The 56,132-nt window shown below is 73.7% G+C and carries 51 protein-coding genes, 2 tRNA genes and 2 pseudogenes (1 of these 55 running past the window's edge); 31 read left to right on the plus strand and 24 right to left on the minus strand.

What is annotated here, in order from left to right; all coding sequences use genetic code 11:
• Positions 1-249: 249 nt before the first annotated feature.
• The 10 genes and pseudogenes from AB0399_RS06740 (at position 250) to AB0399_RS06785 (ending at position 11,955) form a co-directional block, all read left to right on the plus strand.
• Positions 250-1,368, plus strand: coding sequence for a TIGR03364 family FAD-dependent oxidoreductase (locus tag AB0399_RS06740; RefSeq protein WP_366410477.1), 1,119 nt, complete (start codon positions 250-252; stop codon positions 1,366-1,368).
• Entirely contained in the window at positions 1,365-2,084 is a 720-nt protein-coding gene (locus AB0399_RS06745; RefSeq protein ID WP_366410478.1) for a phosphonatase-like hydrolase, read from the plus strand. The genes AB0399_RS06740 and AB0399_RS06745 overlap by 4 nt, the downstream gene beginning before the upstream one ends.
• Before the next feature lie 109 nt (positions 2,085-2,193).
• Positions 2,194-3,258 (plus strand): annotated as a pseudogene (locus tag AB0399_RS06750) (ABC transporter ATP-binding protein); the annotation flags it as partial.
• Between the two features lie 205 nt (positions 3,259-3,463).
• A complete protein-coding gene (locus AB0399_RS06755; protein WP_366410479.1) occupies positions 3,464-4,378 on the plus strand; it encodes a 2-aminoethylphosphonate ABC transporter permease subunit in 915 nt (304 codons plus the stop codon).
• Entirely contained in the window at positions 4,365-5,162 is a 798-nt protein-coding gene (locus tag AB0399_RS06760) for an ABC transporter permease subunit (protein ID WP_328464481.1), read from the plus strand. The genes AB0399_RS06755 and AB0399_RS06760 overlap by 14 nt, the downstream gene beginning before the upstream one ends.
• An 87-nt stretch (positions 5,163-5,249) precedes the next feature.
• Positions 5,250-6,341: a 2-aminoethylphosphonate ABC transporter substrate-binding protein gene (locus tag AB0399_RS06765; protein WP_329369139.1), complete on the plus strand. Its 1,092-nt coding sequence runs from the start codon at positions 5,250-5,252 to the stop codon at positions 6,339-6,341.
• An 89-nt stretch (positions 6,342-6,430) separates the two neighbouring features.
• Positions 6,431-7,210 (plus strand): HAD-IIA family hydrolase, encoded by a 780-nt coding sequence (locus tag AB0399_RS06770; RefSeq protein WP_329369140.1) that lies wholly within the window; start codon positions 6,431-6,433, stop codon positions 7,208-7,210.
• A gap of 224 nt (positions 7,211-7,434) precedes the next feature.
• Complete coding sequence (locus AB0399_RS06775; RefSeq protein ID WP_329369141.1) at positions 7,435-8,112, plus strand: hypothetical protein; 678 nt, start codon at positions 7,435-7,437, stop codon at positions 8,110-8,112.
• 6 nt (positions 8,113-8,118) lie between these two features.
• Entirely contained in the window at positions 8,119-8,820 is a 702-nt protein-coding gene (locus AB0399_RS06780) for a class F sortase (RefSeq protein WP_329369143.1), read from the plus strand.
• A gap of 168 nt (positions 8,821-8,988) precedes the next feature.
• Positions 8,989-11,955 carry an FAD-binding and (Fe-S)-binding domain-containing protein gene (locus tag AB0399_RS06785; protein WP_329369144.1) on the plus strand — a complete coding sequence of 989 codons (2,967 nt, stop codon included), beginning with the start codon at positions 8,989-8,991 and terminating at the stop codon, positions 11,953-11,955.
• Between the two features lie 67 nt (positions 11,956-12,022).
• Here the strand turns inward: AB0399_RS06785 and AB0399_RS06790 are convergent, their stop codons facing one another.
• On the minus strand, positions 12,023-13,231 hold the full coding sequence (locus AB0399_RS06790) for a PP2C family protein-serine/threonine phosphatase (protein ID WP_329369146.1): 1,209 nt from the start codon (positions 13,229-13,231) through the stop codon (positions 12,023-12,025).
• Between the two features lie 341 nt (positions 13,232-13,572).
• Here AB0399_RS06790 and AB0399_RS06795 point away from each other — a divergent pair, with 341 nt between their 5' ends.
• Both AB0399_RS06795 and AB0399_RS06800 read left to right on the plus strand, forming a co-directional pair.
• A complete protein-coding gene (locus AB0399_RS06795) occupies positions 13,573-15,009 on the plus strand; it encodes a M1 family metallopeptidase (RefSeq protein ID WP_366410480.1) in 1,437 nt (478 codons plus the stop codon).
• A 76-nt stretch (positions 15,010-15,085) separates the two neighbouring features.
• Positions 15,086-15,916 (plus strand): pentapeptide repeat-containing protein, encoded by an 831-nt coding sequence (locus AB0399_RS06800; protein ID WP_366410481.1) that lies wholly within the window; start codon positions 15,086-15,088, stop codon positions 15,914-15,916.
• A 67-nt stretch (positions 15,917-15,983) separates the two neighbouring features.
• Here the strand turns inward: AB0399_RS06800 and AB0399_RS06805 are convergent.
• A tRNA-Lys gene (locus AB0399_RS06805) sits at positions 15,984-16,057 on the minus strand.
• 45 nt (positions 16,058-16,102) lie between these two features.
• Complete coding sequence (locus AB0399_RS06810) at positions 16,103-16,861, minus strand: IclR family transcriptional regulator C-terminal domain-containing protein (protein WP_328474113.1); 759 nt, start codon at positions 16,859-16,861, stop codon at positions 16,103-16,105.
• 398 nt (positions 16,862-17,259) lie between these two features.
• Between AB0399_RS06810 and AB0399_RS06815 the strand changes: the two genes are divergently transcribed.
• Both AB0399_RS06815 and AB0399_RS06820 read left to right on the plus strand, forming a co-directional pair.
• Complete coding sequence (locus AB0399_RS06815; RefSeq protein ID WP_366410482.1) at positions 17,260-18,384, plus strand: LLM class flavin-dependent oxidoreductase; 1,125 nt, start codon at positions 17,260-17,262, stop codon at positions 18,382-18,384.
• Between the two features lie 447 nt (positions 18,385-18,831).
• Positions 18,832-20,685, plus strand: a complete 1,854-nt coding sequence (locus tag AB0399_RS06820) for a glycosyl hydrolase family 18 protein (RefSeq protein WP_366410483.1) — start codon at positions 18,832-18,834, stop codon at positions 20,683-20,685.
• A 114-nt stretch (positions 20,686-20,799) separates the two neighbouring features.
• Here AB0399_RS06820 and AB0399_RS06825 read toward each other — a convergent pair whose 3' ends face one another.
• Positions 20,800-21,693: a hypothetical protein gene (locus AB0399_RS06825; RefSeq protein ID WP_329369157.1), complete on the minus strand. Its 894-nt coding sequence runs from the start codon at positions 21,691-21,693 to the stop codon at positions 20,800-20,802.
• Between the two features lie 157 nt (positions 21,694-21,850).
• On the opposite strand from AB0399_RS06825, the gene AB0399_RS06830 reads away from it, so the two are divergent.
• Positions 21,851-22,051, plus strand: a complete 201-nt coding sequence (locus AB0399_RS06830) for a hypothetical protein (protein ID WP_366410484.1) — start codon at positions 21,851-21,853, stop codon at positions 22,049-22,051.
• A gap of 153 nt (positions 22,052-22,204) precedes the next feature.
• On the opposite strand, the pseudogene AB0399_RS06835 reads toward AB0399_RS06830, so the two are convergent.
• Positions 22,205-22,581, minus strand: a pseudogene (locus AB0399_RS06835) (peroxiredoxin); the annotation flags it as partial.
• Between the two features lie 142 nt (positions 22,582-22,723).
• Complete coding sequence (locus AB0399_RS06840) at positions 22,724-23,689, minus strand: WYL domain-containing protein (RefSeq protein ID WP_366410485.1); 966 nt, start codon at positions 23,687-23,689, stop codon at positions 22,724-22,726.
• Positions 23,690-23,781: 92 nt separating this feature from the next.
• Between AB0399_RS06840 and AB0399_RS06845 the strand changes: the two genes are divergently transcribed.
• Positions 23,782-24,147: a VOC family protein gene (locus AB0399_RS06845; RefSeq protein WP_366410486.1), complete on the plus strand. Its 366-nt coding sequence runs from the start codon at positions 23,782-23,784 to the stop codon at positions 24,145-24,147.
• Between the two features lie 121 nt (positions 24,148-24,268).
• On the opposite strand, the gene AB0399_RS06850 is transcribed toward AB0399_RS06845, so the two are convergent.
• Positions 24,269-25,165, minus strand: coding sequence for an oxidoreductase (locus AB0399_RS06850; protein ID WP_329374273.1), 897 nt, complete (start codon positions 25,163-25,165; stop codon positions 24,269-24,271).
• A gap of 161 nt (positions 25,166-25,326) precedes the next feature.
• On the opposite strand from AB0399_RS06850, the gene AB0399_RS06855 reads away from it, so the two are divergent.
• Positions 25,327-25,752 (plus strand): hypothetical protein, encoded by a 426-nt coding sequence (locus AB0399_RS06855; RefSeq protein WP_366410487.1) that lies wholly within the window; start codon positions 25,327-25,329, stop codon positions 25,750-25,752.
• A gap of 106 nt (positions 25,753-25,858) precedes the next feature.
• On the opposite strand, the gene AB0399_RS06860 is transcribed toward AB0399_RS06855, so the two are convergent.
• Positions 25,859-26,701, minus strand: coding sequence for a sulfite exporter TauE/SafE family protein (locus tag AB0399_RS06860; RefSeq protein ID WP_366410488.1), 843 nt, complete (start codon positions 26,699-26,701; stop codon positions 25,859-25,861).
• Positions 26,702-26,803: 102 nt separating this feature from the next.
• Between AB0399_RS06860 and AB0399_RS06865 the strand changes: the two genes are divergently transcribed.
• Positions 26,804-27,598: a helix-turn-helix transcriptional regulator gene (locus AB0399_RS06865; protein ID WP_366410489.1), complete on the plus strand. Its 795-nt coding sequence runs from the start codon at positions 26,804-26,806 to the stop codon at positions 27,596-27,598.
• A 119-nt stretch (positions 27,599-27,717) separates the two neighbouring features.
• Here AB0399_RS06865 and AB0399_RS06870 read toward each other — a convergent pair whose 3' ends face one another.
• Positions 27,718-29,337, minus strand: coding sequence for an EAL domain-containing protein (locus AB0399_RS06870; RefSeq protein ID WP_366410543.1), 1,620 nt, complete (start codon positions 29,335-29,337; stop codon positions 27,718-27,720).
• A gap of 746 nt (positions 29,338-30,083) precedes the next feature.
• Here AB0399_RS06870 and AB0399_RS06875 point away from each other — a divergent pair.
• Both AB0399_RS06875 and AB0399_RS06880 read left to right on the plus strand, forming a co-directional pair.
• On the plus strand, positions 30,084-31,340 hold the full coding sequence (locus tag AB0399_RS06875) for a M6 family metalloprotease domain-containing protein (protein ID WP_366410490.1): 1,257 nt from the start codon (positions 30,084-30,086) through the stop codon (positions 31,338-31,340).
• A gap of 3 nt (positions 31,341-31,343) precedes the next feature.
• Entirely contained in the window at positions 31,344-32,660 is a 1,317-nt protein-coding gene (locus AB0399_RS06880) for a M6 family metalloprotease domain-containing protein (RefSeq protein ID WP_329369172.1), read from the plus strand.
• A gap of 68 nt (positions 32,661-32,728) precedes the next feature.
• Here the strand turns inward: AB0399_RS06880 and AB0399_RS06885 are convergent, their stop codons facing one another.
• From AB0399_RS06885 to AB0399_RS06905, 5 genes are all read right to left on the minus strand, one after another.
• Positions 32,729-33,157: an OsmC family peroxiredoxin gene (locus tag AB0399_RS06885; RefSeq protein ID WP_329369174.1), complete on the minus strand. Its 429-nt coding sequence runs from the start codon at positions 33,155-33,157 to the stop codon at positions 32,729-32,731.
• 209 nt (positions 33,158-33,366) lie between these two features.
• A tRNA-Lys gene (locus AB0399_RS06890) sits at positions 33,367-33,440 on the minus strand.
• A gap of 56 nt (positions 33,441-33,496) precedes the next feature.
• Positions 33,497-34,078, minus strand: coding sequence for a bifunctional DNA primase/polymerase (locus AB0399_RS06895; RefSeq protein ID WP_366410491.1), 582 nt, complete (start codon positions 34,076-34,078; stop codon positions 33,497-33,499).
• A 137-nt stretch (positions 34,079-34,215) separates the two neighbouring features.
• On the minus strand, positions 34,216-34,578 hold the full coding sequence (locus AB0399_RS06900) for a hypothetical protein (RefSeq protein ID WP_329369177.1): 363 nt from the start codon (positions 34,576-34,578) through the stop codon (positions 34,216-34,218).
• An 81-nt stretch (positions 34,579-34,659) separates the two neighbouring features.
• Entirely contained in the window at positions 34,660-35,547 is an 888-nt protein-coding gene (locus tag AB0399_RS06905; protein ID WP_366410492.1) for a LysR family transcriptional regulator, read from the minus strand.
• 170 nt (positions 35,548-35,717) lie between these two features.
• Here AB0399_RS06905 and AB0399_RS06910 point away from each other — a divergent pair, with 170 nt between their 5' ends.
• On the plus strand, positions 35,718-36,803 hold the full coding sequence (locus tag AB0399_RS06910; RefSeq protein WP_366410493.1) for an FAD-dependent monooxygenase: 1,086 nt from the start codon (positions 35,718-35,720) through the stop codon (positions 36,801-36,803).
• Positions 36,804-37,045: 242 nt separating this feature from the next.
• Here AB0399_RS06910 and AB0399_RS06915 read toward each other — a convergent pair whose 3' ends face one another.
• The 4 genes from AB0399_RS06915 to AB0399_RS06930 form a co-directional block, all read right to left on the minus strand.
• Positions 37,046-38,326, minus strand: coding sequence for an AAA domain-containing protein (locus AB0399_RS06915; RefSeq protein ID WP_329374279.1), 1,281 nt, complete (start codon positions 38,324-38,326; stop codon positions 37,046-37,048).
• Between the two features lie 110 nt (positions 38,327-38,436).
• Positions 38,437-40,065, minus strand: a complete 1,629-nt coding sequence (locus AB0399_RS06920) for a hypothetical protein (protein WP_366410494.1) — start codon at positions 40,063-40,065, stop codon at positions 38,437-38,439.
• Complete coding sequence (locus AB0399_RS06925; protein ID WP_366410495.1) at positions 40,062-41,312, minus strand: hypothetical protein; 1,251 nt, start codon at positions 41,310-41,312, stop codon at positions 40,062-40,064. Before AB0399_RS06925 ends, AB0399_RS06920 begins: the two co-directional genes overlap by 4 nt.
• A 68-nt stretch (positions 41,313-41,380) precedes the next feature.
• Complete coding sequence (locus tag AB0399_RS06930; RefSeq protein ID WP_366410496.1) at positions 41,381-42,457, minus strand: phosphatase PAP2 family protein; 1,077 nt, start codon at positions 42,455-42,457, stop codon at positions 41,381-41,383.
• Between the two features lie 237 nt (positions 42,458-42,694).
• Between AB0399_RS06930 and AB0399_RS06935 the strand changes: the two genes are divergently transcribed.
• The 7 genes from AB0399_RS06935 (at position 42,695) to AB0399_RS06965 (ending at position 48,481) form a co-directional block, all read left to right on the plus strand.
• Complete coding sequence (locus AB0399_RS06935) at positions 42,695-43,384, plus strand: TetR/AcrR family transcriptional regulator (RefSeq protein ID WP_329369184.1); 690 nt, start codon at positions 42,695-42,697, stop codon at positions 43,382-43,384.
• A 64-nt stretch (positions 43,385-43,448) separates the two neighbouring features.
• Complete coding sequence (locus AB0399_RS06940) at positions 43,449-44,039, plus strand: histidine phosphatase family protein (RefSeq protein WP_329374281.1); 591 nt, start codon at positions 43,449-43,451, stop codon at positions 44,037-44,039.
• Between the two features lie 237 nt (positions 44,040-44,276).
• Positions 44,277-44,714, plus strand: coding sequence for a hypothetical protein (locus tag AB0399_RS06945; protein ID WP_366410497.1), 438 nt, complete (start codon positions 44,277-44,279; stop codon positions 44,712-44,714).
• 94 nt (positions 44,715-44,808) lie between these two features.
• Entirely contained in the window at positions 44,809-45,663 is an 855-nt protein-coding gene (locus AB0399_RS06950; RefSeq protein ID WP_366410498.1) for a fused MFS/spermidine synthase, read from the plus strand.
• 32 nt (positions 45,664-45,695) lie between these two features.
• Positions 45,696-46,175: a hypothetical protein gene (locus tag AB0399_RS06955; RefSeq protein WP_329369190.1), complete on the plus strand. Its 480-nt coding sequence runs from the start codon at positions 45,696-45,698 to the stop codon at positions 46,173-46,175.
• Between the two features lie 244 nt (positions 46,176-46,419).
• Positions 46,420-47,112 carry a response regulator transcription factor gene (locus AB0399_RS06960; protein WP_329369192.1) on the plus strand — a complete coding sequence of 231 codons (693 nt, stop codon included), beginning with the start codon at positions 46,420-46,422 and terminating at the stop codon, positions 47,110-47,112.
• Between the two features lie 25 nt (positions 47,113-47,137).
• The gene (locus AB0399_RS06965; protein WP_366410499.1) at positions 47,138-48,481 is read left to right on the plus strand and encodes a HAMP domain-containing sensor histidine kinase; all 1,344 of its coding nucleotides are present in this window, start codon (positions 47,138-47,140) and stop codon (positions 48,479-48,481) included.
• A 512-nt stretch (positions 48,482-48,993) separates the two neighbouring features.
• On the opposite strand, the gene AB0399_RS06970 is transcribed toward AB0399_RS06965, so the two are convergent.
• Positions 48,994-49,713 (minus strand): flavin reductase family protein, encoded by a 720-nt coding sequence (locus AB0399_RS06970; RefSeq protein WP_366410500.1) that lies wholly within the window; start codon positions 49,711-49,713, stop codon positions 48,994-48,996.
• A gap of 56 nt (positions 49,714-49,769) precedes the next feature.
• Between AB0399_RS06970 and AB0399_RS06975 the strand changes: the two genes are divergently transcribed.
• The 3 genes from AB0399_RS06975 to AB0399_RS06985 all read left to right on the plus strand — a co-directional run bounded on the left by AB0399_RS06975 (position 49,770) and on the right by AB0399_RS06985 (position 53,030).
• Positions 49,770-50,537 (plus strand): helix-turn-helix domain-containing protein, encoded by a 768-nt coding sequence (locus AB0399_RS06975; protein WP_366410501.1) that lies wholly within the window; start codon positions 49,770-49,772, stop codon positions 50,535-50,537.
• Between the two features lie 184 nt (positions 50,538-50,721).
• A complete protein-coding gene (locus AB0399_RS06980; protein WP_366410502.1) occupies positions 50,722-51,876 on the plus strand; it encodes a right-handed parallel beta-helix repeat-containing protein in 1,155 nt (384 codons plus the stop codon).
• Between the two features lie 161 nt (positions 51,877-52,037).
• Positions 52,038-53,030: a methyltransferase gene (locus AB0399_RS06985; protein ID WP_329374283.1), complete on the plus strand. Its 993-nt coding sequence runs from the start codon at positions 52,038-52,040 to the stop codon at positions 53,028-53,030.
• Positions 53,031-53,168: 138 nt separating this feature from the next.
• On the opposite strand, the gene AB0399_RS06990 is transcribed toward AB0399_RS06985, so the two are convergent.
• The 5 genes in view from AB0399_RS06990 to AB0399_RS07010 are tightly spaced (at most 55 nt apart) and all read right to left on the minus strand, a layout consistent with a single transcriptional unit that may run on beyond the window.
• Positions 53,169-53,495, minus strand: coding sequence for a TcmI family type II polyketide cyclase (locus AB0399_RS06990; RefSeq protein WP_329369200.1), 327 nt, complete (start codon positions 53,493-53,495; stop codon positions 53,169-53,171).
• A 6-nt stretch (positions 53,496-53,501) separates the two neighbouring features.
• Positions 53,502-54,008: an SRPBCC family protein gene (locus tag AB0399_RS06995; RefSeq protein WP_328464411.1), complete on the minus strand. Its 507-nt coding sequence runs from the start codon at positions 54,006-54,008 to the stop codon at positions 53,502-53,504.
• 29 nt (positions 54,009-54,037) lie between these two features.
• Entirely contained in the window at positions 54,038-54,322 is a 285-nt protein-coding gene (locus AB0399_RS07000; protein WP_328464409.1) for an acyl carrier protein, read from the minus strand.
• A 55-nt stretch (positions 54,323-54,377) separates the two neighbouring features.
• The gene (locus AB0399_RS07005; RefSeq protein ID WP_366410503.1) at positions 54,378-55,637 is read right to left on the minus strand and encodes a beta-ketoacyl synthase N-terminal-like domain-containing protein; all 1,260 of its coding nucleotides are present in this window, start codon (positions 55,635-55,637) and stop codon (positions 54,378-54,380) included.
• On the minus strand, positions 55,634-56,132 hold the 3' portion of the coding sequence (locus AB0399_RS07010) for a beta-ketoacyl-[acyl-carrier-protein] synthase family protein (protein WP_329369205.1). Its footprint extends 785 nt past the window's final position; 499 of the gene's 1,284 nt are visible here — the last part of the coding sequence; its start codon lies off the right edge, out of view; the stop codon is at positions 55,634-55,636. The genes AB0399_RS07005 and AB0399_RS07010 overlap by 4 nt, the downstream gene beginning before the upstream one ends.

Raw genomic sequence — 56,132 nt, forward strand, 5'->3', positions numbered from 1 at the left:
ACCCGCCCCGCCCCAACACCCCCACCGTCCAACTGGTCGGCCCGACCAAAGCCAACCCAACCCGCCGGAAAATAACCTAAATCACCGGTATTGGGACCAGGAGACGTCAGGGGGCGCCCCTGAAACGGTGTGGCCGTCCTCCTGATATCACGGAACGGTAACGGGTCTAGGCCAAGTTTGGAGCCTTGTTCACCGGGGCGACCGTATCCCGTTGTGTCGCGGACATCTGCGGTCGCGAACGTCGGGGTCGTGAGAGTCACTGTCGTAGGAGCCGGGGTGCTGGGCACCATGCACGCCTGGCATGCAATCGAACGCGGCCACGAGGTCGTCCACCTGGAGCGGGAGCGCGAGGCGCGCGGCGCCTCCGTCCGCAACTTCGGCCTGGTGTGGGTCGGGGGCAGAGCGGTCGGCGCGGAGCTGGAGACGGCGCTGCGCGCCCGGGAGCTGTGGGAGGAGATCGGCGCGAAGGTGCCGGGCGCCGGCTTCCGGGCGAACGGCTCGCTGACGGTGGTGCGCACGCCCGCCGAGCAGGCGGTCGCCGAGGACGTGCTGGGCCGGACCGACGCCGCCGAGCGCGGCTACAAGTGGCTGTCGCCGGCCGAGGTCCGCGCGTACAACCCGGCGCTGGGCGGCGACTTCCTCGGCGCGCTGCTGTGCGAGAAGGACGCCGCGGTCGAGCCGCGCACCACGCTGCCCGCGCTGCGCGCCCACCTGGCCGCGACCGGCCGCTACACGTTCGTACCCGGCCGGGAGGTCCGCGACGTGGCGACGGGCTCGGTCCGGGACGACCACGGCACGGTGTACCGCTCGGACAGCGTGGTGCTGGCGACCGGCGCCTGGCTGGGCGGCCTGGTCAGGGAACTGGCCCCGGAGCTGCCGGTGCGCCGGGTCCGGCTGCAGATGGCGCAGACCGCGCCGCTGGGCGAGGCGCTCACCACGTCGGTCGCCGACGGCGACAGCTTCCGCTACTACCCCGCATACGCCGGCGCCGCCCTGGAGGCGCTGCGCTCCGGCGAGCCGCAGCCGCCGGTCGCGGCCGAGCACCGGATGCAGCTGCTGATGGTCCAGCGGCTCGACGGCGGCCTGACCATCGGCGACACCCACGAGTACGACGAGGCGTTCGCCTTCGACGTGACCGAGGACCCCTACGAGCACCTGCGCGAGCGGGCCGCCGCCCTGCTCGGCCGCCCGCTGCCGCCCATCCGGCGCCGCTGGGCCGGGGTGTACGCGCAGACCGTCGACACCGCCGAGGTCGTCCACCGCGAGCAGGTGCTCGACGGGGTGTGGCTGGTCACCGGGCCCGGCGGACGCGGCATGACCTGCTCGCCCGCGATCGGCGAGACCACTGCGAACCGAATCGGCTGGTGAACACCGTGACCTCCACCCCCACCTCGACCCCGTCCCCTTCCCCCGCGCCCACGCTGGTCGTGCTCGACATGGCCGGCACCACCGTCGCCGACGGCGGGCTGGTGGAGTCGGCCTTCTCCCGGGCCGCGCAGGAGCTGGGCGTCGAGCCCGGCAGCGCCGACCACGCCGAGAAGCTCGACTACGTCCGCGCCACCATGGGCGAGTCGAAGATCACCGTCTTCCGCGCCCTGTTCAGCACGGAGGAGACCGCCCAGCGCGGCAACTCCGCCTTCGAACGCGCCTACGCCGAGCTGGTCGACGGCGGGCAGTGCGAGCCGCTGCCCGGCGCCGAGGAGGCGATCCGCGAACTGCGCGCGCAGGGCCGCAAGGTCGTCCTGACCACCGGGTTCGCCCGCACCACCCAGGACGCCATCCTCGACGCCCTGGGCTGGCAGGACATCGCCGACCTCACCCTGTGCCCGGCCGACGCCGGCCGCGGCCGCCCGCACCCGGACATGGTGCTCACCGCGCTGCTGCGCACCGGCACCGAGTCCGTGCGGCACGTCGCGGTGGCCGGTGACACGGCGTACGACATGCTCAGCGGCGTACGGGCCGGCGCGGCGGTCGTGGCCGGGGTCACCAGCGGCGCGCACGACGAGCCCCGGCTGCGGGCGGCGGGCGCCACCCACGTGCTCGGGTCGGTCGCCGAACTCCCGGCGCTGCTCGGGGGGTCGTGACATGACCCGCACGAGCACCGCCACCTCCTCCGCCCCGGGCGCGGCCACCGGCCCCGGCACCCTCAAGGGGGCCGCGGGTCCGGCCCGCGCCGCCGGCCCCGCCTCCGGCATCCGCTTCGACCACGTCAGCGTCACGTACGGCGCCACCACCGTCCTGGACGCGCTGGACCTGACCGTCGAACCCGGCGAGGTGATGGCCCTGCTCGGCCCGTCCGGCTCCGGCAAGACCACTGCGCTGCGGGCGGTCGCCGGGTTCGTCCACCCCTCCGCCGGGCGGGTGCTGATCGGCGGCCGGGACGTCACCGGCCTGCCCCCGTACAAGCGCGGCATCGGCATGGTGGTGCAGCAGTACGCGCTCTTCCCGCACCTGCGGGTCGAGCAGAACGTCGCGTTCGGGCTGAAGGCGAACCGTACGCCGCGCGCCGAGGTGGGCCCGCGGGTCGCGGCCGCGCTGGAGATGACCGGCATGGCCGGGTACGCGCGCCGCTACCCGCGCGAGCTGTCCGGCGGGCAGCAGCAGCGGGTCGCGATCGCCCGCGCGCTGGCCATCCGGCCGGGCGTGCTGCTGCTGGACGAGCCGCTGTCGGCGCTCGACGCCCAGTTGCGCTCGGGCATGCTCGCCGAACTCGCCCGGCTGCACCGCGAACTGCCCGACGTGTCGATCCTCTACGTCACCCACGACCAGATCGAGGCGCTCACCCTGGCCGACCGGATCGCCGTCCTGGACCGGGCCAGGCTGCAGGACTGCGGCACGCCGCACGAGCTGTACCGCACCCCGCGCACCGCCTTCACCGCGAGCTTCGTCGGCAGCGCCAACCTGCTGCGGGTGCGGGCCGAGGGCGACGGCGTGTTCCGGCTCGGTACGGCCGCGCTGCGCGTCGAGGTGCCGGCACCGGCTCCGGCCGCCGGCGCGGAGGCGACGGTGTGCCTGCGCCCGCACGTGCTGCGGCAGACGCCGCTCACCGCCGAGCCGGGCACGGAGGAGGTCAACGTGCTGCGCGGCACCGTCACCGCCGTGCAGTGGCGCGGCCACACCCACCGGCTGCTGGTCGACGCGTACGGGAGCGAACTGCGCGCCGACGTCGGCGACCTGCGGCAGCCGCCGGGGGTCGGCGAACCGGTCGCGCTCACCTTCGACGCGCAGGACGCGGTGCTGCTGCCCGGCGGCCTGGCCGCGGACGGCACGGACCGAGCCCCCGAACCCGCCCCCGGGCGCGACGGCGGCTCCGGGAACGGCGGCTCCGGGAACGGCGGTCCCGCGAACGGTGGCTCCGCGAACGGTGGCTCCGCGAACGGTGGCTCCGCGAACGGCGGTCCCGCGGGCGACGGCTCCGCGGGCGACGGCTCCGCGAACGGCGGCGACGGGGGAGGTGCCGGCGATGGCGTCGGCTAGCGCGGGCTCGACCGCGGTCGGCCCGCGGGTGGACGGCGACAGCAGGCCCAGGCGCCCGCGCGCCGTACCGGCCTGGCTGTGGGCGGTGCCCCCGGTCGCCGGACTCGGCCTGGTCTTCCTCTATCCGCTGGTCCTGGTGGTCAAGCAGTCCTTCTCGCCCGACGCGGGCGGGCACTCCGCCAAGCCCTGGTCGCAGGTGTTCCAGGAGCAGTCCTTCCGCAAGGCGCTGTGGAACACCGTGTGGATCGCGGCCGGTTCCACCGCGGGCTGCCTGGTCCTCGGCTTCCTGCTCGCCCTGGTGATCGCCTTCGTGCCGTTCCCCGGCGGGAAGGTGCTCAGCCGGTTCATCGACATCTTCCTCGCCTTCCCGTCCTTCCTGATCACCCTCGCGCTGCTGTTCATCTACGGCACGGTCGGCATGGCCAACGGGCTGTGGACGGACGCGACCGGAGCGGCCGCCGGACCGGTCGACTTCCTGCACACCCCCTGGGGCGTGCTGCTCGCCGAGGTCACCTACTTCACGCCGTTCGTGATGCGGCCGCTGCTCGCGGCGTTCTCGCAGGTCGACACGGCCCAGCTGGAGGCCGCCTCGTCGCTGGGCGCGCGGGCGCCGCGGATCGTCCGGCAGGTGATCCTGCCCGAGGCGCTGCCGTCGCTGGCCGCAGGCGGCGGACTCGTCCTGGTGCTGTGCCTCAACGAGTTCGGGATCGTGCTGTTCACCGGCGCGAAGAACACCACGACGCTGCCGATGCTCGTCTACAGCAAGGCGATCCTCGACGGGGACTACCCGGGGGCGTGCGTCGTCGCGGTGGTCTCGGTGGTGCTGTCGGTCTCCTTGTACGGGCTCTACCGGGTCCTGGTGGCCCGCACCACGGGAGGTGCACGCCGTGCTGGTGCATAGCAGGCCGGGCCGGATCGCGTCCTGGGTGGTCTTCTTCGCGCTGTTCCTGCCGGTGTTCGCGCTGCCCTTCCTGGTCGTCCTGATGGCGTCGTTCGCGACGAACTGGAGCGGGGCCTTCCCCTCGCACGCCACGTTCGCGCACTACCGGGACATCGGGAGCGGCGACTCGCTGCACGCGCTCACCACGAGCCTGCTCACCGCGCTGTGCGCGAGTCTGCTCGCGCTCCTGGTCGGCGGGTGGGCGGCGCTGGCCGCGGAACGCCTGCGCGGGGGCGCCCGCAAGCTGCTCGACGGGCTGTTCGTGCTGCCGGTGGCGGTGCCGTCGGTGGTGGTCGGGCTGTCGCTGCTGGTCGCCTTCTCCAAGCCGCCGTTCCTGCTCAACGGCACCGCGAAGATCGTCATCCTCGCGCACACCGTGCTGGTCACCGCGTTCGCGTACCAGTCCGTCAGCGCGGCGCTGGCGCGGCTGGACCCGGCGTACGAGCAGAGCGCGGCGAGCCTCGGGGCGCGGCCGTCGTACGTGCTGTGGCGGGTCCGCATCCCCCTGCTGCTCCCGTCGCTCACGGCCGCCGCGGGGCTGTGCTTCGCGCTGTCCATGGGGGAGCTCTCGGCCACGATGATGCTCTACCCGCCGGACTGGATGCCGTTGCCCGTACAGATCTACGGCGCCACGAACCGGGGCTCGCTCTTCGAAGGAGCGGCGCTGGCGGTGGTGCTCATGGTCAGCACGCTCGTCGTGCTCCTGGTGATGGGCCGGATACGGACCCGGGCCGCCTTCCGCTGACCCGAACCACCTCCTGCCTCGCCCCTCGCCCCTTGCCCCTTGCCCCACCTCACAACAACGTTCATGACTCAAGGAGTTAGATCTGCCATGCGCAAGCGCAACAGCAGCAGCCGTCTGCTCAGCCCGATCGCCGCCGTGAGCGGGGTCGCCGTGATGGGCCTCGTCCTGGCCGGCTGCGGGGGTTCGTCGTCGGCGGACAGCGGCAAGCCGTCGACGACGGTGACGGTGTACAGCGCGGACGGGCTGCACACGGACACCGGGGACGGGTTCTACAACAAGGTCTTCAAGGACTTCACCGCGAAGACCGGGATCAAGGTCAAGTACGTGGAGGGCGGCTCCGGCGAGGTCGTGCAGCGGCTGGTGCGGGAGAAGTCGAACACGCAGGCCGACGTGGTGGTGACGCTTCCCCCGTTCATCCAGCAGGCGCAGGAGAAGGGGCTGCTGACGTCGTACAAGCCCGCCGGCGTGGACAAGGTGGCCGCGGCGGACAAGGACGCGGACGGCTCGTGGGAGTCGATCGTCAACAACTACCTGTGCTTCATCTACAACACCAAGGAACTCGCGCAGCCGCCGAAGACGTGGGACGACCTGCTGGACGGGAAGTTCAAGGGCAAGTTGCAGTACTCGACGCCGGGCGTCGCCGGTGACGGCACCGCCGTGGTGATCAAGGCGATGCACGACCTGGGCGGCAAGGACGCGGCGATGGCGTACCTGAAGAAGCTCCAGGCGAACAACGTGGGCCCGTCGGCGTCGACCGGCCAGCTCGCCCCGAAGGTCGACAAGGGCGAACTGCTCGTGGCCAACGGCGACGTGCAGATGAACTACGCCGACAAGGCGTCCATGCCGAACCAGGGCATCTTCTTCCCGGCGGCGAACGCGACCGGCAAGCCGACCACGTTCGCGCTGCCGTACGCGGCGGGTCTGGTGAAGAACGCCCCGCACGAGGACGCCGGCAAGAAGCTGCTGGACTACTTCCTCAGCCCGGCCGTGCAGCAGGAGGTCTCCTCGGTGGGCGGCGGCTTCGCCGCCCGCACCGACGTGACCGCGACCGACGCCAACGCGGCCGCCCTGAAGCAGATCATGGCGGGCGTGGACGTCTTCACGCCGGACTGGAAGGACATCAACGACAACCTCGACTCGTACGTCGAGGCGTGGAGGTCCGCCACCGGCAGCAGCTGATACCGCGGGCTGGACGGCCGGGGCGGGTGCGACCCGCCCCGGCTACGCTTGGTACATCTCAGGCGGTACCCAGGACAGGAGAGCGAGCCGTGTCGACACGCAAGCCGATCGAGTCGTGGCTGACCGACATGGACGGGGTGCTGATCCACGAAGGCACCCCGATTCCGGGCGCGGACGCGTTCCTCAAGGGGCTCAGGGCGTCGGGCAAGCCGTTCCTGGTGCTGACCAACAACTCCATCTACACCCCGCGCGACCTGCACGCGCGGCTGACCCGGATGGGTCTTGACGTGCCGGTGGGCAACATCTGGACCTCGGCGCTGGCCACCGCGAAGTTCCTCGACGACCAGCGGCCGGGCGGCACCGCGTACGTCATCGGCGAGGCGGGCCTGACCACCGCGCTGCACGACGTCGGCTACGTCCTGACCGACCACGCCCCGGACTACGTGGTGCTCGGCGAGACCCGCACCTACAGCTTCGAGGCGCTGACGAAGGCGATCCGGCTGATCAACGGCGGCGCCCGCTTCATCTGCACCAACCCCGACCAGACCGGCCCCTCGCCGGAGGGCGTGCTGCCGGCCGCGGGCTCGGTGGCGGCGCTGATCACGAAGGCGACCGGCAAGGACCCGTACTTCGTCGGCAAGCCGAACCCGCTGATGATGCGGGCCGGGCTGAACGTCATCGGCGCGCACTCCGAGAGCAGCGCGATGATCGGCGACCGGATGGACACCGACGTGCTGGCCGGGCTGGAGTCCGGCATGGAGACGTTCCTGGTGCTCACCGGGCTGACCACCCGCCCGGACATCGACCGCTACCCCTTCCGCCCGTCCCGGGTGGTCGACTCGATCGCGGACCTCGTCGACGAGATCTGACCCCCGGCACCGGCACCCTCCCGCACCGGCACCCCCCGGCACCGGCACCCTTTACGGCGGTCGGCCCGCACCCGTGAGCCGGACGCGCCGTTTTTACTCTCCGTAGACGAATAGTCACCCCAATGGACCACTGAGCCGCCGCTCGGAGTGCGGGCGGCGCCGGGCGGCGGAATCTTCGTAAGCACCGGGCGCGGGTCCCCGCTCCCGGCTGAGCGGAGGTCCTCATGTTTGGTCTGAAACTGCCCGCCATCGCTGCTGCCGGCGCCGTCGCCGTGCTCGCCGTGGGCGGCGTCTCCGGACTGCCGAAGCCGGCCGTCGCCGACGACGGCGGGGGAGGGTCGGGCAGCTCCTCGTCCAGCAGCTCGTCCAGTTCGTCGAGCTCGTCGAGCAGCTCGTCGTCCGGCGCGGGCAGCATGGACGTCTCGCCGCGGACCGTCGCCCCCGGCGGCGTGGTCTCCCTGCACCTTGCGACCTCCTGCAAGGCCGGGAAGAGCGCGACGGCCAGCGCCGACGTGTTCGTGGACACCGTGACCCTGGCCCCGGCCAGCGGCGGCCGGGGCATGGAGGGTGACGCGTTCATCAGGTCCGACGCCGTGCAGGGCTCGTACGCGATCGCGGTGCGCTGCCAGGACGGCACCAGCTCCGCCAGCGCGTCCATCACGGTCAGCACCAGCAGCAGCGTCACGCCGGTCAACCCGATCCACCCGGTCAACCCGGTGCCGGCCGGCGGTGGCGGCGCGGCCCGGCAGCTCGCCGCCCGCAGCGGCGGCGCCGAGCAGCTCGCCGCCGGTCCGGCGGCGGCCGGCGGCAGCACCGCTCCGCTGCTGGTCACCGGTGGTGTCGCGGCGGCCGGCCTGGCCGGTCTCGCGCTCTACCGGCGCCGCAGCGCGGCCCGCGGCTGACCCGGCATGCCCGAAGGGGAGGACGCGGAAGCGGTGCGGGCCGACACCCGGGCCAGGCCCGACAGCAAGACGTGGACGGCCCTGGCGGTCGGACTGCTCCTGCTGGCGGCCTGGCTGGTCGGCCACGGCTCCGGCGGCGGTACCGCAGCCGCCGGGGCCGTCCGCGCGCAGGCCGCGGCGGCGAACGACCACCCGCCGCACCTGTACGCGGCCCATGTCCCGCTGCCCGCGTCCGACCCGGTCCGGCTCGACATCGGCTCGATCGGGCTGCACGCCGACCTGGTCGGGCGCGGGCTGACCGACGGCACGATCGACCCGCCGCCGTACTCGACCCCGAAGGTGGCCGGCTGGTACACCGGCGGCCCGACCCCGGGGACGGCCGGCGCGGCGCTGATCGTCGGGCACGTGGACACCGAGACCGGTCCGGCGGTCTTCTTCCCGCTGAGCACGGTCAAGCCCGGCGCGCTGGTCGCGGTGACCCGGGCGGACCACTCGGTCGCGGACTTCTCGGTGGAGGCGGTCGAGGTGGTCCCGAAGGACCACTTCGACGCGACCCGGGTCTACGGCTCCGACGCCGCGGACCGCCCCGAGCTGCGGCTGATCACCTGTGGCGGCGACTTCGACAGCGCCCGGCAGGCGTACTCGGCGAACGTCGTGGTCTACGCCTCCCTGACCGGCTCGCGCGCGGCGCCCGGCAGCGGGGCTTAGGGTGCGGACAGGTGCAAGGATGCCCATCGAGGTGGGCGCGTACGGGGACGGAACGCCCGGCGGGGTTCCGTACCGGACGGCCGGCGGGACGACGGACGGAACGGCGTACGGAGTGGCCGGCGGAACGGTGTGCGAAGCGGTGTGACGATCCCCTTATCGGAGGTCCGGATGCCCAAGCGTGACCCGCGGGGGGACAGGTGGCGGCCCCTGCCCGCCGCGGATGTGCGTCCGGCGCCGGACCGGGTCGAGGAGGCCCGCGCGGCCGGCACCCCGCACGGGCTGCGCACCGACCTCGAAGCGCTGATCGGCCCGGGCAAGGTGCTCGGCGGCATCTCCGACCTGGTGCGCTACGCGTCCGACGCGAGCCCGTACCGCTTCGTGCCGCAGGTCGTGGTGGTCCCCGACAGCGTGCAGGACGTCGTCAAGCTGATGGGTTATGCCCGCGGGCAGCGCCGCAACCTGGTCTTCCGGGCGGCCGGCACCAGCCTGAACGGGCAGGCGCAGGGCGAGGACATCCTGGTGGACGTGCGGCGCCACTTCAGCGGGGTCGAGGTCGAGGCCGACGGCGCCCGCGCCCGGGTGCTGCCCGGGACCGTACTGGCCCGGGTGAACGCCGCGCTGGCCCGGCACCGGCGGGTGCTGGGGCCCGACCCGGCCAGCGCGGGCGCCGCCACCATCGGCGGGGTGCTGGCGAACAACGCCTCGGGGATGGCCGCCGGCACCAGCCGCGACTCCTACCGCACGGTCGTGTCGCTCACCGCGGTGCTGCCGTCCGGGACCGTGGTGGACACCGGCGACCCCGAGGCCGATGCGGCGCTGGCCGCCGCCGAACCCGAGCTGCACCAGGGCCTGCTGGACCTGAAGGACGAGATCGAGGGCGACCCGGGGCTGACCGCCCGTATCCGCGCCAAGCACGCGATCAAGAACACCAGCGGCTACCGGCTGGACGCCTTCCTCGACGCCGAGACCCCGGTGCAGATCCTGCGCGGGCTGATGGTCGGCTCGCAGGGCACCCTCGGCTTCGTCGCCGAGGCGGTCTACGAGACGCTGCCGGTCCGAGCCGCGGCCACCGCCGGGCTGCTCTTCTTCCCCACGCTCGACGCCGCCGCGGCCGCGGTGCCGCTCTTCGCGCAGGCCGGCGCGGAGGCCGTCGAGCTGATGGACGGCCATGTGCTGCGGGCGTCCGTCGGCGTGGCCGGGGTGCCGGCCGACTGGGAGGGGCTGCCGGCGGAGTGCGCCGCGCTGCTGGTGGAGTTCCAGGCCGCCGACGAGACGGAGCTTGCCGCGTACGAGCGGGCCGCGCGCCGGGTCTGCGACGACCTCGGGCTGGTCGCGCCGGTGCCCTCGGCCGGCAACGACTTCAGCCGCGACCCCGAGACGATCGGGCGGCTGTGGCGGGTCCGCAAGGCGTTCGTGGCCGCGGTCGGCGGTCGCCGTCCGCCCGGCACCACCCTGATCACCGAGGACTTCGCGGTGCCGCCGGCCCGGCTGGCCGAGGCGTGCGCGGAGTTGCTGGCGCTCCAGGAGCGGCACGGCTTCGACGCGGCGGTGGCCGGCCACGCCGCCCACGGCAACCTGCACTTCCTGCTCGCCTTCGACGCGGCCGACCCCGCCGACGTGGAACGGTACGCCGCCTTCATGGACGACTTCTGCCACACCGTCACCGAGCGGTTCGACGGATCGCTCAAGGCCGAACACGGCACTGGGCGCAACCTTGCTCCGTTCCTGGAGCTGGAGTGGGGCTCGCGCGCCACCGCCCTGATGTGGCGGGTCAAGGCGCTCCTGGACCCCGACGGCATCCTCGCCCCCCGCGTCGTTCTCGACCAGGACCCGCGCGGCCACCTGCGCGGCCTCAAGACGCTGCCCGCCACCGAGGCCGCCGCCGACCCCTGCATCGAGTGCGGCTTCTGCGAACCGGTCTGCCCCAGCCGGGACGTGACCACCACCCCCCGGCAACGGATCGTGCTGCGCCGCGAGATGTTCCGGCAGCCGGCCGGCTCGCCGGTGCTCCGCGAACTCCTCGACGCCTACGGCCACGACGCCGTCGACACCTGCGCCGGCGACTCGCTGTGCGCGGCCGCCTGCCCGGTCGGCATCGACACCGGCGCGCTGATGAGGGACTTCCGCCGGGCCGGGCACACCCGCGCCGAGCAGCGCGCCGCCGCCTCGCTCGCCACCCACTGGCCCACCGTGGAACGGGCCGTCCGCGCGGGCCTCGGCGCGGCCGGCGCCGTACGCGACCGGGCCGGCGACCGCCCGCTCACCTCCGCGAGCGGGCTCGCCCGCCGGGCGCTGCGGCCCGAACTCGTCCCCGAATGGCTGCCGGAGACCCCGGGGGCCGCGCCGCACCTGCCGCGGACGCAGCGGCAGGGCGCCGCCGCGGTCTACTTCCCCTCGTGCGTGAACCGGATCTTCGGCCCGCCGCGCGGCAGCGGCCGCGGCTGGGTGGTGCAGGCGCTGGTCACCCTCGCCGAGCGGGCCGGGCAGCCGCTGTGGATTCCGCCCGACGCGACCCGCGCCTGCTGCGCCACCATCTGGCACTCCAAGGGGTACGACGCGGGCAACGCGGTCATGGCGAACCGGGTCGTGGAGCACGCCTGGGCGTGGACCGGCGGCGGGCGGCTGCCCGTGGTCGTGGACGCCCAGTCCTGCGCGCTCGGGCTCTCCCGCGAGGTCGTGCCCTACCTCACCGACGCCAACCGCGAACTGCACGGGGAGCTGACCGTCGTCGACGCGGTGGCCTGGGCGGCCGGCCAGCTCCTGCCCAAGCTCTCGGTCACCCGGCCGATCGGGTCCGTGGTCCTGCACCCCACCTGCGCGGCGGTCCACCTCGGTGACGCCGCCGACACCGGCGACGGCGGGAGCGCGCTTGAGGCTGTCGCCCGGGCCTGCGCGCAGGACGTCGTCGTCCCCGACGACGCGGGGTGCTGCGGCTTCGCCGGGGACCGGGGCATGCTCCACGAATCGCTCACCGCCGCAGCGACCCGCCCCGAGGCGGAAGAGGTCGCCGCCCGCGCCTTCGACGCCCACCTCTCGGCGAACCGGATGTGCGAACTGGCCATGGAGCACGCCACGGGTGAGCCGTACGAGTCGGTCCTCCTCGCCCTGGAGCGGGTGACCCGCAGGGGGCCCTGACCCCCCGGGGTGCGTTCCGCCGGTGGAGGGACCACCCGTTGGTGGTGGGCTGAGCGGGGCGGGGGCCCTAGATGAGGGGTGGGTCCGGGGGGTGGGTGGGGAGGGGGCGGGGGATGGGGGAGAGGAGCAGGAGGACGACGTCGTCGGCGAGGGAACCGCCGGCGTGCTGCAACAGATCCGCGTAGACGCGCTCGACGGCGCCGTCGAGGTCGTGGCCGCAGCCGGCGACGAGGGGGCCGACCCGCTCCGAAAGCGGGTAGAAGGAGTTGTCGCGGGGGCTGCGCGCCTCGATCACACCGTCGGTGCACAGCACGAGGATGTCCCCGGGCAGCAGCGGCACCCGCCAGGGCGCGGGGCCCCGCGCGGCGCGGGCCGAGGCGTCGGAAGGCCCGGACCCGGGCGCGGACACCCGCGTGGGCGACGACGTCGAGACCATGTCCGCGAGCCCCAGCGGCACCCAGGGATCGACCGGCTCCAGCGTCTCCACGGAGCCGTCGCGCGAGACCCGCAGCGGCGCCACATGGCCGTAGTGCAGCAACTCGACGCTGTCCGGCTTGTCGAACTGCGCGAAGAGCGCGGTGATGAAGTCCCCGGTGTCCACGTGCCGCGCCACGCTCGTGTCGACCCGCGCGGCGACCGTGTCGAGCCCGCCCTCGTCGTACGCCGCCTCGCGGAACGCGCCGAGCACCACCGCCGAGGTCTGCACGGCGGCCAGCCCCTTGCCGCGGACGTCGCCGATGAGCGCGCGCACGCCGTGCGGGGTGTCCAGGACGGCGTAGAGGTCGCCGCCGATCTGGGCGGCATCGGCCGCGGAGACGTACCGCACCGCGAGCCGGAGCGTGCCGACGCGGGGCGCGGGCGGGTGCATCAGGGCGTGTTGGGCGGCCTCGGCGACGGAGGTGATCGCCGTGAACGCCTTCGCGCCGGTCTCCCGGCGCCAGGCGATGTAGATGCTGAAGAGGCTGACCAGGCAGTACGCGAAGAGCTGGCCGAACAGGACGTCGTGGTTCGGGATGTCGGTCACGCCGTCGTACGGCGACAGGGCGCCCTGGACGGCGACACCGAGCAGGCTGATGAACAGCGTGCGCTGCCAGCTGACGGTGATCGCGGCGAGCGGGGGCGCCGCCACGATGCCGGGGGTCAGAAAGTGGTCCTGGCCGGCGAGCAGGTCGGCGATGACCACGATGGCGAGCGCCGCCAGCGGCAGGGACAGGCCCATGCGGGAGAGGTAGTCGCTCTCCAGCCGCTGTACGGCTCGAACCCAGGCGTTCTTCACATGGTGTACCTATCTGGCCTTCCCGGCCGCGTCAGCCGCGCGCCTCCCACGCCACGGAACAACCGCCGGTCGGGACCGGCACCGCCATGACCAGGAACGCTCCGAACAGTTCCAACGTTCCCAGCTTCACCTGTGCGTGCAACCTGATGGCGAGCGCTACCCCGGCCGACCCGGTCCGCAAACATCCCGGCGGCAGGGAATTGCGCGCAGTGTTGCGCCGGGTGAAAGTTGTGCGACGGCAGGGGGAACAGGGGTGGCAGAGGCGCCGGTCTCTTCCTAGGGTCTGCATGTACCTGCCACCGTGGCCGGGTACGTCCTGACCCCGCGCTGGAGGAACCCCTGTGCGTTTCCGACTGATCGCGTCCACCGCCGTCGCCACCGCCTTCGGACTGCTGGCGATCCCGGCATCCGCGGCGAGCGCCGGCCCGGGCGCCCCGGGCATCGGCGACCCGTACTACCCGACGTACGGCAACGGCGGCTACGACGTCTCGCATTACGCGCTCGACCTCAGTTACCAGCCCACCACCGACACGCTCTCCGGCACCACCGTCGTCACCGCGACCGCCACCCAGGGGCTGACCAGCTTCGACCTGGACTTCGCGCTGGACGTCAGCAAGGTCACCGTCAACGGCCGGCCGGCCCGCTTCGCCTCCAGCGGCGAGCAGGAGTTGGTGATCACCCCGGACCGGACCATCGCCAAGGGACACCGCCTCACCGTCGCCGTCACCTACTCGGGGGTGCCCTCGAAGGTCCAGCGCTACGGCTTCACCTCCTGGATGCGCACCCCGGACGGCGGGGTCGCGGCCAACGAGCCGGAATCCGCGTGGTGGTGGTTCCCCAGCAACGACCACCCGGCCGACAAGGCCACCTACGACGTGAACGTCCGGGTGCCCAAGGGCGACCAGGCGATCAGCAACGGCGTGCTGGTCTCGCAGCACACCAGCGGCGGCTGGACCGGCTTCCACTGGGTGGAGGACAAGCCGCAGGCCACCTACCTCGCCACCCTCGCGGTCGGGCACTTCGACATCACCCACTCCCGCACCGGCACCGGCGTGCCCGTGGTCAACGCCTACAGCCCCGACCTGGACCCGGCCACCGCCGCCAACGCCAAGGCCAGCGTCGAGCGCACCGGCGAGATCGTCGACTTCCTCAGCGGCTACTTCGGGCCGTACCCGTTCGACTCGGCCGGCGGCTACGTCCCCGATGTCACCGCCGGCTTCGCGCTGGAGACGCAGACCCGGGTCTTCTACAGCCCGAAGTTCTTCACCAAGGGCCCGGACACCTCGGTGGTCGCGCACGAGCTGGCCCACCAGTGGTACGGCGACAGCGTCTCGCTGGAGCGCTGGTCCGACATCTGGCTCAACGAGGGCTTCGCCGGCTACGCCGAGTGGCTGTGGGCCGAGCACGAGCACACCGGCACCCCGCAGGAACTCGCCCAGCAGGTCTACGACGCCCACCCGGCCGACGACGCGTTCTGGACCGTCAAGCCCGGCGACCCGGGCGCCGCGAACCAGTTCGACGACGCCGTCTACGACCGCGGCGCCGTCGCGATCCAGGCGCTGCGCGACACCATCGGCGACACCGCGTTCCTGAAGCTGCTCAAGGCGTGGCCGACCCAGCACCGCTACGGCAACGGCACCATCGCCGAGTTCGAGTCGCTCGCCGAGCACCTGTCCGGCAAGGACCTGAGCGCCTTCTTCACCACCTGGCTCTACACCGCGGCCAAGCCCGCGGTCTTCCCGGCCGCGCCCGCCGCGAGCCGGTCCGCCGCGAACTGACCCGGCGCCGTACGGCACCATGGACCGCGGGCGGGGCCGGACCCCGCCCGCGGAACGGCCGTACGGAAGGAGCGCGGTGAGCGCAGGGGATGCCCGGTCGGGACAGTTGCCGCAGCTGCGGGCGGACTGCGGGAACTGCTTCGGCCTGTGCTGCGTGGCCCTCGCCTTCACCCGCTCCGCGGACTTCGCGGCCGACAAGCGCTCCGGCGAGCCGTGCGGCAACCTCACCGACGGCCACCGCTGCGGCATCCACACCCGGTTGCGGGCCGACGGCTACCGCGGCTGCACGGTCTACGACTGCTTCGGCGCCGGCCAGCAGGTGTCCCAGGTCACCTTCGGCGGCCGGGACTGGCGCGGTGCCCCCGACGGCGGCCGGGCGATGTTCGACGCGCTGCCCCGGATGCGCCAGCTGCACGAACTGCTCGCCTACCTCACCGAGGTCCGCGACCGGCCGGCCGCCGCCGCGCTGCACCCGGCCGCCGACCGCGAACTGGCCCGGGTACGGGCGCTGACCGGCCTCGACCCGGACCGGCTGGCCGCGCTCGACCTCGACGCCGAGCGCGCCGCGGTCAACCCGCTGCTGCTGCGGGGGAGCGAGCTGGTCAGGGCGCAGGCGCCCGGCCGCCGCCGCGCCGACCGGCGCGGCGCGGACCTCGTCGGCGCCCGGCTGCGCGGCGCGGACCTGCGGGGCGCCGATTTCCGCGGTGCCTGCCTGATCGCGGCCGACCTGCGCGGCGCGGACCTGCGGCTGGCCGACCTGATCGGCGCGGACCTGCGGGACGCGGACCTGCGCGGCGCGGATCTGACCGGGGCGCTCTTCCTCACCCGGTCCCAGGTGAACGCGGCGCGCGGCGACGCCCGTACCCGTATCGGGCCGGCGCTGGACCGGCCGGCGCACTGGAGCTGAGGGCCGCGCGGGCATGGAAAAGGCCATGGAAAAGGCCCCCCGCTCGCGCGAGGGGCCTCACCTCAGGTGCGCCGCCAGGGACTCGAACCCCGGACCCGCTGATTAAGAGTCAGCTGCTCTAACCAACTGAGCTAGCGGCGCCTGCTGACATGGAGATCGTACCGCATGGCGGGGCCGCGAAGAAAATCAGATGCTCATGCTCAGCAGCACCGGAGCGGCCCGCTCGTGCAGGGTGTCCACGGCCGGGCGCAGCCGGTGCGCCTGGGTGTACGGCATGGACAGCGCGAGGCAGGCGACGGTGTTGCCGATGGTGACCGGGATGGCCGCGCAGACGGTGCCGACCGCGTACTCCTGCAGGTCGAGGGTGGGGACGCTGGCGGGCTGCCGCTCCAGTTTGGTGAGCAGCACCCGGTCGTCGATCACGGTGCGGGAGGTGAGCCGGGCCGGACGGTGCCGGGACAGGTGCTCGCGGCGGCCGTTGTGGTCGAGCTGGGCGAGCAGGCACTTGCCGACCGCGCTGGCGTGTGCGGCGGAGCGGAAGTCGACCCACTCGTTGACCTTCGGCGCCTTCGGGCCGTCGGCGAAGTCGATGATCCGCACCTCGCCGTCGTCGTACCGGCTGAAGTAGACGGCGGCGTCGACCTCGTCGCGCAGCTTGATCAGGATCTCCTTGAGCTTCTCGGCGAGCGCCATGTCGCGGTTGGCGGCGCCGAGCAGGACCAGGGACTCGCCGACCACATAGCCGCCGCCCGGCAGGAATCCGAGGTAGCGTTCGCGGCGCAGCATGGAGAGCAACTGGCTGAGGTAGCTCAGCGGCACGCCGATCTCGCGGGCGAGCTGTTCGGCGCTGACGCCGTCGCGATGCGTGTTCACGGACTCCAGCACGCGCAGTGCGTACTGGACCGCGTACACCCCCGGTCCAACCTGTCGGTGCTCCAGCGCCACGGTGACCCCCTGCAAGGTAAGACCGTCTGCGTGCCTGGCCCCACCGCTGGTCGTGGGTCAGTGTCAAGGCCTGACCCGCGGTAGGACCGATACTCCACGATAGCGCCAATAGGCTTTCCGGCAGAGGTGGTTGAGAGTCGGTTGAAGGTTGTTCCGACCGCTCACAGCCGTATATGCAGGAAGAGGGCACGCTGGCATATGACATGGTCATTGCCCTCTTCGGGGTGATCTGCAATTGCTGTTCCGGCGGGGTGTGCCGGAAGCACGTGGGGGTGGGAATAAGGCGGTCGCGCGCTCCGGTTGCATCCAACGGACGCGCTGCGCCCGCACAGCACCTCGCCCCGGCGGGCCGGACCCGTCCGAGGGCACCACGATCGACGACCAAGGAGGCGCCCACCGTGGCCGACGCAAGCCTGCCCGACCCGGGACACGGCATCCGGGGGACGGTCCGCGGAAGCGCACCGGTGCCCCTGTCCGTACTGGATCTGGCCACCGTCGGCAGCGGCTTCACCGCCACCGACGCGCTGCGCACCAGCGTGGAGATCGCCCGGGTCGCCGAGACCCGTGGATACCACCGGATGTGGGTCGCCGAGCACCACTCGATGCCCGGCGTGGCCAGCTCCTCGCCCGCGGTGATCCTCGCCCACCTCGCCGCCCACACCGGCACCCTGCGGCTCGGCTCGGGCGGGGTCATGCTGCCCAATCACGCGCCCTTGGTGATCGCCGAGCAGTTCGGCACCCTGGAGGCGCTCGCGCCCGGCCGGATCGACCTGGGCCTGGGCCGCGCCCCCGGCACCGACGGCGCCACCGCCGCCGCGCTGCGCCGCACCGAGACCCTGCACGAGGGCGCCGACGACTTCCCGCGCCAGCTCGCCGAGCTGACCCGGTTCCTGGACGACGAGTTCCCCGACGGCCACCGCTACGCGCGTATCCACGCCATCCCCGGCCCGGTGCAGGGCAGTTCGCCCGGCGGGGTGCAGTCCCCGGCCCGGCCGAGCGTGTGGCTGCTGGGGTCCTCCGGCTTCAGCGCGCAGCTGGCCGGAGCGCTCGGGCTGCCGTTCTCCTTCGCGCACCACTTCTCCGCCGCCAACACGCTGCCCGCGCTGGCGCTGTACCGCGAGTCGTTCCGCCCCTCCGCCGTCCTGGACCGCCCCTACGCCTCGATCGGCGTGGCCGCGCTGGCCGCCGAGGACCCGGAGGCGGCCCGCCGGCAGGTGCTCACCGGCGCGCTGAGCATGCTGCGGCTGCGCACCGGCCGCCCCGGTCTGGTGCCGACCCCCGACGAGGCGGCGGCGTACCAGTTCAGCGCGATCGAGCGGGACTTCGTCGACTCCTGGCTGGGCAACGTGATCTACGGCGACCCGGCGGCGGTCCGCGCCGGCCTCGACGAGCTGGTGGAGCGCACCGGCGCCGACGAGCTGGTGATCACCGCCAACGCGCACACGCCGTCCGCCCGGCTGCGTTCGTACGAACTGATCGCGGACGCGTACGACTTCCCGAAGGACGTCGCCGCGACCTCCTGAGCACGCGCCGGCCCGCCGGCCCCGCTTGGGCGCACGGGCGGAACGGGCGAGCGGAACAGACGAACTGAACGGACGAGCGGAACGGACGAGCCGTCGTCGGTCGAGAGGCCGGCGGCGGCTCCTTCGCGTGTCCGCGCCGTGTCCGCGCCGCGTCCGCGCCGGTTAAAGGCCGGTTACCGGCGGGTCGGTGGTCCGGCGCCGCGGGTGGGCGACGGCGCCGGCTTAAGCACGACTTAAAGGCGCTTGTCATCGCGGCCCGCGGGCGGCCGCGCCCGGGGTGCCGAGCGGGCCGCCGCACCCCGTCGCCACCAGATTGGTCTAGTCCAAGTCTGGTTCAGACCATTGACGTGCACTTGACCAAGGGTTAACCATGCTCGTCGCCCCCTGTTGTTCCTCCTTCTCCCCCCGGAGGTCCTTGTGCAGTCAAGGTCAAGGAAGAGAGTGTTCGTGGCCGCCGCCACGAGCGCCGCCGTCGGACTGGGCTTGTTCACCGCCCTGGTCGGCGGCCTCGGCACCGCGCAGGCGGACTCCGCCACCACGGCCGCGAAGCCCGCGGCCGCCGCAAAGCCCGCGGCCGCCGCCGCGAGCAGCGGCGGGGCCAAGATCGCCTACTACGACCAGTGGAGCGTCTACGGCAACGCCTTCTACCCCAAGAACCTCGACACCGAGGGCCTGGCCGGCAAGCTCGACGTCCTCAACTACTCGTTCGAGAACATCGACCCGACCAACCTCACCTGCTTCGAGGCGACCAAGGCGTCGGACTCCACCAACGAGCAGGACCCGAACGCCGGTGACGGCGCGGGCGACGCCTTCGCCGACTACCAGAAGTCGTTCGGTTCGGACATCAGCGTCAACGGCACCGCCGACGTCTACAACCAGCCGATCGTGGGCAACTTCAACCAGCTCAAGGAGCTGAAGGCGAAGTACCCGAACCTCAAGATCCTGGTCTCGCTGGGCGGTTGGACGTACTCCAAGTACTTCTCCGACGCCGCGGCGACCGACGCCAGCCGCAAGAAGCTGGTCAGCTCCTGCATCAACATGTTCATCAAGGGCAACCTGCCCGAGCAGGGCGGCTACGGCGGCGACGGCAGCGCGGCCGGCATCTTCGACGGCTTCGACATCGACTGGGAGTACCCCGGCTCGCCGGGCGGCCACGTCGGCAACCACTACAGCGCCGACGACAAGGCCAACTACACCAAGCTGCTCGCCGAGTTCCGCACCGAACTGGACGCGTACGGCTCGGCCAACGGCGGCAAGCACCTGCTGCTCACCGCGGCCCTGCCGTCCGGCCAGGACAAGATCGCGAACATCGAGACCGACAAGATCGGGCAGTACCTCGACTACGCGAACGTCATGACGTACGACATGCACGGCGGGTTCGAGGCCACCGGCCCGACCAACGAGCAGGACCCGCTCTACCAGTCGTCGAGCGACCCCTCCGCGGTGATCCCGCCGGGCAACGAGAAGTACAGCACCGACAACGCGATCAAGGCGTGGACCCAGGGCGACCCGGCCTACGGCATCCCGGGCGGCATGCCGGCGAGCAAGGTCACCATGGGCTATCCGCTCTACTACCGCGGCTGGGACGGCGTGGCGGCGGGCAGCAACCACGGGCTCTACCAGCCCGCGAGCGGCCCCTCCGCGGCGCGCGGGATCAGCGCGACCGCCGGGATCGCGTACTACAAGGAGCTGACCGGGGTCGTCGACAACCCGGCCGACACCTACTACGACGCGCAGTCGCAGTCGGCCTACTTCTACAACGGGTCCACCTTCTGGACCGGGCTCAGCGACCAGTCGATCACGGCCAAGGCGAACTACGCGCACTGCAACGGGCTCGGCGGGTCGATGATGTACTCGCTGCTCGACCTGGACGCCTCGGCGACGCTCTTCAACAAGATCGTCACCGCGACCAACGGGTCGGCCTCGGACTGCTCCGGCACGGGTACCACCAGCGGGGGCACCTCCACGGGCACCTCGTCGGGCACCTCGTCGGGTAGCACCGACGGCGGCACCTCCTCCGGCACCACGGCGGGGACGACGGACGGCGGCACGTCGACCGGCACCTCGACGGGTACGTCCACCGGCACGTCCACCGGCACCTCGACGGGCACGTCGAGCGGCACCACCGGTGGCAGCGGCGGCAGTTGCACGCTCGCGTCCTGGAGTTCCAGCGCGGTCTACACCGGCGGCGACCAGGTCTCCTGGAACGGCCACAACTGGCAGGCCAAGTGGTGGACCACCAACGAGGAGCCAGGCACCACCGGCGAATGGGGCGTCTGGAGCGACCTCGGCGCCTGCTGATCGTTCCTCTCACCGGCGGGCGTCCTCACGCGCCCGCCCCACCGGGGCCCGCGTCCTTACTCCCCCCGAGGACGCGGGCCCCACCCATGTGCCGGTTCCGCCGTTCTGCCGTGCTCAGTGCGGGCGTCGGCCGAACCGCGCCGCCACGGACTGCTCCAGGGTGAGGCCGTCGGCGTCGTCGTCCGGCTCCAGGAACGCGTGGATCACCGCCAGCGCGACCGTGCCCATCAGGGAACCGCGGCGGTCGTGGTCGACGACACCGGAGGCGGGGTCGCCGATGGCCCTGAGCGTCATCCCGTCGGTCGCCGCGGACAGCGCGTTCGCCAGGTCGTCGAGGGTGAGCCCCCTGCGCAGCCGTAAGTGCCGCTCGCGGAGCACCGTCTCGTACAGCTTCTTCCACGAGCCGAGGTAGTCCTCGTAGACGGTGGAGATGATCCGGGTCACCTCCTCGTCCCCCTCGGCGGCCGTCATGAGCGCCAGGCCGAGCCGGACGGAGGGCAGCCGGACCCCCTCGGCGGTGTGCTGGTAGGCGATGTCGTGCACGGCCCGTACGAAGTCCGGTCCGTGCACCAGCCGTCTGATGTGGGCGACCCGCCGCTCCCGGAACTCCGGCCGGTAGTTCTCCCGCCACACCGCGAAGGTGATCAGGTCGGTGACGAAGTCCGAGTGCGGGCTCCAGCGGTCGCGCAGCATCGACACCCCGTTGCCGTACCGCGTGAAGGGCTGCGGCCCGGCGGCGAACTCCTCGGCGACCCTGCGCTGCGAGAGGGAACCCAGCAGCAGGCGCTCGCTGTTGACGCGGCTGCGGCCGCCCGGGCCGAGGTGCGCCACGAGCAGCCGCATGCCGGCCGCCAGGAGCGCGGCGGTGACCCGGTCGTTCGCGAGCCGGTCACGCCCCCAGCGGGTACGGCGGTTGAGGTTGCGCAGCACCCCGGACAGATCCTGGTCGTACGGGAAGGGCAGGCCCCGCTTCCCCCGAGGACCCCGCGGCTCGTCCATGTCGTCCATGCCCGGGATGCTGCCCGCTCCCTCGCGCCGCCACCAGGGGCGCAGGTGCGCGGAGTTCGGCCCGGGCGGCCGACTCCACGCGACCGCGGGGAAGCGGCCGCGCCGCCGGTCGCGCTAGACCGGAGGTCCGCCGTCAGTTCCGGACAGGGGATCGAAGATGCTCACACCCGCCATGGGAGCCGCCGCATGGGTTCTGGCCGGCGCCGCCGTCAGCGGCGCCGCGGTCAGACTCCTCCTCGGGCTGCTCGCCGCGCACGCCGCCCGCACGGCACTCAGGCCCGCCGCCCCCTCCGAATCCGCCCACCGTCTCGCGGTACTGCGCGCCCTCCTCGACGAACTGCGCTCCCACCGCCGCTGATGACTCCGCCGGTGCCGAGCGACCCGTCGGCCGGCGCGTTTCCGCCGGACCGAGTCCCGCCGGACCGTGTCCCGGGCCGGTGCCACCACGACCACCGGACGCGAGCGGCGCGCGGGGAGCCGCGGGCGACGCACGGCCATGACCTGCGCGCTCTCAACGGGGGCCGGGAAGTCGCCGGCCGGCGGCTGCGAGCTCGTCGAGGAGAGCGAGGGCGTCGCCGACCGAGCCGGCCGGGTCCGGGACGGGGCAGAGCACGCCGCGTACGGTGCGTTGGCGTCGATCAGCAGGGTCAGGCGCTTGAGGCGGTCGAGTCCGGACGCACGGAAGGTGGGCAGCCGCAGTGCGGTGAGCAGCCGCAGGTCGGCGTCCGACAGCAGGGGGAACGTGATGCCCGCGTGTTCGGCGAACGCGGCGAGTTGGTCCGGACGTTGGGTGCTGACGCCGTACACGCGGGCGCCGCGCTCCTCGAACTCCGGCAGCCGGTCGCGGTAAGTGCACGACTCGAGGGTGCAGCCCGCGGCGCCGGGAACGGGTGCCGCGTCGGGGCCCGCGGGCATCCGGTCGGATAGCCCCTGCCGGAGAGTCGCAGCCAGGGCCTCCGCGAGAAGCCCGAAGGCGCCACGCGGCATCGCCCTTGCTCGCCGAGCCGGTGTGATCGGTGGTTGTGACGGGTCAGGACGTCGGTGAGGGCGCGTAGTGGTGGGCAAGACCAGTGGCGAGGTCGTGAAGGTGGGCCCTGGCTTCGGTGGGGCCGTGCACGGTGATGGCGCTCCCGAACGGCAGTAGTGCCCGCACGTCCTCCAGATGCGGGAAGCGGATCGTCACCTTGTGGCCGGTGGCGGATTCTTCATGGTCGTCCCGGACGAGTCGTCGGCCGAAGATTCGTTGCGCTCGCTCGATCTGGGTCCGGTCGATGGTGGCGCTGACCTCCATCGCGTGCTGGTGTTCCCACTGATCGACGAGCGCTGCGGCGACGGTGGCCAGGGTCTGGCTCTCGCGGATCTGTCGTGGCCGGTCGACTTCCTTCCACGTCGTGATCCGGTCGAGTCGGTACATCCGTGGCACTCGGGCGCAGTCGGCGACGAGATACCAGCTGCCGGCCTTGGCGAGCAGCCCGTAGGGGTCCACGACCAGGTCGCGGAGGCATGACTCGCGTGGGCTGTCGTATTCGATCCGTATCCGGCGACCGCGCCGCACCGGGCCGATCAGCGAAGCCGGGGTCGGGCCGGAAGTACGGGTTCGGAGCCAGGGACGGCTGTCCACGTGCACGACGTCGGTGAGCGGCAGGAGCCCATCGACTCGACGTGGGTGTGCGGCGGCGATCTTGGAGAGCGCGCGCCGGCTCTCGACCGATGCGTCGAGCTCCGCACGTTGCCTCTCGTCCAGCCCGGTGAGCGACAGATGATCACGCTCGCCGGGCGTGAGCCGCGTGAGGTCGAGCCCGGACCCGGGCAGCATGGTCACGCCTCCGAGGCGGCCCCGTTGCGCGGTCACCGGCAGACCGGCGTCGCGGAGCCAGTTCAGGTCCCGGGTGACGGTGCGAAGGGACACCCCCAGCGCCGAGGCGAGTTCCTGTGTGGTCACGGCATTCCTCGATGCCAGGAGCAGCATCAGGGAGAAGAAGCGGTCCGGGGTCACCCACCGAGTTTTTCAGGAATCACGACATGATGCGGCGCATATCCCGGTCAGGCTGGCGGATGCGTACCCACGACCTGCGAGAAGGAAGAACCATGACCACATCCGTCGTGTCCGTCGTCTACGTGAACGACGCTCCCGCGGCAGCGCGTTTCTACGGAGACCTCCTCGGCATGAGCCCGTCGTTCGAGACTCCGGGATACATCACCTTCGACCTTGGGCCAGGCGCTGACCTCGCCGTGTGGTCCGGCCGTTTCGAGGACCTGTCAGCGGACGTCCCGCGTACCAGTGAGGTGTGTCTGGCCGTCGACAGCGGGCCCGACGAGGTCAACGCGATCTTCGAGCAGTGGAGGTCCAAGGGCGTCACGATCCTCCAGGAGCCTCACGATGCGGGGTTCGGGCTGACCTTCCTCGCAGCCGATCCCGACGGGAACCGTATCCGCGTCGCACCGAGGGACTGACGGGCCGCGACGCGGCGGGCGCGCACGAGAGGTGTCGCGCCTGCCGTCGTCCGACTTCCAGAGGACGACGTGCACGCGCACGCGCCCCTGAGCGTCGAGGGCCGTAGGCGGCTCCCTGGCTTCACAGGCGGGCCAGGTCGGTGGGGGACAGGCGCAGAGCGGCGGCGGCGACGTTCTCGGTCAGGTGGGCGGGGTTGCCGGTGCCCGGGATGGCGAGGACGTGCGGGGCGCGGTGGAGGGTCCAGGCGAGGCGGATCTGCGCGGGGGTCGCGCCGTGCGCGCGGGCGACGGCGAGGAGTTCGTCGTCGTACGCGCCGCCACCCGTGGCCGCGGGTGCTTCCCGCCGCTCCCCGGAGATCGCGAAGAACGGCACGAACGCGATGCCCTGCTCGCCGCAGCGGTCCAACAGGCCGTTGTCGTCGGCGCGTTGGTGGTCGAGCCCGTACCGGTTCTGCACGCAGACCACCGGCGCGATCGCCTGGGCCTCGGCGAGGTGCTCGGGTCGGACGCTGGAGACGCCCAGGTGGCGGATGAGGCCCGCGTCGCGCAACTCGGCCAGGGCGCCGAAGTGTTCGGCGATCGACTCCTCGCCCATCCGGCGCAGGTTCACCACGTCGAGGTGGTCGCGGCCGAGCTGGCGCAGGTTCTCCTCGACCTGCCCGCGCAGCTCCCCGGGCGTGGCCGCCGGCAGCCACTCGCCCGAAGGACCGCGCCCGGGCCCGACCTTGGTGACGATGACCAGGTCGTCGGGGTACGGGGCCAGCGCCCGGTTGATCAGCTCGTTGGCGGAGCGCAGCGGCGAGAAGTAGAACGCCGCCGTGTCGATGTGGTTCACCCCGAGGTCGACCGCGCGGCGCAGCACCCTGACCGCCACGTCGCGGTCGATCGGGGCGCCGGCGCCGTTCCCGGCCATGCCGTTGCCCGTCAGCCGCATCGCGCCGAAGCCGAGGCGGTTGACCTCCCGGTCGCCGAGCTTCCAGCTGCCGGCCGCCGCCGCGCTGATCGTCCCCGCCGTCATAGGCGCCGTCATATGCCCTCTCCCCACGCTCACCGGGCCGCCCCCGTGCGGCCGGCGTTGCAGTATGCGGCCCCGCTCGCGGCGTCCGAAAGGCATCCGGGGCGCGGGGAAACTCACACGGCGTACCGGAACGCCCGCGCCGCCGTGATCGTTCTTCCTGCGTGAAGCGCTACCTGATCCAGGGCCGGGAGGGACTGGACGTCGTCCGCTTCGGGCAGGACCGGGCGGACGCCGTCGCCCTGCTCGGCGGCGACCCCGCGGTCTTCCGCCGCCCCGACGGCCCGGAGGACTACTTCTACCTCTGGGGTCTGACCCTCTCCTACGACGACCGGCAGCGGGTGCGCTTCATCTCCGTCGAGCTGGGCCCCGAAGTCCTCTACCGCGGTGTCCGGTTGCTCGGTCCCTCCTACGAGGACGTGCACCGGGACCTGACCGCGCTCGGCCTGCGCGGCGACGAGTCCGAGGCCGGGATCGCCTTCAACGCCCTCGGCTTCGCGGTCCTCGGCGCACCCGACGACCCCGAGGTCCACACCTGGGGCGTCGAGGTCTTCCCCCCGGGCACCGAGATCGACCTCGCGGACTACTGAGCCCCGCCCGCCTCGCCTCCCCGTCACCGCCGTCACGCGGCTCGACCTGGGCCCGGCCGCGGACCGGCGCCGGTGGAGAGCGGGTAGGGCGGGTGCATCCTCCGCGTCACACTCCCATCGCCACCATCACGATCAGGACGACCAGCAGCAGCGCCACGTACGCGGCCGAGTGCACCCGGTCCGGGACGCGGCCGGCGACCCGCCGCACCACCGCGATGGTGGGCAGGGACCCGGCGAGCAGGGCGGCGCCCGCCGCGAGGTCGACGTAGCCGAGCCGGCCCGCGCCGGCGGACGCGGCCGGGCCGGACGTGGAGGTGAGCACGGGCGCGAGCGCGTAGACGAGGGTGCCGGTCAGGGCGACGGGCACGCTGAGCGGGTTGGCCATGGCGGTCGCCTCGGCCATCGGCAGGCCCCGGCGCCGCAGCAGCGGGACCGTCATGACGCTGCCGCCCACCCCCAGGCCCGCGGCCACCAGCCCGATCCCGATGCCGCCGAAGGTGGTGGTGCCGCGGTCCAGCGGCTTCGGCCGTCCCCGGGGCGCCACCGAGAGGAAGCCCTTCCGCAGCAGGCTGTCGGCGATCGTCACCAGGAGGTAGCCGGCGAAGAGCAGCCGCAGCGCGGTGCCGCCGATCAGCGTGGCGGCCAGCGACCCCGCGGCGGCGCCGACCGCGATGAACGCCGCCAGCGGCCAGAGGTACTCGGCGCGCAGCCGCTCCTGCCGCCACTGCGCGAGCGCCGCGACCGAGGCGTTGACGACCATGACCGCCGCCGAGGTCGCCACGGCGACGTGCATGGCGTCCTGCGTCCCCGGCCGCGCGGTGACGGTCAGGACGCCGTAGACGACCGGGACCGTGATGAACCCGCCGCCGAAGCCGAAGAGCACCGTCGTGACGCCGGTCAGGCAGCCGAAGAGGACCAGGGTGAGGAAGGAGGTCAGGGAGGGAAGCACGCATACGACGCTAGGGATCACCCGAGGTGGCGGGCAATCGATGGATTGCCATCTTCCTACGCGCAGCAGACAGCGCCGGCGCTTCCGCGTAGCCTCGTGCGCATGCGCAATGTCCCGCTCGCGGAGGTGGACACCCTCGATCGCGCGGTGCTGGCGATCGGCACCGACTACCCGCACGACCACCTGCTCGGCTGGCACGAGCACCGCCGCGCCCAGGTCCTGTACGCGGCGACCGGCGTGATGCGGGTCGAGGCCGAGGACGGCAACTGGACGGTGCCCACTGCCCGCGCCGTGCTGATCCCGCCGATGACCAGGCACCAGGTCGAGATGACGGGCGTCAGCACCCGCAGCCTCTACATCGAACCGGCCGCGGTGCCCTGGTTCCCCGCGCGCTGCCGGGCCGTGGACGTCTCCGCCCTGCTGCGGGCGCTCCTGCTCGCGGCCGTCGACATGGAGCCGCGGTACCCCGAGCACAGCCGGGACGAGGCCGTGGTCGCCCTCATCCTGCACGAGCTGAAGGACCTCTCCCCGCTGCCCCTGGACGTGCCGCTGCCCGCCGACCCCCGGCTGCGCGGCCTGTGCGAGGCGTTCCTGCGGCAGCCGGACATCCACGACCCGCCCGCCCGCTGGTGCGCCCGGCTCAACGTCAGCGAACGCACGCTGGCCCGCCTCTTCCGCCGCGGCACCGGCCTGAGCTTCTCGCAGTGGCGGCAACGCGCCTGCATCCTGCACTCGTTGCCGCACCTCGCCGCGGGCACCCCCGTCACGCGCGTCGCCGCCCTGCTGGGTTACGACAACCCCGCCGCGTACACCGCCGCGTTCGGCAAGCTCCTCGGCCGCCCGCCGACCGCGTACGCGAACCCGCCTTCCGCGCAGGCGAACCCGCGGACGTCGTAGGCGAACCCGCCTCCCGCGTAGGCGAACCCGCCTCCCGCGCAGGCGAATCCACCCTCCGCGCACGCGAACCCGCCTGCCGGGTCGGCGAATCCGGCTGCCGCGTACGCCAACGCACTTGCTCATCCCAGCAGTTGGGAGATGGACGCGGCGGCCACCGGGCGGGAGTAGTGCCAGCCCTGCCCCGTGTCGCAGCCGATCCGCCGCAGCCGCTCGGCCTGGTCCGCGTTCTCGACGCACTCCGCGGTGACCGTGAGCCCGAGCCGGTGGGCGAGGTCGACCAGCGCCTCGACGATGGTCTCGTCGGCGGGGTTGGGGTGTTCCGCGGACCGGAAACCCTGCACGAAGGAGCCGTCGAGCTTGAGGGTGGAGACGGGCAGCCGGCTCATGTAGGCGAGGTTGGAGTAGCCGGTGCCGAAGTCGTCGATGGCGATGCGCACCCCCATCTCGTGGAGCGCGTGCAGGGCCTGGAGGGGCCGGCCGGCGCTGCCCATGACCGCGGACTCGGTGAGTTCCAGCTGGAGCAGGCGGGCCGGCAGCCCGGTCTCGTGCAGGATCGCGGCGACGTCGGCGACCAGGTCGGAGTCCCAGACCTGGCGGACCGCGACATTGACGCTGACCACCAGGGGCGTGCCGGGCCGCTCCCGCTGCCAGGCGCGGGCCTGGCGGCAGGACTCGGCGAGCACCCAGCGGCCGAGCTGCACGATCGAGCCGTCCTCCTCCGCCAGGCCGATGAAGCGGTTGGGCGCCAGCCGCCCGAAGTGCGGGTGCTCCCAGCGGACCAGCGCCTCCACGCCGCGCACCTCGCCGGTGTCCAGGGCGACCAGCGGCTGGTAGTCGAGCACGAACTCGCCCCGCTCGACGGCCTGCCGCAGCGTGCTGGACAGCGACTGGCGGGTCATCCGGTGCTCGTTGCGCTCCGGGTCGAAGAGCGTCCAGCGGCCCTTGCCGTCGTCCTTCGCCCAGTACAGCGTGGTGTCGGCGGCCTGCATCAGCCCGGTGGGGGTGGTGCCCTGGGCCTCCCGCTCGACCACGCCGATGCTCGCGGAGACCGCCAGCCGGTGCCCGGAGACGTCGAACGGCCGCTGGAACGCGTCGAGTACGGCCTCGGCGAGCGCGGTCGCCTGCCCGGTGCCGGTGGAGTCCCGGAGCAGCAGCGCGAACTCGTCGCCGCCCAGCCGGGCCGCGAGGTGGCCGCCGGGCCCGGCGCAGGCCAGCAGCCGGTCGGCCACCGCGGCGAGCAGCTCGTCGCCGACGCGGTGCCCGAGCGTGTCGTTGACCGCCTTGAAGCCGTCCAGGTCGAGGTAGCACAGCCCGATCCGGCCGGTGCCGCGCTCCGGGGCCCGCGCGAAGGCGTCCGCCAGCCGTTCGAAGAACAGCGCCCGGTTGGGCAGCCGCGTCACCGGGTCGTGCATCCGCAGATGCCGCAACTGCCGCCGCAGCGAATCGCGTTCGCTGACGTCCTCGACGGTCAGCAGCAGCGCGCGGCTGTCGGTGCGGGCCAGGGACAGCTCGGCGCGCAGGTCGGTGCCGTCGGCCCGGGTGAGCCTGCGGGTGCAGCGCAGCCGGCGCCGGCTGCCGGTGAGGACGTCGTCGAAGGCGGTGCCGGCGTGCGGGTCGCCGGTGAGGCCGAGCAGCACGCGCGCGTCCGCCGACACCATCCGCTCCAGCGGTACGCCCAGCAGCCGGCCCAGCGCGGCGTTCGCCGCGAGCACGCCGCCGTCGGGGCCCAGCAGCGCCATCGCCGACCGGGCCACCGCGAAGGCGGCGCGGTAGTCGGTCGGCTCCGCGGCGTACGAGGACCGGCGCAGCCGATCACTGCGCGTGATCGTGGCTGCTGTGCTGTCGGGCTCGACGCCGGGGCCGCCCGCGGGTCCGCCCATGGACTGCTCCCTGTTCGCACTTCCGTCACTCGCGATCATATGGGCTGGCGGAGTTGGTGATCCAGCGCCGCTCTGGTGATTTCCCGCACGGATGCCCCCCAGGCGACCGTTTCTGCGCGTGCGGGTCGAGCACGTGAACGCTCTCCGCACATCATGACGCAGCGTAGTCACCCGGAGGAGTGGTGTCGCGGCCGGCGCAGGCGCTCACCCCCGTCCGATCGGCCGCGCCGGTCGTACGTTTTCGCTCCCCGCGCCCCCGCGGCCACTCTCGCGCTCCGGGCCCTGCCGCGCACGCGCTCCACCGCCCGCCGCTGACGCGCTCCGGGCCCCGTTGCCCGCGTGTTCCGGCTCCCGCCGCCCGCACGTTCCGGGCCCGCGCCACCCGGGCGGTCGTACGGCCCCTCGGCTGCGCCGCCGCGCCACTCCGGCGGCAACCCGCACGGAGCATCCGAAACCGACAAACCGCCACAATTCATAGCAATGTGGGGAAGGTCCCGGACCGAATCCCGAACCTCCCGGAGGTCCTTGTGCGGCGGTCAGACCTCGCGTCAGACAACCCGGGGGACGGCGCCCCCGGAACGGGCGCCGTCCCCCGGTCGCCGGGCGTGCCGTCCGGCGCGCGGCGCCGGGTCCTGCGGGCGTTCGCCGCCGCGTTCGCCGGCTTCTCCGCGCTCGTCGCGTGGACCTTGATGACCGGTCCGGCCGCCGGCGCCACCGAGAGCAGCGCGTGCCTGCTGCCGCGCACCGCCGTGCACCACTCCGAGGGGGTCGACGGCTGGGACGGCGACTACGCCCGCCCGGCCGGCGACGTCAAGGCGCTGATGGTCTTCCTGTCCTTCCCCGGCACCGACCCGCAGCTGACCCCCGCGCAGGTCGCCGCCGACCACTACCCGGCCACCGGCCGGTTCTGGGCCAACGCCTCCTACGGCCAGTTCCGGCTGCACCTGCACGCCGAGACCCGCTGGCTGCGGATGCCCCACCCGGCGACGGACTACCTGATCAGCCGGAACTGGGACGCGGCCGACCGCGACGCCTACCTGCGCGACGCGATCGCCACCGCCGACCCGTCGGTGGACTTCGCCGGCTACGACGTGATCTACCTCGTCGCCGACCCGGACGCGCCCGGCGTCGACTCCGACGCCACCAAGGTGGTGAACCTCGCCACCCCGATCAACGTCGACGGCAACCCGGTCCGCCGGATGGTGACCGTCTTCGAGCACCACCCGCCGGACCGCAACGTGCTCGCCCACGAGACCGGCCACATCTTCGACCTGCCCGACCTGTACTACCAGCCGCCGCCCGGCAGCAACGCCGACTGGGACACCCACGTCGGCGACTGGGACCTGATGGGCAGCCAGTTCGGGCTGGCCCCCGACCCCTTCGCCTGGCACAAGTGGCGGTTGGGCTGGCTCGGACCGGACCAGGTCGGCTGCATCGTCGGCATCGGCACCACCTACCACGACCTCAGCCCCGACGAGACGCCCGGCGGCACCAAGCTCCTGGTGGTGCGCACCGGCGAGGACACCGCGCTGGCGATGGAGGCCCGCACCCGTACCGGCAACGACCGCGCCTCCTGCAGCGAGGGCGTCCTGCTCTACGACGTGCGCTCCGACCGCGAGTCCGGCGACGGGCCGATCGACGTGATCGACGGCCATCCGGGGCACTCCGCGTGCCCGGCCACCTCCGTCTACCCGCCGCTGGCCGACGCGCCGCTGGGCGTCGGCGAGTCGTACACGGTGCCCGGCGGCAGCACCCAGGTCACCGTCCTCGGCCGGCAGACCGACGGCACCTGGTCGGTCCGGGTCACCGAGGCCGCCACCCAGGCCACCAACCAGCCGTCCGGCGTCGGCACGGTGGACTGACCGATGGCCGGCCGCTTCCGTTCCGGCGCCCGGGACCGCTCCCGCCCCCGCGCCCGCTCCGGCACGCAGACCAGGACCGGCGCCCGCTCGCGCCCCGGCATACGCGCCGCCGCCCTCGCCGCCTGCGGCCTGCTCGCGGTCGGGTCCACGGTGATCGCCGAGCCCCGGCTGGTCGGCTCCAACGCCGCGCCGCCGCCCGCGAGCCGCCCCTGCGCGCTGCGCGCCAAACCCGGCGTCGCCATGTCGGAGGGCTTCCCGCCGCACCCGTACCACGGCACCGACGAGGAGTTCGCCCCCTCCACCGGCAAGGTCCGCGCGCTCACCCTGCTGATCGACTTCCCCGACGCCAAGGCCCCCTACAGCGCCCGCGAGCGGTACTCCGAGTTCTTCCCGGCGGTCAAGCAGTGGTACGCCACCGCCTCCTACGGCCGGCTCGACTACCGGTCGACCCCGGTGCTGCGCTGGATACGCATGCCGCGGCCCTTCTCCGCGTACGGGATCGGCCGCGGCTACGGCTGGGACGCGCACACCGAGATGATGCGGGACCTGATCAAGGCCGCCGGCACGAGCGTGGACTTCCGCGGCTACGACATCGTCAACATCCTCGTCACCCCCAACGCCGGGCCACCGGCCGACCAGGCGGTGCTCTCCGTGACCTGGACCGGCGCCTCGGCCGCCACCACCGACGACGGCACCCACCTGGACAAGGTCTCGCTGATCTACGGCCACGACCAGTCCGGCTTCCGCGTCCTGGCGCACGAGAACGGCCACGCGCTCGGCCTGCCCGACCTCTACTCCGCCGACGACTTCCCGCGCACCGACCGCCTCGCCGGCCAGTGGGACACCATGTCGCTGGACTGGGGGCTGCAGGGCGACCTGCTCGCCTGGCACAAGTGGAAGCTCGGCTGGATCGACGACCGGCAGATCGACTGCGTCACCACCGCCGGCACCCGGACGTACAAGCTGCGGCCGATCGAGGTGCCCGGCGGCGGCAAGGCGGTGGTCATACCGTTCGGCGACACCACGGCGTACGTCCTGGAGCTGCGCGAGCCGCTGGGCAACGACAAGGACGCCTGCCGCAAGGGGATACTCGCCTACCGGGTGCGCACCGACGTCGACTCCGGGAAGGGACCGGTCACCGTCGAGGACGCCCATCCGCTCACCGGCGCCTGCGACTTCAGCAGCGCGTCGTTCAACTCCCTCAACGACGCGCCCTTCACCCCCGGCGAGGGGTGGACCGACACGGCGGACGGCTTCGACTTCAAGGTGCTCTCACCGGACGCGGCGGGCGACTGGCGGGTGCGGGTCACCCGCCGCTGAACCGGGCCGATCGGCGGACCGGCCGACCGCGGGAAAGCGGGGCCGGCCGAGGCCGATCGGGAGGGCGATCAGGAGAGCAGTTCGGCCTCAAGGGTGATGTTCACGCCCGCGAGCGCCTTGCTGACCGGGCAGTTCGCCTTCGCGTCCTGCGCGGCGGCCTCGAACGCCTCGGCGGTCAGGCCCGGCACGCGCGCCGTCACCGCGAGGGTGATCCCGGTGATGCCCTCACCCGGCTGGAACGTGACGTTCGCCACGGTCTGGACGGTCTCGGGCGGGGTGCCCGCGCCCGCCAGGCCGTGCGAGAGCGCCATGGAGTAGCAGGAGGAGTGGGCGGCGGCGATCAGCTCCTCGGGGCTGGTCTTGCCGTTCGCCGCCTCGGCGCGCGACGGCCACGACACCTCGTACGTGCCCACGCCAGAGGTGTCCAGCGAGACCGTCCCGGCGCCGCCCATCAGCGGGCCCTTCCACTGGGTCGTCGCGGTACGAGTGGTTGCCATGGTGAAGCCTCCAAGAGTACGAACCGGCAGGCGGCTCGCGCCGCCGTAGGAACGCTACCTCGCGGCGGGGCGGGCGCGGGCGAAGGCACCGGTGCGCACGAGGAGTTCGCGCGGCGTTCGGGTACCCGGTGCGGCGAGAGGTCCGGATTCCCGGGTTCCCGGGCACGACGAAGGCCCTCCGCTTCCGCGAAGGGCCTTCGTCTCTCAGGTGCGCCGCCAGGGACTCGAACCCCGGACCCGCTGATTAAGAGTCAGCTGCTCTAACCAACTGAGCTAGCGGCGCCTGCTGACGTCGTAGACATTAGCACCCGCTCCAGCAGGGTGTGAAATCGATGGACGTCAGCTCGTTGCGGGTGCGCTGACCAGCGGCGGAACCGGCGGCACCGGCCGTGGCCGGTCCTGCCGGACCGCCCTGACGCAGGCCCACAGCAGCACGTCCGCGCGGGGCAGCCAGGGCTTGCGGGTGTCCGGCGCGACCACCCAGCGGGAGCGGCCGGTCTCGGGGCGCGGACCGCTCCCGCCGGCGGGCGCGCAGTCGTAGAGCGGCGGCACCGTCACCGCGTCGCCGCGGCCGTGGCAGAGCAGCGGCGGCACCCGGCGGCCCCACTCCTCCCACTCCAGCAGCGCGGGCAGCCGGTGGGCGGTGCCGGGCGCGGCCAGCACCAGCACCCGGCCGCGGTGCACGGCGGCGGGGCCGCTGCCGGGGCCCGCCGACCATAACTGCTCCAGCACCCGCCGCCCGAAGAGCAACGGCAGGTTGACCACGTCGAAGGCGGTGCCGCACGGCAGTACGCTCGGCGCGGCCGGGCGGGCCGCCCACAGCGCCTGGACGCTGCGCGGGAAGGCACTGGCGGAGGCGAGCCACTCGGCGCCCGCCGAGGTGACGTACGCGGTGTGGTGCTGACGCTGGATCTCGTCCATGGAAACTACATCTACCGACTGCATGCTTGCCCCCCGGGAGAATCCGGCGAAAGCGGGACAGGGGCGGCGCGGGGGAGTACCTTGCCCCGTCGGAGAAGCGGTCGGGGGAACGGCCGGGGGCGCGGTCGGCGGCACGGCTACGGGGTGGCGCCGCCGCTCTTGATCAGGCCCTCGCCGTACTCGACCATCTTCTTCGCGTAGTCCTCGGTCCATCCGGCCCGCTCGGCGAGCTTCGCGAACGTCAGCCGGTCGAAGCGGCGCGGGTCCGCGAGTTGGGCCGCCGCCATCGCCTGGAAGTCCGTGGCGCGGTCGGCCGCCGCGCGGAACGCCACCGCCAGTTCGGTGGCCCGCTCCAGCAACTCCCGCGGGTCGTCCATCGACTCGAGGTCGAAGAACCGGTCCGCCCCCTCCTCCGGTGCCGCCCCCGGTTCGAACAGCAGCGGAACGGGCCGTTTCGGCCGCTCGCCGCCCGGCCGGCCCGCCTGTGGCGGCTGGCTCATCCCTACCTCCCAAGCTCGGCAACCCTTCCATTGTCCCGCACCCACCCTCCGCCTCTCCGGGCCGCCGGCGCCGGGAAGGCGTCAGGGGGCGGGGGTGAGGGTGGTCGTGATGAGGCCGCGGAGCCAGTGGTGGGCGGCGTCGCGGTCGTGGCGGGCGTGCCAGGCGAGGACGGCGGGGACCGGCGGGGTGGGGCCGGGGAGGGGGTAGGTGCGCAGGTGGGCGGGGAGGACGTGGCCGGTGAGCGTCTCGGGGGCGACGGTGAGCAGGGGGTGGGCGGCGACGGCGCCGAGCGCCAGCGCGAGGGTGGGCACGGTGAACGCGACGTGCCGGCGCCGGTGCTGGGTGTCGAGGAGGTCGTCGATGCGGTCCCGGGTGCGGCCCCGGCGGGAGACGACGACGTGCGCGAGGGACGCGAACCCGTCCCAGGTGGTGGGGTCGTGCGGCAGGTCGCGGCGGCCGACGGCGGCGAGCCGGTCACTGAACAGCGTGGTGGAGCGGGTGTCCGCGTGGTCGGGCGCGGTGTCGCCGATCTGGATGTCGACGCGGCCCCGGCGCAGCTCGTCGGCGGTGGTGGCGCCCTCCGCGAGCAGGCGCAGGCAGACGCCGGGAGCCGTGTCGGCGAGTGCCGCGGCCAGGCGCGGCAGGAGGGCGCCGGCGACCACGTCGTTGCACTGGAGGGTGAAAGTGCGCTCCAGCGTGGCGGGGTCCACCTCGGCGCTCGGGGTGAGGACGCTCTGGGCGCGCGTGACGAGCCGGTGGACCTCCTCGCGGACCTCCTCGGCGTACGGGGTGGGCAGCATCTGCCGGCCGGAGCGGACCAGGATCTCGTCCCCGGTCGCCTGCCTGATCCGGCTGAGCGTGCGGCTCATGGCGGGCTGCGAGAGGTGCAGCCGGTCGGCGGCGCCGCTCACGCTGCGCTCGTCGAGCAGGGCGTCCAGGGCGGTGAGCAGGTTCAAGTCCACATGCATGGAGGTAATGCTAGCTATCCGAAGTATGCATTTGAAGTTATATGAGTGCGCTTGTTGACTGGCATCAGTGCTGCTCCGGGCGCGGGGGCCTTCGGGCACCCCCGGCTCGTCGGAGCATGTCGGGCGCGTAGGGCACGTCGGGAAACACGTCGGGAAACAAGGAGGCAGCGATGCGTACAGTGATCGCCGGAGGCGGCCTGGTCGGGCTCACCGCAGCGGCATCCCTTCAGTCGATCGGCCACGAGGTCACGGTGCTGGAGCAGGCGCCGGAGGTGCGGGCCGCGGGCGCGGGGATCGGCCTGTGGCCCAACGCACTGCGCGAGTTCGACCGGATCGGCGTCGGCGCCCGGCTGCGCGAGATGGGCGCCTGGATCGACACCTGGTTCTTCGACCCGGCCGGCCGCCCGCGGCGCGCCGCCGGCTACGACGCCGACGACCACCGCTTCCTGCTCGTGCCCCGACCCGGCCTGAACCGGCTGCTCGCCGACCGGGTCGGCCGGGACCGTATCCGCCTCGGCGCCCTGGCCACCGGCTACACGGAGACGGACACGGAGGTCGTCGTCCACGTCGACGGCGGTGCGGACGTACGGGCCGACCTGCTGATCGGCGCCGACGGCGTCCACTCCCGTATCCGTGCCGTCCTGGTGCCGGGCAGCCAGGCCGTCGCGCACGAAGGGCACTTCGCCTGGCGCGCGGTGGTGCCCGCGGGGCGGGAACGTCCCGAGGGCAGCGTGCTCACCATCGGGCGGGAGCGCGCCCGCGGCGGATACGCGCCGGTCGCCCCGGGGCAGACCATGTGGATGGTCAACCAGTTCGAGGCCGGCCCGCTGACCGGCACCAAGCGGGAGCGCGCGCTGGCGCGGGCCGCGCACCTCGCCGAGGCGGGCTGGCACGAGGACCTGCTGGAGATGATCGCCGCGACCCCGGAAGAGGCCATCCTGGAGAACCAGATCACCCTGGTGCCCCCGCTGCCGCGCTGGACGAGCCCGCGGGTCGCGCTGATCGGTGACGCCGCCCACGGCCTCTCCCCCCACATCGCCGCCGGCGGCACCCTCGGCGTCGAAGACGTCGGCGTGCTCCGCGCCCGCCTCTCCGACAGCCCTGACACCGCGACCGCCCTCACCCGCTACGAGCAGCAGCGTGCCGCCCGCTTCGACCAGGTCCGCGAGCACTCCGCCGCGGTCGAACTCGCCTCAGACGCCGCCGAGTTCGCCGAGCGCTACGCCGCGTTCAGCCACTGGATGCTCACCACCTGACCGCCGGCGGGTGGTCGGGAATCCCCGCCGCTGGGGGAGGGCGCGCGGGTCGGGCGGGCCACAACCTTGGCCGGTCGTGAGGTTCCCTCGCCCGTTGGGGGATGCGGTCCTTCCGCGGAGGAGCCGCACGTACTCAGGGGCGTTGGGGGCACCTCCCGGCGATGCCAGGGGGGACCACCAGCCGTGTACCGGCAGGTGGTCCTCCGACCGGCTGAACGCACCACCCCGGAGGGTCCAGCTCGCTACGACCGCCAGAGCGTGCGGTGCTCGGCGAGGTGGGCCAGGACCGAGTGGTTGGCCTCCCAGCCGTCGGGGAACTTGACGGTGACGCCGAGCCGGACCGGCTCGGAGGAGGGGTGCTCGTCGAGCAGGTCGGCCACCCCGGCCCGGCAGACGACGATGCAGGCGTGCCGATGCCGGGACGCCAGCACGCACAACCGCCCGGTTTCGAGGTGGAACGCGGTGGCGTCGGGACGCCCGGACAGCGGGTGCAGGACGACCGTGACGTCGAACTCCCGCCCCTGGAGCCGGTTGGCGGTGTCCACCGCGACCCCGGCGACCCCGAGGGCCGTGAGCGCGGCGCGCACCGCGGCGGCCTGGTCGCGGTGGGCGGTGCCGACCGCGATCCGCTCGGCGGTGAGCGGCGCGGGGTCCGGGTCGGGCGCGGAGTACGTGAGCCCGCCGCGGTCGAGCAGGCGGCGGACGAGCAGCGCGACCGCCCGTACGGCCTCGGGGTCGGTCCGCGGGGTGTGCCGGGCGGGCAGCTCCAGCAGACCCCAGCCGCTCTCCGCGGCCTCGTCCAGGGTGCGGTCGAGCCCGCCGCCGTCGCCGCGCACGCCGAAGCCGAGCCGCCGGTCGCCGGGCCCGGTGCCGCTGCGGAACGGCGTGTACGGATAGAACGCCCGCGACACCAGCGGAGCGGCGGACGCGGGCAGCCGCCAGGACACCGGCAACCGGTGCTGCGGCAGGCCGGGGTTGTGCGCGAGCAGCGTCACCACCGCGCTCGCCGACGGGTCCCAGCTCAGCCCGGCCCACTGCTCCGCGCCCACCACGCTGAACGGGTCGAGCTGGCCCGGATCACCCACGAACAGGGCGCGTTCGAAGAGCCCGGCGACCTGGAGCAGCGCGTCCGACCGCATCTGGTACGCCTCGTCCACGATGGCGTGCCGCCACGGCTCGACGTCCTTGACGTACGCCCACTTGGCCGCGGTCGCGATCACCACCGCGCGGTCCCGCAACTCGGCGACGGAGGTGGACTTCGCCAGGGACGGGTGGCGGTCGAGCGCGGGGTCGGGCGGCGAGTCGGTGCCGTGCAGCCGGCCCACCGGCAGGTCGGGGTCGGCCGTGGCCAGCCGGTCGGCGAGGTCGTCGACCTGGGCGTTGGTCTGCGCCACGATCATCAACGACTCTCCCGCCGCGGCCAGTTCGCGCGCCGCGCGCACCACGAGCGTGGACTTGCCCGCGCCCGGCGGCGAGTCCACGACGACTCCCCGCGCGGTGCCGTGCAGGGTGCTCGCGAGGATCGCCGAGGTCGCCTCGGCGGCGGCCCGGCCCGGGTCGAACGGCTCGTCCGCGCCCTGCGGGCCGTACGCCCCGCCGGCGGCGGCCGTGCCGGGGCTTCGCACGGGCTGGGTCACAGGTAGTCCTCCGCGGTCACGGGGTCGGGGGCGGTCGGGGCGGGCTCCGAGCCGGGCGGGCCGCCGTGCGTCCACGGGGTCTGCTCCGCGTCGGGGAGGGCCGGGCCGCTTCTCGGGTCGTGCTCGAACAGCGTGAAGGTGACCGTGTCGCCGGGGGCCGGCACCGAGCCTTCCCGCGGGGTGCGGCCACTGCCCATGCCGCCGGTCAGCTTCACCCGCACGCTCCACGCGGGACCGTCCGCGGCAGCGCCGTCGGGGGTGCCGGCGCTGGCACTGAGGCCGTCGGTGCCGTCGGTGTCCGGGTCCCCCGCCGTACGCACCTCCAGCGCCGTACGCACCTCCAGCACTTCCGCCCCCTGCGCCGACTTCGCGTCCGGAAGCGCGCGGTACGCCTTCGCGCCCGGCTCGGCCTGCGGCAGGTCGTCGGTGGCGATCGTGAGGAGGGGCCGGGGCATGGGGCGGCGGCCCTCGGACCAGGTCATCTCGACCTCGACGACCGTGCCGGTGAACGCCTCGCCGGACAGCCGTCGCGCCGCCATGGCGAGGGGGTCGTCCAGCGCTTCCTGGGCGGCGAGTCGGGCCTGCGCGGTCTCCCGCCCGGCGAGCTTCTGGGCCGCGGCGATCGCGTCGTCCCGCTTCGGCTGCGGCGGCTCGCCCGCGCCGACCCGGTCGCGGTGCCCGGTGAACGACCAGCGGTCCCGCTTCCACCGCTCCTCGACGTGCGCGCCCTCGGGCAGCGCCCGCAGCAGGTCGAGTCCGCGCCACATGTCGTCCCAGGTGGGGCGGAGCTGGGAGGCGACCAGATCCCGTATCCCCGCTTCGGCGGCGGCCCGCTCGGGCGCGGTGCGGGCCTTGTCGTAACGGGCCTGGGCGGGGGCGAGGACGCGGTTGTCGAAGACCGGGTCGGTGGCCGGGCCGGCCGGGGGGCTGAGCAGCAGGCCGTCAGGGGCGCGGCCGGTCTGGGCGCGGGCGGCGGCGGTGGGCCCGTCGAGGCCGGGCGGCGGGTCGATCCAGCCGAGCAGGGCACCCAGGTGCTGGTCCTCCATGGCGCTCTGGCCGGTGGCCCAGTGCCGGGTGAGCAGGTCGGTCATGGCGAGCAGCAGGCCGCTGCCGGGGGTGCGGGCACGCTCGGCGTAATGGGTGAGCCAGCGGCCCAGCAGCGGCACGGGGACCGGCACCGGGTGGGGGGCGTCCGGGTCCTCGACGGTGCGCAGGAAGCGGGTGGAGCGGCCGACCAGCCGGACGTACTCCAGGGCGGCGCCGTTGGGCACGACGACCTGGAGGGCGTCCGCGCACAGCTCGGTCTCCTCGCGGTTGCGGGTGGCCGGCTCGACCTCCACCTCGTCGCAGTAGCGGTCCAGCGCGAGGAGCAGTTCCCGGGCGAGCCCGGCGAAGAAGCCGAACCGCAGCTCGCGGTCGAGCGGTTGCGGCACCACCAGCAGCTCGGGCGCGTCCCGGTCGGTGCCGATCATCGCGCCCAGCGGCGCGCCCGCCTCGCCCGCGGTGGTCAGCGGCACCAGCACCAGCGGCCGGTCGGAGAGGTGGCAGTGGCGTACGGTCGCCGCCGGGACGGCCCGCCGGGCGGAGACCGCCTCGGCGCGGGCGAGGGTGTGCAGCGCGCTCACGCCGGGCCTCCCGGCACACGCCCCGCGCCGGCGGCAGGCTGCTCGGCGGCGGCGGCGGTGGCGGCCGGCGCGCGTGGCGCGCGTGGCGCGGGCGGTCGGGCCGGGACCTGAGCGGCGGTGGGGGCGGTGGCGTCGTCGCCGGCCGGGCCGGGCGCGGCCTCCGCCACGGCGGACATCGCCTCCTCGCGCAGCGCGGCGGCCCGGCGCAGGGCCGCGACCGCCGGGTCCCGCGGGTCGCCCGCGCGGCCGTGCGCGGCGGCGAGCACCGCCTCGACGGTGGTGAGGTCGCCGAGCTCGCCGCGCAGCGAACGGCCCAGGGCCTCGACCCTGCCCGCCGCGCGGGACCGGTCCCGGCAGTGGAAGGCCAGCTCGCAGGTGGACAGGCACTCGGGGGCGTACGCGGCGGGGACGGTGTCCACGGCGGCGGCCAGCTCGGCCCGCGGCCGGGTCGGGGTGCGGCCGTCGGGCGTGTACGACAGGTCGAAGGTGGTGCCCTCCGGCAGCAGGTCGGTGATGTCCGAGATCCGGGTGAGCCGGGTGAGCTGGCGGCGGGTGACGGCGAGCTGCTTGCGGATGTCGACCCGGTCGGCGGTGGGCAGGTTGGAGAAGTCCTTGGGGCAGACCAGCAGGATGTCGGCGCGGGTCCGGCCCGGGTCGACGGCGTCCAACGCGAGTACGTAGACCGCCGACTGCCGGGCCGCCGCGCCGACCTTCATCGCGTCGGCGCCGCCGTCCAGGATCGGGAAGGACTTGATCTCGACCACGGTCCAGGTGCCGTCGGGCGCGATCACCACCGCGTCGGGTTCGAGGTGGACCGTGGAGCCCGCGACGTCCAGGGCGAGCAGCGGGTGGTCGAGCAGGGTCCACTCGCCCGGTACGGCCTCGGCCAGCGCCATCCGGGTCCTGGCCACCCGCCCCTCGGGTCCGGGAGCCGACAGGTCGGGCAGCGACGCCTTGCCCTCGGAGCCGAGCAGCCGCAGCAGTTCGGCGCATCCGTCGGCCTTGACCCGCGCCTCGAAGGCATGGCCGCGGGAGAAGGCGAACCGGGACTGGCCGAACCGGGCGGGGGAGCCGAGCGCTTCGGCGACCGCGCCCTTGTCCACCCCGGCGGCGTCCATCACCGCGCGGCGCTTGCAGCCGGGGTTGGCGGCGAGCGCGGCCAGCGCCCGCGCGTCCATCGGGCGGGATGCGGTGGTGGGGCCGCGCAGGACGGCCAGCCGCTCCCGCAGGGAGTGCGTAGTGCTCACCCGGGAGAGTGTGGCATCCGGCAGTGACAACCGGGCCCAGGCGGCCCGGAACGCACCCTCCGGGCGGGTCAGTTGCGCGCGGCCGGTTCGCCGTCGGGCAGGGGCGCGGTGCCGCTGCTGTCGTCGGGAGCCGGGGTCGGGCGCGGCACGGACGGCGCGGCGGCGGGGTCCGCGCTCTCCGTCGCCGGTTCGCCGCCCGAGGGGGAGGCGGATGCCGTTCCCGTGATGCTCGTCGCATCCTGCGCGGTGCCGCCGGAAGCGGTCGACCCGGACGGCGCGGCCACGGCAGCCGCCGTACCCGCGAGAGCACCCGTGGCCGCATCCGTGCTCGCGTCGGCGGCGTCCTCGCCCCGGGCCGCGGCCGGCCGCCCGAAGCCGTACCGCGTGTACAGCGCGTCGACCATCCGCAGCGCCGGCTTGGCCAGCAGGAAGCCGATGCCCATCACCAGCACGCCCGCGGCGGCGTCCAGCAGGTAGTGGTTGGCGGTGCCCATCACCACGAACGCGGTCATCAGCGGGTAGATCACGCCGAGGGTGCGCACCGTCCAGTGCCGCCCGTAGCGGAAGAGCATGATCCCGCACCACAGCGACCAGCCGACGTGCAGGCTCGGCATCGCCGCGTACTGGTTGGTGAGGTCGCCCATGCCCCGCGGCGCGCTCGCCTCGCTGCCCCACCAGCCGTAGGAGCCGTACTGCGCCATGGTGTCGATGAAGCCGTGGTGGCCGGTGAGCAGCCGGGGCGGCGCGGTGGGCATCAGGGTGAAGCCGATCAGCCCGATCAGGGTGGACAGCATCAGCCAGGTGCGGGCCATCCGGTAGTGGGTGGGCCGGCGGCGCCACAGCCAGACCAGGACCGTCGGGGTGACGATGTAGTGCAGCGACGCGTACGCGAAGTCGGCCGGCACGCCGAGGAAGGCGTGGTCGGTGAAGAGCCGGTTGAACCAGCGCTCCGGGTCGATGTGCACGATCTGCTCGAAGTGCAGGATGTCGGCGCCGTGCTGCACGGCGCTGCTCACGTCGCCCCGCACCAGCAGCCGCGCTCCGGAGTAGAGCGCGTAGACCACGGCGATGAGCGGAAGTTCGGTCCACCAGCGCAGCCTGCCGCGGTAGGCAGCGGCGCGCGGCGCAGTGGCGGTGATCGTCATCCGGACGTCTCTCCAGGTTCTCCGTTGGCCGCGGGTCCGGCGGTCTGGTCGGTGGCGTAGGCTCAACCGTACGCCGTACGTTACGTGCGGCGCACATCGCCCCCGAAGTTTCGCAGATACCCCGAGTTCGTACGGTGTTCAGCCCGGTTGTGCAGGGTAAGGACACCGCGAAGGACGCCCCGGTTCCGCTCCCGGGTTGCCTGCCGCGAGGTACGAAGGACGAGAACAGAGATCCCGATGTCGGTATCCCCGTCGGCCCAGCCGCTCCGCTCCCCACGGCGCCGCGCACCCCGTAACACGCTCAACCCGGATCGTATCCTTGATGCCGCCATCGCTCTGCTCGATCGGGACGGCGCCGAGGCTTTCACCATGCGCGCGCTCGCCGAGCAGTTGGGCGTCGCCACGATGGCCGTCTACTCGCACTTCCGCGGCAAGGACGAGATCAGCGACGCCGTCGCCCAGCGCCTGCTGGACACCGTGGAGCTGCCGAGCGCCTGCGGCGCCCACCCGGACCGCGAGCTGCGCGAGGTCTGCCTCGGCGTCTACCGGCTCTTCACCGAGCACCCCTCCGCGCTCCAGCTCCTCACCACCCGCTCCACCCGGGGCGACGACGCGATCGCCGTGATCGACCGGATGCTCGCGCTGCTGCGCGCGTCGGGGCTGTCCCCGCAGGCCGCGGTGCGCGCGCATGTGGCGCTGATGCAGTACACCGTGGGCTCCGCGCTGTGGAGCACCCGGCGCGCCCGGGTGCTGTGCGAGGAGGGCGCCCGCGAGCGGGTCCGGGCCAAGCTGGACGCCCTCCCGGCCGAGCGCTACCCGGCGCTGGCCTCGCTGGTCCCCGAGCTGCTGTGCGCGCAGGAGGACGCCGGGGCGCAGTACGAATGGGGGCTCGACCAGCTGCTGCGAGGGCTGCTCGCCGAGGTCTGACGGCGGTGGGCGATGATGGAGGCGTTTCGGCCCGGTCCGCGAAAGGTCCTTCGGTATGGCAGTGGTGGCGCCGCGTATTCTCCTGGTCCGGCACGGGCAGACGGAGTGGTCCCGCACCGGGCGGCACACCGGCCGCACCGACATCCCGCTCACCGAGGAGGGCCGGCGCACCGCGCTGCTGCTCGGTGAACGCCTCGCCCGCGCCCCCTGGAACGGCCTGCCCGACGCCGAGGTGCGCACCTCGCCGCTGCTGCGCGCCGCCGGCACCGCAGACCTCGCCGGGTTCGGCCGGGCCAAGGAGTGGGACGCCCTGCTCGAATGGGACTACGGGCAGTACGAAGGGCTGACGCCCGCGCAGCTCCAGGAGTTGCGGCCCGGCTTCCACATCTGGCGGGACGGGGTGCCCGGCGGGGAGAGCCTGGCCGCGGTCGCCGAACGCGCGGACGAGGTGATCGGGTGGGCCCGGTCCGCGCCGCGTGACGTGCTGGTCTTCGCGCACGGCCACTTCCTGCGCGTCCTGGGCGCGCGGTGGCTCGGCTTCGACCCGGCCTTCGCGGCCGCGCTGCGTCTCGACCCGGCCTCGCTGTCGGTCCTCGGCTGGGCCTACGGCGCGCCGGCGATCGAGCGCTGGAACGATTCGGCGCACCTCGAGTAGCCCGCGGGCGGCGGCTCCCTGGTGACCTCTCCCCGGTGGCCTCGGCGGTGACGTTCCCCGCGGCCTCGGCGGCTCCCCGGTGGCCCTCGCCCGCAGGCCCCCGGCACCCCCGAACAGGGGGGCGGCGTGGGGATTCGCCAGGCAACGCCACCCCTGGCGACGGCCCCCCGGTACCACGGATGCCGTTGTACGAAGTGGGAGCCGATCACGTCGGCTCCCCCTTGGAGGGAGGTTGCCGTGGAGAAGAGCAGTACTTCGGGCCACAGCCCCGAACCGAGCGTGCCCCCGGCGCGGGAGGTGGTGACCGTGCCGTCCAGGCAGGGTCTGGAGGCCGTGGACCTGCTCCGGTTGAGCACGGGCGTGGGGCCGGTGTTCCACGACCGCGTCGGGGACAGCCTGGCGTTCCTGGTCCCGCTGGGCACCGCGGACCGCTGGGACCTGCCCGGCAGCCAGTGTCACCGTACGGGCGGCGACCTGACCCCCTGCGGCAGCGGCTGGGTGGTCCCGCCGCACACCGACCGGGCGGTGACGGACCCGGCGGTGCTGCGGGAGGCGCTGGGTGTGGCCGCACGGACCATCGAGCTGGTCGACGGGTTCGCACAGCAGCCGCAGCACCAGCCGCAGCAGCACCAGCCTCCGGCGTCGTCGTCGTCAGGTGGCGTGACGCCGGCGTGAGGTCGGCCGCGTCCTGAGCGCGGGATACGGCGCCGAGACCGTGGCCGGGTGGACCGCGAACGTCGACGGCGGTGTCGTCGTCGATAATCGGACCATGGCACGTCATCGGCGCGGTACCGAGGAGCCCCGCACCACACCCGTGGGCGGGGGCCTCGCCGAGCTGCGCCCGGACCGCGAGCGGCCGCGGGCGTGGACCCTGCTGGTGGGCGGCGCCCCGCACTCCCATGTGGACCTCGCCGACCCGGCCCACCTCGACTTCGCCTACCAGCGCAGGCTCGGCCACGTCATCGACCTCGCCGCGCCCCCCGGCCGCCCGCTGCGGGTGGTGCACCTCGGCGGCGGCGCGCTCACCCTCGCCCGCTACACCGCGCACACCCGGCCGCGGTCGACCCAGCAGGTCGTCGAGCTCGACACCGCGCTCACCGAGCTGGTCCGGGCCGAACTCCCCTGGGACCGCGCCTGGCGGATCAAGGTACGCGGCGGCGACGCGCGGGAGGGCCTGGCGAAGGTCCCCGACGGCTGGGCCGACCTGCTGATCGCCGACGTCTTCGCGGCCGCCCGCACCCCCGCGCACCTCACCAGCGCCGAGTTCCTCGCCGACGTCCGCCGTGCCCTCGACCCCCAGGGCCTCTACGCCGCCAACCTCACCGACGGCGGCGCGCTCGCCTTCCTGCGTGGCCAAGTCGCCACCGCACAGGCCGCGTTCGCCGAGACCGCGCTCGCCGCCGACCCGGCGGTGCTGCGCGGCAAGCGCTTCGGCAACGCGATCCTCCTCGCCGCCGACCGCCCCCTGCCCGTCGCCGAACTCACCCGCCGCGTCGCCACCGACCCCCACCCCGGCCGCGTCGAACACGGCCGCGCCCTCGCCGACTTCACCGCCGGCGCCCCCGTCGTCACCGACACCACGGCCACCGCCTCCCCACCGCCCCCCGCCCACGTCTTCGACTGACCCGCCCGGCCCGTCCAGGGCAGGATGGGGGCGTGCGCAGAGGGGCACTGCACGTCGGCGTCTGGGCAGTGGCTACCGCGGTGGCGGTCGCCATGTCCTGGTTCGGCGTGCGCTCGGTGCTCCGCGGCACCGCCTACGACCCCCCGCGCACCCTCCCGATCCCCGCGGCGAGCAGCGGCCCCCCACCCGGCATCTCCAGCGCCGTCCACCGCCCCAAACCCTCACCCCACCCCACCACTTCACGACCCCCCGCCTCCCCCCACCCCACCGGCGACCCCGCCGACGTCCACAGCTACACCGTCGCCGGCGGCCAGGTCGTCCTCGACCTCGGCCCCACCTCCGCCTCCCTCGTCTCCGCAACCCCCGACCCCAACTGGCAGATGCAGCTCTGGACCACCCAACCCGGCTGGCTCCGCGTCACCTTCACCTCCCCCTCCACCTCCACCGCCTCCACCCTCCTCTGCACCTGGAACGGCCACCCCCCAACCGTCCAGACCTACAAAGACGGCTGACAATTCCAGCCCGACCAAAACCGAGCCCGAGCAAAGAACCAGCCCGCGCAAAACCCAGCCCGACCAAACCCAGCCCGACCAAAGAACCGGCCCGAGCAAAACCCAGCCCGCGCGGCGTTTGAGCGCAAAAGTGACGCGCCCACGTCCACCACCCCAAGCCCGCGCGGCGTTTGAGCGCAGACAAGCTCCCCCGGGCAAGCAACCCCGGCTCTTCCCGCGGAGCGAATTCGCTAGGTTCGGCTCCATGGCAACAGTCCTCGTCGTCGAAGACGACCAGTTCGTGCGGTCCGCCCTCATCCGGCATCTCGGCGACGCCGGGCACACCGTGCGCAGCGTCGGCACCGCGCTGGAGGCGCTGCGCGAGGTGGCGCAGGTCGGCTTCGACGTGGTGATCCTCGATCTGGGGCTGCCGGACCTGGACGGCTCCGAGGCGCTGAAGATGCTGCGCGGGCTGAGCGACGTACCGGTGATCGTGGCGACCGCGCGGGACGACGAGGCCGAGATCGTACGGCTGTTGAACGCCGGTGCCGACGACTACCTGGTGAAGCCGTTCTCCGTGGAGCACCTGTCGGCGCGGCTGGCGGCGGTGCTGCGGCGGGCGCGCGGCGGGGCGGCGGGGGAGCCGGCCGGAGGCGGGCGGATCAGGGTCGGCGGCCTCGAGATCGACGTACGGCGCCGGCTGGCGTTGCTGGACGGCGGCCGACTCGACCTCACCCGGCGGGAGTTCGACCTGCTGGCGTTCCTGGCGGCCCGCCCGGGCGTGGTGGTGCCGCGCCGCGAGCTGCTCGCGGAGGTGTGGCGGCAGTCGTACGGCGACGACCAGACCATCGACGTGCACCTGTCGTGGCTGCGCCGCAAGCTCGGCGAGACCGCGGCCCGGCCGCGCTACCTGCACACGCTGCGCGGGGTCGGCGTCAAGCTGGAGCCGCCGGCGTGACCGGCATACGGAGGGCGGCCCGGCGATGAGATGGGCGCTGATACGGGTGTCGGTGGCGGTCACCGCGATGGTGGTGCTCGCCTTCGCGGTGCCGCTCGGCCTGGTGGTCAGGGAACTGGCCAGGGACCGCGCGCTGACCAACGCCGAACGGCAGGCCGCCGCCGTGGCGCCGGCGCTGGCCATCACCACCGACCGCACCGAACTCGCCCGGGCCGTCGCCACCGCCCAGGCCGGCGGCGAGAACCGGATCGCGCTGCGCATCCCCGCCACCGCGCACTCGGCGGCGGTCGACCTCGGCCGGCACCGCGCCCCGCGGGCCGCGTTCGACGACGCGTCGGCGCACGGCGAGGCCGCGACCGTACGGGTGGCCGGCGGATACGCCCTGCTGCGGCCGACCGCGGTCGGGACCGGCACGATCGCGGTCGTCGAGGTGTTCGTGCCCGAGGCCGACGTCACCCGGGGAGTGGCCACCGCGTGGCTGGTGCTCGGCGCCGTCGGGCTGGGCCTGATCGCGGGTTCCGTGGTGGTCGCGGACCGGCTCGGCAGCCGTACGATCCGGCCCGCGGTACGGCTGGCGGGCGCCGCGCGCCGGCTTGGCGAGGGGGATCTCGCGGTCCGGGTGCCCGAGGCGGGGCCGGACGAACTGCGTTCGGCCGCAGCCGCGTTCAACGCGATGGCCGACCAGGTCGTCCAACTCCTCGCCAACGAGCGGGAACTCGCCGCCGACCTCTCGCACCGGCTGCGTACCCCGCTGACCGTGCTGCGGCTCAACACCGCCTCCCTCGGAGAGAGTCCGGCCGCCGAGCACACCCGCGCGGCCGTCGCCCAACTCGAACGCGAGGTGGACCAGATCATCCGTTCCGCGCGCGAGCAGCGGTCCGGCCCGGCGGTGCCCGCGGGATGCGACGCGGCCGAGGTGGTGCGCGAGCGGATGGCGTTCTGGTCCGCGCTCGCGGAGGACGAGAACCGCGAGGTGCGCACGGCCGGCGCCGACCGGCCGGTACGGGTGCCGGTCGCCCGGGCGGACCTCGCCGCCGCGCTCGACGCGATGCTCGGCAACGTCTTCCGGCACACCCCGGAGGGGACGGCCTTCGCCGTGGACGTGCACGAGTTCGACGGCGCGGTGATCCTGCTCGTCTCCGACGCCGGCCCCGGCGTCGCCGACCCCGCCGCCGCGCTCCGGCGCGGCCACGGCGACGGCGGTCCCGGGTCCACCGGGCTCGGGCTCGACATCGTGCGCCGGGTCGCCGAGTCCACCGGAGGGGACCTGGCCATCGGCCGCAGCGTCCTCGGCGGCACCGAACTCCGTATCCGCCTCACCCGCACCCTCCCCGCCCCCGCCCCTCGCCCCACCCACCGCCGCGGCTAGGTCGTCTTTGGGAAGCCCCCCGACTTCGGCGGGGGAGGCGCCCCCATCCCGTGGCGCCTGGCACGCACGCTCTCCCCCTGCCTTCGGCGGGTGGGGGTGCCTCCCGCGAAGCCAGGGGGAGTGCCCCCGGCGTTGTCGGGCTGGTCCGAGGAGGCCCACCACGAGGGCAACCCTCCGCCGTGCGATCTGGGGGCACCTCCCACGCCGAAGGCTGTGGGGGAGCACCGGACGCCACGGGCCCTGCCCTTCGGGCGGACGGCGCTACGTCCACCACACGGCCTGGGGTCTGTCGTGTGGATCTCCGCGGCGTCGCGTCGCCCGGCACGCGCATCCGCCGCGTTCTCGTCGGTCGCCGGCTCCCCCACGGCCTGGGGCGTGGGGGCGCCCCTACCGCGTCGACTCCCTCTTCCGCCTTGCAGCTTGGGGGCGGGGACCACCGGACGCCGCTCCTTCACCCACGGAGATCCACCCGGCGGGCCCCAGCCGTGTTGACCCGGGGAGGCGGGTGCGGCTCAGCCGCCGGCAGGCGACCGCGGGGTTTCGGAGCGGTAGGTGTGGCCGAGTTCCGGGCCGAGCCCGAAGTAGTGGCGGAAGTTGTAGACGAGAGGGCTCCAGGCGGCCGGATCGACATGGTGGGTACCGGGCACGACGATCCGGGGATCGGCGTGCACCCGGAGAACCGCCGCTTCCACGATGACGAAGTCACCGGAGACGTCCGCCCGCACCCGTTCGGCGCGGGCCTCGAACTGGAGCGGGCAGGTCGCGACGCGAGGCGGCCGGACCAGGTCGGAGGGTTCGCCGCGCAGCCCGGCCGCGCCGAACTTGTCCGGCTCGAACCGGCAGCCCGCGGCCTTGCCCTCGGGCACCGGATTCCGCCCGGTCAGCGGCGCCAGCCGCTCCACCGCGGGCCACTGCGCGGGCGCGGGCAGGCTGATCACCAGCTCGGGCCGGACCGCGAGGTTGCGCGCGGTCTGCCCCTCCCCGCCGAGGCCGAGCACGATCGTCCGGCCGAGCGCCCACGCCGAGGACATCGGAGCGAGGTTGAACGAGCCGTCCGCGTTCTCGGTGCTGAGGAGCACCACCGGCGTGCCGAAGTACAGCACGCTGGGCTCGATGACCTGGTGCGACGGTGCCTGTCCCTGTGCCTGTGCCGGTGCCTGTGCCGATACCGGGGCGGGTGCCGTCGGTGGTGCGGTCGCCCCGGGCCCGGCACTCGTGGATGCGCTGTTCATGGCCCGGACCCTACGAACCGGACGCTTCGGCGGCCGCCGAAGCGTCCGGCGCGACAATGGACCGTATGCACACGCACGGCGCACGCGACGCGGGCCCGGACCTCGCCCGCGTGGCCGGGCTGATCGCCGACGGCACCCGGGCGGGCTTCTGCCTGGCGTTGCTCGACGGCCGGGCCTGGACGGCGAGCGAACTGGCCCGCCACATGGGCGTCGCCGCCTCGACCGCGACCGGACACCTCAACGCGCTGGTGGCGGGTGGCCTGCTCGCGGAGGCGCGGCAAGGGCGCCATCGGTACGTACGGTTGGCGGGCCCGCAGGTGGCCGAGCTGATCGAGGGCCTCGCGGCGCTCGCCCCGGCCCGCACCCCGCCGCCCCCGCCACCGTCGCTGTCGGCGTCCGGCCGCCGCCAGGCCCTTGCCCACGCCCGCACCTGCTACGACCACCTCGCCGGGACCCTCGGCGTCGCGATCACCGACGCGATGGCCGCGCGCGGCCTGTTGAGCGACGCCCACGGCCTCGGGCTGACCGCTGAGGGGGCCGCCTGGCTCACCGGCCTGGGCATCGCCGTGCCCGCGGGCAGCCGCCGGCCCGCGGTGCGTTCGTGCCTGGACTGGACCGAGCGCCGTCCGCACCTCGCGGGCAGCGTCGGCGCCGCGCTGTGCCGGCACGCCTTCGACGCGGGGTGGATCACCCGGATCGGCACCACCCGCGCGGTGGCGGTCACCCCGGCGGGCCGGCACGCCCTGCACGCCCTGCTCGGCCTGCCCGCCGACCTCCTCCCGGCACCCGGCCGCACCGCCGGGACGCCGGCCGCCCGGCACTAGTCCCACCTCGTACGGCGGACCGCCGCCGGAGTGCGTATCACCCCAGTGACTTGTGTGAGTGGCGGTGCGGGTGGGGCGTCCATAGCGTCGAGTCGGCGGCCCGAGCCGCCGTTTTTACGTCGATGCCCCTGCGCGGGGCCGAACGGAAGCGGGTCGGGCGATGGGTCGGGCGATGGTGAAGCGCGTGGTAGCGGGGACGTCGGTGGCAGCAGCGGCGGTGGCGGCGGTGGGAGCCGGGGGAGCACCCGCACAGGCGGCCTCCGTGCGGGTGGTGCACCCGGGGGAGTCGATCCAGGCGGCGGTGGACGCGGCCGCGCCGGGCGACACCGTACTGGTGCTGCCGGGCACGTACCGGGGCAGCGTGCAGATCAGCAAGCCGCGGGTGACGCTGCGCGGCACCGGCGCGGGCATCACCGTACTGGCCCCGGCCACGACGGCGTCCGACCCGCAGAGCACGACCGGTCCGGCGAACCCCGCGACCAACCCCGCGACGAATCCTGCGACGAATCCCGCGACGAACCCCGACACCGGGAACGCGACAAGCACCAGCACCAGCACCAGCGCCGTCGCCTGTGCCGCGGCCGGTGACGGCCTGTGCGTCACGGGCGCGGACGGCGTGCGCGTCGAGTCCCTGACGGTCACCGGCTTCGCGAAGTACGGCATCTGGGCCACCTCCGCCGACCGCCTCACCATCGACCACGTGCGGGCCGACGCCAACGGCCAGTACGGCATCGGCCAGGAGAAGTCGATCCGTTCGCGGTTCACCTCCAACGAGGCGAGCGGCAACGGCGAGGCGGGCCTGTTCGTGGCGAACGCCGTCTCCGAGGAGGGCGGCGCCACCGACACGCAGGGCACCGAGATCCGCGGGAACGCCCTCACCGGCAACCACATGGGCCTGGTCGTCCGCCGGCTGCGCCGCGTCACGGTCGACGCCAACACGATCTCCGGCAACTGCGCCGGCGTTTTCCTCGTCGGCGACGAGAACACCCCGCGCGCGGGCGAGATGACGGTCACCGGCAACACGGTCGACGCGAACAACGCCTACTGCGCGGCCACCGCCCGCCTGCCCTATGTCCAGGGCTCCGGCATCGTGCTGACCGGCGTGGAGAACACCCTGGTGAGCGGCAACGAGGTCACCGGCAACGTCGGCGCCTCCCCGCTGTCCGGCGGCGTCGTGCTCTTCCCGAGCTTCACCGGCAAGCCCGACTCCGGCAACACCGTGCGGAACAACACGCTGCTGCACAACGGCCCGGCCGACCTCGCCGACCGTGACCACGGCACCGGCAACACCTTCACCGCGAACGAATGCCAGGTCTCCCTGCCCGCGGGCCACTGCTGACCTGCGGTGCCCGAAACCGCCATGACGCCATGAGAAAGGGCGGCACCATGACGACCACCCCGGACACCGAGGCCCAACGGGGGGCCCAGCCGCCCCCGTCCGACCCCGCCGCGGCCGAAGGATCGGCCGGAAACCCCGGAGCCGCCGCGGGAGCCGCCTCGATGCGGCTGCGCGAGATCGTCTTCGGCGCCGCCTGCGCCGCGTCCGTACGCGCCGCCGCCCGGCTGGGACTTCCCGACGCCCTCGGTGCATCCCCGCGCACCGCGGAGGAGTTGGCCGCCGACCTCGACGTGCGGCCGGAGCCGCTGCGCCGGCTGCTGCGCGCGCTCGCCTGCTACGGGGTCTTCACCGAGGAGGCGGACGGCCGCTTCACGCACACCGAGATGTCACGGCTGCTGCGCGAGGACGCGCCCGGCAGCCTGCACCACATCGCGCTGTGGTGCACCGAGCCGTGGACCTGGGACGCCTGGCCGCGCCTGGACGAGGCGGTCAGGTCCGGCCGCGACGTCTTCGCCGACCTCTACGGCAAGAGCTTCTTCGAGTACCTGCACGCCGACGCGGCCGACTCCGCCCGCGTCTTCGACCGCGCGATGACCTCCTCCAGCCGGCAGGCGGCCCGCGACCTCGCCGCGTACGTCGACCTGACCGGCGTCCGCAGCGTCGCCGACATCGGCGGCGGCCAGGGGCTCGCGCTCGCCGGGCTGCTGGAGAAGGAACCCGGCCTGCACGGAACCCTGCTGGACCTGCCCGACGTCGTCGCCCACGCCGACCCGCGGCTGCGGGACGGCGGGGCGCTCGCCGGCCGGGTCCGGCTCGTGCCCGGCGACTGCCGCACCGAGATCCCGGTCCGGGCCGACCTCTACGTGCTGAAGAACATCCTCGAATGGGACGACGCCAGCACCCGTGCCACGCTGCGCAACGTCGTGGCCGCCGCGGAGCCCGGCGCCCGGGTCCTGGTGATCGAGAACCTCGTCGACGACAGCCCCTCCATGCGGTTCACCACCGCGATGGACCTGCTGCTCCTGCTCAACGTCGGCGGCGCGAAGCACTCCCGGGCGAGCATGACCGCGCTCATGGCCGAGGCCGGGCTCCCCGTGAGTGCGGTACGACCGGTCAACCCCCACCTGTTCGCGTTCGAGTCCCGGGTGAACTGACCCTCCGGGGCGGGTGGTCCTGTCGGTTCCAGGACCACCCCCCGGTGGACGGCCGGGGTACCTCCCAGGCGGAGTTCCGGGAGAGCGCGGCTCCCCGCGCCCCTGGTCTCAGGGGCGCGGGGAGACCTGGCGGAACGGCTAGTCGCGTTCCCAGCGGTAGAACTCCTGGGCCATCGCGTCCTTCGGCTCGCGCCAGTTGACCGGGTCGTACGCCGACACGTAGGGCGCGAGGGCCTCGCTGATGCGGCGGAACTCGGGGTGCCCGGTGTGCTTGGCGACCTCGGGTCCCGGCGGCCGGTCGGCCTCGATCAGGTGCAGGTAGAGGTCGTCGTGGAACCGGAAGAGGCTGCGCCCGGTGACGCCGATCAGCCCGGGCAGTTCACCGCGGTCCGACGCGGCGAACTCCTCGGCGATGGCGGCCGCGGCGTCCGGCTTCATCCGGGCCACGATCAGGCTGCGGTGCATGCGCGCTCACGCCCCCTCGGCGGTGCGGGGCGGCATCGCGGACAGCCCGCGCTCGGCGGCCTGCTTCTCGACGCGCTCGCGGATGCGCTCCATCTGGACCACGGAGTTGCGGTTGATCCGGTCGGTCATGGCCGCGTCGTCCACGGGCGCGGTCGGCTTCATCGCGAAGTCCTGCACCCACCGCATGGAGGTGCCGCCGGGCACCTCGGCGTACTCCCAGTGGATGTCCATGTGCGCGAACGGGCCGGTCTCCACCCGCCGGGCGCGCACGGTCAGGTTGCGGCGGTCGGTCACCCGCTCGGAGACCCAGCTCCACACGGTGCCGTTCTCGTCGGGGTGCATGGTGAGCCGGAAGGTGACCTTGTCGCCCTCGCGCGCCATGATCTCGACGGCGGCGTACTCGCTGAACAGCTGCGGCCAGCTCTCCAGGTCGTTGGTGAGGTCCCAGGTGAGGTCCACCGGGGCGGCGATGATGATCTCGTTCTCGGTGTGCCCTGCGGTCGATGCTGCCATGATCTGAACTCCTTCTCGTCGGGTACGGGTCAGGCCGCGGCGGCGTTGAGCTGGGAGTTGACGCTCGCCAGGAACTCGTGCGGGGTCTTGCAGGTCTCCGCGTCGTCGCCGATCTTGCGGCTGTAGCGCTTCTCCAGCTCGGCCACGATGCCCAGCAGGCCCAGCGAGTCGAGGTTGAACTCCTCGAACGTCGTCGCCGGGCTGGACGCCATCGCCGACGGGTCCACCGACAGCCCGGCCCGGTTCTTCATCAGGTCGGACAGCTCGTCGAAGGTGACGGGGCCGTCCGCGGTCGTGTTCGTCGGGTCGTTCATGGGTCCTTCTCCTTCGGTGGGGGGGGAACTTCGGTGGGGAACTTCGGGGGGAACCTCAGTGGGGGGAAAGGGGGGACTCGGGCGCGCGCAGCACCAGCGCCGCGTTGCAGCCCATCAGCCCGCGGCTGAGCACCAGCGCGGTGCGCAGCGGCGTGATGCGGGCCTCGCCGGTGACCACGTCGAGGTCGTGCCGGACCTCGGTCACGTTCGGGGTGGGCGGCACCACGCCGTGTTCGAGGGCGAGCACGGCCGCGGCGGCGTCCAGCGCCGAGGCGGCCGCGTAGGCGCGGCCGAAGCCGGTCTTGGGGGCGGTGACGGGTACGGTCGCGGCGCGCGGCCCGAGCGCGTCGGCGATGGCGAGGGCCTCGGCCTGGTCGGCCTCGGGCACGCCGAGCGCGTCGGCGAAGACCACGTCCACCTCCTCGGGCGCGCAGCCGGCCTCCGCCAGCGCGCCCCGCGCCGCCCGCGCCAGGCCCTCCCGGGAGTGCCGCCAGCCGCCGGTGCCGGTGAAGGTGGCCGCGTGCCCGGCGACCACCGCCCGTACCCGCGCGCCGCGCCGCCGGGCCGCGGACTCCTCCTCGACCACGAACATCGCGCCGCCCTCGGCGGGGGAGTAGCCGCAGGCGTCGTCGGTGAACGGCAGGTAGGCGTGCCGCGGGTCGGTGGCCAGGCTCAGCTCGTCGTAGCCGAGCTGGCACACCACGGAGTACGGCGCGAGCGGGGCCTCGGTGGCGCCGACCACCATCGCGTCGGTACCGCGCCGGATGGCCCGGCCGGCGTGCGCGAACACGTCCAGGCCGCCGGCCTCGTCGTCGGCGAGCACCCCGCACGGGCCCCGGAAGCCGCCGCGGATCGAGACCTGGCCGGTGCTGGCCGCGTAGAACCAGGCGATGGACTGGTACGGGCCGACGAACTGCGGCCCGCTGCCCCACAGTTGCTGCAACTCGCGCTGGCCGAACTCGCCGCCGCCCGAGCCGGCCGCGGTGACCACGCCGATCGCGAACGGCGAGTCCGGGTCCGCCGCCAAGTGGGCTTCGGACAGCGCGAGTTCCGCGGCCGCCATGGCGAAGTGGCTGAACCGGTCGGTCTGTACGAGGAAGCGGTCCTCGACCAGCCCGGCCGGGTCGAAGCCGTCCTCGATCTGGCCCGCGACCTTCAGCGGCAGCCGCTCGCAGCCCTCCCGGCGGACCGGGCCGAGCACCGAACCGCCCAGCTGCACCGCCTTCCAGAACGCCTCGGTGCCCACGCCGTTCGGCGCGACGACGCCGATCCCGGTGACCACGGTCTGCCCGCGGCCGCTGTCGGTCCCGCTCATGACGTGCTCCTCTCGGCGTGCGCGAGCACCACCGCGGACTGGAAGCCGCCGAAGCCGCTGCCGACCGACAGCACGGACCGCAGCCGGACCGGCCGCGCGGTGCGGGGCACGTAGTCCAGGTCGCAATCCGGGTCCGGGGTCTCGTAGTTGGCGGTCGGCGGAACCACGTCGTGGGTCAACGCCAGTGCGCACGCGGCGAGTTCGATCGCGCCGATCGCGCCGAGCGAGTGCCCGACCATCGACTTGATCGAACTCATCGGCACCGTGCGCGCGTGCTCGCCGAGCGAGCGCTTGACCGCCGCCGTCTCGTGCCGGTCGTTCTGCTTGGTGCCGGAGCCGTGCGCGTTGACGTAGTCCACGCCGGTCCGGTCGATCCGCGCGTCGGCCAGCGCCTGGTCGATCGCCTCGGACATCTCCCGGCCCTCGGTGGTCAGTCCGGTCATGTGGTAGGCGTTCCCGAAGGTCGCGAAGCCGCGCAGCTCGCAGAGGATGCGG

This window comes from Streptomyces sp. NPDC088194 (assembly GCF_040702025.1).
GTDB lineage: Bacteria > Actinomycetota > Actinomycetes > Streptomycetales > Streptomycetaceae > Actinacidiphila.

What these genes read in the sequence shown, in the direction of transcription:
- AB0399_RS06755 (WP_366410479.1), top strand. Translation starts at nt 3,464, where the DNA reads ATGGCGTCGGCTAGCGCGGGCTCGACCGCGGTCGGCCCGCGGGTGGAC.
- AB0399_RS06765 (WP_329369139.1), top strand. Translation starts at nt 5,250, where the DNA reads ATGCGCAAGCGCAACAGCAGCAGCCGTCTGCTCAGCCCGATCGCCGCC.
- AB0399_RS06775 (WP_329369141.1), top strand. Translation starts at nt 7,435, where the DNA reads ATGTTTGGTCTGAAACTGCCCGCCATCGCTGCTGCCGGCGCCGTCGCC.
- AB0399_RS06780 (WP_329369143.1), top strand. Translation starts at nt 8,119, where the DNA reads ATGCCCGAAGGGGAGGACGCGGAAGCGGTGCGGGCCGACACCCGGGCC.
- AB0399_RS06785 (WP_329369144.1), top strand. Translation starts at nt 8,989, where the DNA reads ATGCCCAAGCGTGACCCGCGGGGGGACAGGTGGCGGCCCCTGCCCGCC.
- AB0399_RS06825 (WP_329369157.1), bottom strand. Translation starts at nt 21,693, where the DNA reads ATGGACGACATGGACGAGCCGCGGGGTCCTCGGGGGAAGCGGGGCCTG.
- AB0399_RS06830 (WP_366410484.1), top strand. Translation starts at nt 21,851, where the DNA reads ATGCTCACACCCGCCATGGGAGCCGCCGCATGGGTTCTGGCCGGCGCC.
- AB0399_RS06845 (WP_366410486.1), top strand. Translation starts at nt 23,782, where the DNA reads ATGACCACATCCGTCGTGTCCGTCGTCTACGTGAACGACGCTCCCGCG.
- AB0399_RS06850 (WP_329374273.1), bottom strand. Translation starts at nt 25,165, where the DNA reads ATGACGGCGGGGACGATCAGCGCGGCGGCGGCCGGCAGCTGGAAGCTC.
- AB0399_RS06865 (WP_366410489.1), top strand. Translation starts at nt 26,804, where the DNA reads ATGCGCAATGTCCCGCTCGCGGAGGTGGACACCCTCGATCGCGCGGTG.
- AB0399_RS06870 (WP_366410543.1), bottom strand. Translation starts at nt 29,337, where the DNA reads ATGGCGCTGCTGGGCCCCGACGGCGGCGTGCTCGCGGCGAACGCCGCG.
- AB0399_RS06880 (WP_329369172.1), top strand. Translation starts at nt 31,344, where the DNA reads ATGGCCGGCCGCTTCCGTTCCGGCGCCCGGGACCGCTCCCGCCCCCGC.
- AB0399_RS06885 (WP_329369174.1), bottom strand. Translation starts at nt 33,157, where the DNA reads ATGGCAACCACTCGTACCGCGACGACCCAGTGGAAGGGCCCGCTGATG.
- AB0399_RS06895 (WP_366410491.1), bottom strand. Translation starts at nt 34,078, where the DNA reads ATGGACGAGATCCAGCGTCAGCACCACACCGCGTACGTCACCTCGGCG.
- AB0399_RS06900 (WP_329369177.1), bottom strand. Translation starts at nt 34,578, where the DNA reads ATGAGCCAGCCGCCACAGGCGGGCCGGCCGGGCGGCGAGCGGCCGAAA.
- AB0399_RS06905 (WP_366410492.1), bottom strand. Translation starts at nt 35,547, where the DNA reads ATGCATGTGGACTTGAACCTGCTCACCGCCCTGGACGCCCTGCTCGAC.
- AB0399_RS06910 (WP_366410493.1), top strand. Translation starts at nt 35,718, where the DNA reads ATGCGTACAGTGATCGCCGGAGGCGGCCTGGTCGGGCTCACCGCAGCG.
- AB0399_RS06930 (WP_366410496.1), bottom strand. Translation starts at nt 42,457, where the DNA reads ATGACGATCACCGCCACTGCGCCGCGCGCCGCTGCCTACCGCGGCAGG.
- AB0399_RS06935 (WP_329369184.1), top strand. Translation starts at nt 42,695, where the DNA reads ATGTCGGTATCCCCGTCGGCCCAGCCGCTCCGCTCCCCACGGCGCCGC.
- AB0399_RS06950 (WP_366410498.1), top strand. Translation starts at nt 44,809, where the DNA reads ATGGCACGTCATCGGCGCGGTACCGAGGAGCCCCGCACCACACCCGTG.
- AB0399_RS06960 (WP_329369192.1), top strand. Translation starts at nt 46,420, where the DNA reads ATGGCAACAGTCCTCGTCGTCGAAGACGACCAGTTCGTGCGGTCCGCC.
- AB0399_RS06965 (WP_366410499.1), top strand. Translation starts at nt 47,138, where the DNA reads ATGAGATGGGCGCTGATACGGGTGTCGGTGGCGGTCACCGCGATGGTG.
- AB0399_RS06970 (WP_366410500.1), bottom strand. Translation starts at nt 49,713, where the DNA reads ATGAACAGCGCATCCACGAGTGCCGGGCCCGGGGCGACCGCACCACCG.
- AB0399_RS06975 (WP_366410501.1), top strand. Translation starts at nt 49,770, where the DNA reads ATGGACCGTATGCACACGCACGGCGCACGCGACGCGGGCCCGGACCTC.
- AB0399_RS06985 (WP_329374283.1), top strand. Translation starts at nt 52,038, where the DNA reads ATGCGGCTGCGCGAGATCGTCTTCGGCGCCGCCTGCGCCGCGTCCGTA.
- AB0399_RS06990 (WP_329369200.1), bottom strand. Translation starts at nt 53,495, where the DNA reads ATGCACCGCAGCCTGATCGTGGCCCGGATGAAGCCGGACGCCGCGGCC.
- AB0399_RS06995 (WP_328464411.1), bottom strand. Translation starts at nt 54,008, where the DNA reads ATGGCAGCATCGACCGCAGGGCACACCGAGAACGAGATCATCATCGCC.
- AB0399_RS07000 (WP_328464409.1), bottom strand. Translation starts at nt 54,322, where the DNA reads ATGAACGACCCGACGAACACGACCGCGGACGGCCCCGTCACCTTCGAC.
- AB0399_RS07005 (WP_366410503.1), bottom strand. Translation starts at nt 55,637, where the DNA reads ATGAGCGGGACCGACAGCGGCCGCGGGCAGACCGTGGTCACCGGGATC.